Origin of the sequence: Clostridioides sp. ZZV14-6009 (assembly GCF_020658095.1) — a bacterium.
In the GTDB taxonomy this organism is placed as follows: Bacteria; Bacillota; Clostridia; order Peptostreptococcales; family Peptostreptococcaceae; genus Clostridioides.
This window is the reverse complement of sequence record NZ_JAGWDG010000011.1, coordinates 1-57,671: the sequence shown is the minus strand read 5'-3', so window position 1 is coordinate 57,671 and position 57,671 is coordinate 1. Positions and strand designations below refer to the sequence as shown.

Below are 57,671 nucleotides of genomic sequence, written 5' to 3'. Positions count from 1 at the left end.
TATTGTTATAGATATTGGAGGAGGTTCAACAGAGTTTATTATAGGTGATTCAGATGGAATTAAATTTAATAAAAGTGAAAATGTAGGAGCTCTTAGAATGACAGAGAAATTTTTGAAACACGATATTATTGAAAATGAAGAGTTTGAAGCTATGAGTTCATTTATATATAATGAAATTAGTGAGACTTTAAATTACATAAAAGAAAAGGGATTAAAAACTCTTATAGGTATAGGAGGTACAATCACATCATTGTCAGCAATGAATCAAGAATTAGAAATTTACTCTATGGAAAAAATACATAACAGTAAAATATGCAAAAAAGAAATAGAAGAAATTCTACAAAAATTAATAAAGATGACATTAAGTGATAAAAAGAACTTAAAAGGGCTACAAGAAAAACGTGCGGATATTATAACTGCTGGTGTAAAAATATTGAATATAATAATGGAAAAATTAGAAATAGAAGAAATAACCGTAAGTGAATACGATAATTTGGAAGGCCTAATATGTCAAAAGTCAAAAAAAATGTATTAATATTTTTTGATATTTGGAACCGATTATGACAAAAAAAATTACTCCTCTTTGTTACAATTCTTAATATAAACAAAAGAGGAGGTTTTTTTATGCAAAGAAGTGTAGCAGTTGTAAAGAACAAAACTGTAAAACCAAATGTCATAAAATTAATAAGCGGATATATTGATTTTACTACGGCGGCATTCGCTGTAATGGGATTTTTACTTAGTAGGTCTATTATAGTAGACTCTGTAGCTCCTTTAGGAATTGCCTTTTTTATATGTGCATCAAAGATTGATAAGTATAAGATACCTGTATTTATATCAACATTAATAGGAATATTGTTATCATTCAATGATTTTGGAAATGTAGCAAAATATGCTGTGTGCCTTACAATATTTATGGCATTAAATAAGAAACTAAAACTATTAGATTCAATTGCCAAAATGGCGTTTATAGGTGCAATAGTATTACTTCCAATTTCCATGGGACAAGCTTTCTTTTCAGATAGGTGTGTATATAATTTGCTTGTTGCAGGTGTAGAAGCAATAATAATGTTTATATCTATATATGTATTTTCTTATGGTATAGGTTTAATGGCCAATGTCAACAATAGGATGTCTGTACGGACAGAAGAAGCCATATCAATAAGTTTACTGCTAACCTTTAGTATAATGGGGATAGGAGATATATCTTTGTTTGGAATATCGATAAGGACCATTTTGTCAACTGTATTGATATTACTGACCTCAATAGTAGGTGGAGCTACTATGGGAGCATCTAGTGGTGTAATTATTGGTGTGGCATCTATTTTAAATAATATGACATCAGCTATTTATATGGGTATATATTCTTTTTCAGGATTAATAAGTGGTGCATTTAATAAGATAAACAAATATTTCTGTATATTAGGATATATTCTAAGTTGGACAATAATATACCTATATACTTCTGGTATTACTTCAAACATGATGCAACTAAGAGATATATTGTTAGGGTGTTTGATAGTGCTTGTGTTGCCAGAAAGATTATTCAATAAGATTGAAAAATTAATAAAAAGTAATGTAGCTTCAAATGAAATTGTATACGATTATATTATGAGAAGCAAAAACTTAACGAATAGTCGATTAAATAGTATATATAAAACTTATGATGACCTTGCAGATACATTTGATAAGATAAGAGAAAAGGATAAAGTGTTAGACCAAAGAGACATAGCGAATGTAATAGATATGATTCATAATGATGAATGTAAAAGTTGTAGTATGAGAAGAATGTGTTGGGAATCAAGATTTAATCATACATACACTATGATATATAATATTCTTGAAAAAATTGAAGAGAAAGGAGAATTAAGTGTAAACGATATACCTAAAAATTTTAGAAAGGAATGTATGAAGCCAGAATCAATAGTGAAAATATCAAATCACTATTACAAAATGTTTGTATTAGATTATGATTGGAGTGTGAAGTTTTCAGAAAGTAGAAAATTAATAGCAAACCAGATAAGAAGTATTTCAAAATCAATTAAATCGCTGTCTCAGGACTTAGAGGGCGATATAATGTTGGATATAGAGAAAGAAAAAAATATATATGAACAATTAGAGAGATATGATATAACTGTTGATAAAGTAAGTTACTTAACAAAGAGTAACAGCGAATTTGAAATATCAATAGAAAAGAAGACTTGTAACGATGGTTGCATGTGTGAAAATAAAATTGTAGATATAATTTCAGACCTAGTAGGAGAGAATATGTCTGTTAGAAAAATAGGATGTCACTGTTTAGGAGGTAAATGTAAAGCAACATTTGTTAAGTCTCAAAAATATAAGGCTGTTACAGAAGTTTCAGCAATGTCTAGGGATGGACATATCCTTTGTGGAGATAATTACACATATATGGAGATAAATGATGGCAAATATATGATGGCTATAAGCGATGGTATGGGAAAGGGTAAAAAAGCTTATGAAGAGTCTTCTGCTACTATTGATATACTAGAAAAAATGATAGATGCAAAGATTAAAGATGAAATAGTCATAGATACTATAAATAATATGTTGTTATTAAAGTCTTCAGAAGAAATGTTTTCAACTCTCGATTTAGGTATTTTAGATTTAAAACGAGGTTGTTTAGAAACTATAAAGATGGGAGCATGTTCTACCTATATAAAAAGAGAGGATGGAGAAGTTGATTTAATATCATCATCATCTTTACCTGTTGGTATATTATCAGATGTAAAGATTGATAGAAAAAATGTAAAAGTTAAGGAAGGGGACTATGTTATAATGGTTTCTGATGGAATTGTAGATGCAGGAAGAAATAACAATTTAGGCGATAATTGGTTAATATATTTCTTAAAAAATATAGAAACTACTAATCCAAAGGAAATTTCAAATTTAATATTAGATAGAGCATTGGAGTTACAAGCGTTACAAATCGAAGATGACATGACTGTTCTAGTTACAAAAATATGTACAAAATAAAATTTATAAATTTCTGTGTATAATATGTGGATAACTTGTGTATAATATGTTAATAGACTTTTGAAAAAAGTAAAGTTATTAACAAAAAAAACGTATAAATCAACAAAATTTGTTGATAAGTATGGCATAAATGTTAATAAAATGTAAAAAAAGAAAAAATGAAAGCTATTATCAAAAGAGATTCATGTTGAAATAACTAAATTTCTAAGCAAGTAAAGCCTGTGAATATGTTGATTATTATGTGGATAACTATTAATTCGATATTTATTTATATAGTATGAATAATTGAATAATATATCTAAAAAAAGCCATCCTATTATTAAGTAAACTTATTGAAAGGATGGCTTTTTATGAATAGGAAATTGTGCAAAGCAATAATACCTTTATTTATCTCTATTTTTTGCATGTTAATAATAAGTATAAAAGCTGACCAAGGATATCAAAAAAATAATGATAGAGCAATTACTGTCATGAATAATGATACTGAAGATGATGCTGAAAAAAAACAAGAAATAGATTATGAAAAAACATGTTGGAATTTACAGTCTCTATTTAAAAGTGATGACCAATGGAAAAAAGAACTTAAGAGTTTTAATAAAGATACAAAAGAACTTAAAAATTACATAGGTAAAGTTACAAAGTCACCAACGCATTTGTCTTTTGCGTTAGATATCAAAGAGAAACTTGATATAAGATTAAATAAACTTTCTGCCTATGTAAAATTAAAACAAGATACTAATAAAAATTCATATAAATATTTAGATATGAGTGATAGTATGGGTAAATCTTATGGAGACTATATGGGGATTTGCTCAGATTTAGAGTTAGAGATATTAAAATTATCAAATAGAGATTATAAGAAGATTATTTCAAATAAAAATATAAATAGAAAATATGGTGTATATTTAAGAGATATAAGAAGAAATAAAGTACATTATTTGGATGATAAATCAGAAGATATTCTAAGTAAAGTGTCTTCAATAAGTAGTCTTCCAAGTCAAGTATATGAATTATTTAGAAATATGGATAGAAAAACTAATTTGACACCAGCTCAATATGCAAGTGAATTGGAATCTCCAGATAGAGAAAATAGAAAAAAAGCTTATCAAGATGAACTCATTACTTATAATGATAATATAAATACAATTGCGGGCTTGATTACTGGCCAAGTTAAAAAGAATATATTTTATTCTCAGGAAAGAGGTTATGAGTCGTCTTTAGAAATGTATTTAGAATCTGATAATGTAGATGAAAAAGTATACAATAATTTAATAAGAACTGTAAACAGTAATATGGATAGTTTACACAAATATATAGACTTAAGAAAAAAAGTCTTAAAGTTGGATAAGGTTCACTCATATGATATGTCTGTACCTATAGTTAAAGCTGTTGATAGTAATATCAACTATGAAAAAGCACAAAGTATAGTATATTCAGCATTATCACCTTTGGGAAAAGAATACAATGATGTGGTATACAAAGCGTTTAATGAAAAATGGATAGATGTTTATTCACATGAAAATAAAGTAAGTGGTGGATATTGCTTATCTGTCTATGAAAATCATCCATATATACTTTTAAATTATAATAATTCATTAGGCTCAGTTTCAACTTTATCACATGAATTAGGTCATGCTGTATATGAATATTTAAGTTCTAAGAATCAAAATTATTTTAATTCAAATCCATCTATATTTACTCATGAAGTTGCGTCTACTACTAATGAGGCATTACTTTATGAGATGCTTATAAGAGAATCTAAAAGTAATGGAGAGAAAGCCTATTATATAACACAATATCTAGACTTAATAAAGGATACTCTTTATACACAAACTATGTATGCTGAATTTGAAAAAACTATACATGAATTAGTAGAAAAAGGAAAAAGTGTAAATGCATTAGTGTTAAACGATGCTTGGGGACAACTTCTTAAGAAGTATTATGGGCAAAACTATGAATTAGACCAATTATCTAAGGTCGGATGGGCAAGAATCCCACATTTTTATAATAGTTTTTATGTCTATAAATATGCTACAGGTTGTAGTGCAGGAGTGAGTTTCGCCCAAGATATACTAAAAAATGGCTCAGATAATTATATAAATTTTCTTAAAAAAGGAAGCTCAGATTATCCAATAGACTTATTAAAAGGAAGTGGGATAAATTTAACTAATACAAAACCTATAGAAAATACAATAAAAAAATTTGACAGCTTAGTAGCAGAACTTGAAAAGCTATTATAAAAGATTTATTATAATCCACATGGAAAATATATCGAATTAATGTTAAAATATACTAAAAGTTTAAAGTCCTATTATATAATAGGACTTTTTATCTATTAATTAGTGGGAGATGATTCTATGCAAGTTAAAGTTAAAAAAGCTGTAATACCAGCAGCAGGTTTAGGTACTAGATTTTTGCCAGCGACAAAGGCACAACCAAAAGAAATGTTACCAATAGTTGATAAACCAACTCTACAATACATAATAGAAGAGGCTGTAGCTTCAGGAATAGAGGAAATACTAATAATAACAGGCAGAAATAAAAAATCTATTGAAGACCACTTTGATAAATCTGTAGAATTAGAACTTGATTTAGAAAAAAAAGGTAAAAAAGAGTTGTTAGAAATAGTACAAAACATATCTAACATGATTAATATACATTATATAAGACAGAAAGAACCAAAAGGACTGGGAGATGCGATTTATTGTGCTAGACACTTTATAGGTGATGAGCCTTTTGCTGTAATGCTAGGAGATGACATTGTAGACAATGATGTGCCTTGTTTAAAACAATTAACAGACGCATATGAAGAGTATAGAACTACAATATTAGGTGTGCAAAAAGTGAATCCAGAAGATACTAATAAATATGGTATAATAGAAGCTAAAAATATAGAGGGCAGGGTTTATAAAGTAAAAGATATGGTAGAAAAACCAGAATCAGGGAAGGCACCTTCAAATATAGCTATTTTAGGTAGGTATATAATAACTCCCGAAATATTTGATATCCTTAAGGATTTACCTCCAGGCAAAGGTGGAGAAGTACAACTTACAGATGCTTTAAAAGTATTATCTAAAAAGGAAGCCATGTATGCATATAACTTTGAGGGTAAGAGATATGATGTTGGTGATAAATTAGGATTTTTAGAAGCGACTGTCGATTTTGCTCTAAAGAAAGAAGACCTTAAGGAAGATTTTATTAAGTATCTAAGACATGTTTGTAATGAATTTGATAAAGATGTCAATGTGTTATACAATAATACAAATGAAGAAATAGATTCAGATAAGATTTGCGAAATTAAGGAGCTCGAAATTCAAAAATAATTAGGAAAGGTGATGTAGTGTGGCAAAATCAGGTCAAAAAAAGATTAATAGAATAATAGCTGTTGGGATTGTGGGTGTTCTTGTATTAACAAGTATAACAGCTGTTTTAAGTATGATTGCAGCTATGTTATAGAAATAAATAACTACTGTGGTATACATAAATATAAAAACCATATATAACTTGATGTAGTCAAAAATTTACAGAATTCTAGTTATATATGGTTTTTAGAATTTATAAAGATAAAAAATAATTTTTATAACAGTTGCATATTTTAAGGGAAAATATTATTATAAGATATAAATATAGTGATAAATTTATAGAAGCGTGCTAAGATTGGACTTGAGATATAATAAATATAATGGACAATAATGTTTTAAATTTTATTTATTGACCATAATGTATAAATAGTGATATTATTAGACTTAACTGTTTGAATAAAACTTTTCTTTTTCATGCCTTCAATTTCCAAAAAAAGTATATATATAAATGAATATATAGATGAGGAGGATTTTTTTGATTTTAGATGATAAAGTATTAGAAGGATTGGGTAGTAAAACATTAGTTGAACTACGAGAAATAGCAAAAGAATTAAAAATAAAATCAATTACTACATATAAGAAAAATGAGCTAATTGAGATTATAAATTCTAAGAGCAAGAATGAAGTAAAAACAAATGAGATAAAAGCAAATGAAGAAATTAAAGATAAAGATAAAAATGAAAATATAAAAGAAGACATGAAAAATAGAAAAGAAAATATAGAGAACGAAAGCATAGAAAAAGAAGTTGAATATAAGAGCCCTGCCAAATCATATAACAAAAAAGAAATAGATAATCAGAATATTTCCCAAAGCCAAGATAACAGAAACCAAAAAAATGATTATAATAAGACATCAAGTACAAATGATTACAATAAGGCATCAAATACATGTAATAGAATGGTCAGAAATAATAATAAAAACTATTATATGCCTAAACAAGTAGATGAATCTAAGATAGTAGATGAATTTAACACATCAAAGGAAGATGAAGTAGTCGGTGTACTTGAGATTTTACCAGATGGATTTGGTTTTTTAAGAGGCTCAAATTATTTATCTACTGAAGGAGATGTATATGTTTCACCATCTCAAATAAGAAGATTTAATATGAAAACAGGAGATAAGATTAAGGGTATAACTAGACATCCAAAAAGTGGAGAAAAGTTTAGAGCACTTTTATATGTTCAAAAGATAAATGATGAGAACCCTGATACAGCTATACAAAGAAATGCATTTGAGACATTGACACCAATCTTTCCAGAAGAACGACTTACACTGGAGACAAATAGAAATGAGATAGCCACAAGAATTATAGATTTAATTTCTCCTATAGGTAAAGGACAAAGAGGATTGATAGTTGCACCTCCAAAAGCTGGGAAAACAATTCTTTTAAAAAGTGTCGCAAACAGTATAGCTAAAAACCATCCAAATGTTGAACTTATAGTCCTTCTTATAGATGAAAGACCAGAGGAAGTTACTGATATGAAGGAGTCTATTGAAGGAGATGTTATATATTCTACTTTTGACCAAGTATCAAGTCATCATGTTAAGGTTGCAGAAATGGTATTAAATAGAGCTCAAAGACTAGTTGAACACGGTAAAGATGTAGTAATCTTACTAGACAGTATAACTAGACTTGCAAGAGCATATAACCTTACAATATCTCCTACAGGTAGAACTTTATCTGGAGGTATTGACCCTGGTGCACTTCATGGACCTAAAAAATTCTTTGGAGCTGCTAGAAATATAAGACAAGGTGGTTCTTTGACAATACTAGGAACAGCACTAGTTGAAACTGGCTCTAGAATGGATGATGTAATTTTCGAGGAATTTAAAGGTACAGGAAATATGGAATTACATTTAGATAGAAAATTAGCTGAAAAAAGGATATTCCCTGCAATTGATATTTATAAGTCTGGGACAAGAAGAGATGACTTATTGCTTGATGATGAAGAAAAAACAGCTCTTTGGAGATTAAGAAGAGAAATGAGTAATAATTCAGTGATGGAAATTACAGATAAAGTCATTGAACTTATAAAAAGAACTAAAGACAATAAAGAATTTGTAAAATCGATAAAGAGTTTGTAAAATCAAGGAATAATTGTAAAAATAGATTATATAAAGTAATAGAAAAATCACTTGAATGGCATAATAAGTTGTGCTATAATAATGTAGTTGATAATGTAAAAAGAAAGTTAATATAATTAATTTTTTTAAATAAAGAGAAGAGGTGACTATAATGCAAAAGGAAATACAACCAAAATACAATCCAGTTGAAGTGCGTTGTGCTTGTGGGAACACATTTGTTGCTGGTTCAACTAAGGACGAAATAAAAGTTGAAATATGTTCAGAGTGCCATCCATTCTATACAGGAAAACAAAAGAACATAGAAAAAGGTGGAAGAATCGACAAATTCAAAAAAAGATTCAAAATGGACTAATTTTTATAAAAATGGAGTTGGAGGAAGCCAACTCCTATTTTATTACAAAAAAAGATTCATATTCTACTTTAAATTGTCTTTTTGTATTATAATAATAAATATGTTAAATCAAGTATTTAAAATGCAATTGAATGAGGTGAGTGGATGGGAAAACAATCTGTAGGTGGTCAAGCTGTTATTGAAGGCGTAATGATGCAATCAAAAGATAAAAGAGCTGTAGCTGTTAGAAAAAGTGACGGAGAAATAGCCTTAAAAGAAGATAGAATAAAAAGTTGGGTAAGAGATAAGAATATAGATAAGATACCTTTTATTAGAGGTTCTTTTGTTATGATAGATACAATGATTCAAGGAATAAAGAGTTTGAACTTTTCTTCAGAGTTCTTTATGGAAGAAGCTGAAGAGGACAAATTTGATTTATTTATGAAGAAGATTTTTAAAGACAAGGCAAATGATATACTTATAGTCTTTTCCTTGGTTATAGCGATGATACTTTCTGCTGGTTTATTTATTTTTATACCTACACTAGTAGGAGGGGCTTTTTCTAAGGTAATACCTAGTGATTTTATGCTCAATTTAATAGAAGGTATTATAAGGATAGTTATATTATTTGCATATATAGTATTAATTTCTAGAAGTAAGGATATAGAAAGAGTATTTCAATATCATGGTGCAGAGCATAAATCTATATATTGTTATGAAAATAATTTGGAACTTACAGTAGAAAATGCTAGAAAATTTAAAAGGCTTCATCCTAGATGTGGTACAAATTTTTTATTTATAGTTATGGCTGTATCAATAATATTGTTTGCATTTTTTGGTTGGCCAAATCCAATACTTAGGATATTTATGAGAATCATATGTGTTCCTATAGTAGCAGGATTATCTTATGAAGTAATTAGAATTCTTGGAAGATATGACAATAGATTCACTAAGATTATTGCATATCCAGGTATGATGTTGCAATACTTTACAACTAAAGAGCCTGATGATGAGCAGTTAGAAGTAGCTTTAGAAGCATTAAAGGCAGTAGTAGATTAAAGAAAAGGGTATTTATTATGACGATAAAAGATATAATTATTAAATATTCAGAGGAATTTAAAGATATAAGTGATACTCCAAGACTAGATACAGAATTGTTATTACAAAAAGCATTAGGTGATGTTGATAGATTGTATATTCACTTAAATCTAAATAAGGAATTAGCTGAAGAACAGAAAACAAAATTTATAGGTTTTGCAGAAGAAAGAATAAATGGAAGACCAATAGCATATATAGTTGAAAAGAGAGAGTTTATGGGGCTAGATTTCTTTGTTAAGGAAGGAGTATTAATCCCAAGACCAGATACAGAAACTTTAGTAGAAGAAATAATTGAAATATGTAAAGATGGAAAAAATGTAAGCATACTAGATATAGGTACTGGTTCAGGTGCTATTACAGTCAGTTTAGCAAAATACATTGAAAATTCCAATGTGACATCTTTTGATATATCAGAAATAGCTCTAGAAATAGGAAAGAAAAATGCTATTATAAATGAAGTTGATGAAAAAATAGAGTACATCAAATCAGATTTATTTACAGCATTAAATGATAGTAATATAAAATTTGATATTATAGTTTCAAATCCACCATATATAAAAAAGCAAGATATAGAAACATTACACACACAAGTTAAGGATTATGAGCCATATAATGCGCTTGAGGGTGGAGAAGATGGATTGGATTTTTATAGAAAAATAACAGAACAAGGAAAGAAATATTTAAATGAATGTGGAATATTAGCATATGAAGTTGGTCATAATCAAGCTGAAGATGTAATTAATATTATGAAAAGTAATGGATATAAACAAATATATACAAAGAAGGATATACAAGGCATTGATAGAGTTGTTATAGGCTACAATATATGATATAATCAACAATTGATATGTTACATTTAATCGAGGTGAAAGTATGTTAAAAAAATTAGAGGTATTGGAAGATACATATAAAGACTTAAGTGAAAAAATAGGTGATCCTGATGTAATAAATGATCAAAAAGTTTGGCAAAAGTATATAAAAGAACATGCTGACTTAGAGCCTATTGTCATGAAATACAGAGAGTATAAAAGTGTTTTAGATAGTATAAAGGAATCAAAAGAAATTTTACAAGAAGAGTCAGACGAAGAGTTAAGAGAATTAGCAAAAATGGAGTTATCTGAAATGGAAGAAAAAGTAACTCCAATAGAAGAAGAAATAAAAATACTACTATTACCTAAAGACCCTAACGATGATAAGAACGTTATAGTTGAAATTAGAGGTGGAGCTGGAGGAGATGAAGCAGCTCTATTTGCAGGTGATTTATTTAGAATGTATTCGAGATATGCTGAGAGAAGAAGATGGAAAATAGAATTATTAAGTGCTAGTGATACTGGAGTGGGTGGATATAAAGAAGTATCTTTTATGATAAAAGGTAAAGGAGCTTACTCAAGATTAAAGTATGAATCTGGAGTTCATAGAGTTCAAAGGATACCATCAACTGAATCTGGTGGAAGAATACACACATCAACTTCTACTGTTGCAGTATTACCAGAAGTTGAAGATGTAGAAGTTGACATAAATCCAAATGACTTAAGAATAGACGTTTTCCGTTCTTCAGGTAATGGAGGGCAAAGTGTCAATACTACTGACTCTGCTGTTAGGGTAACACACATACCTACAGGTGAAGTAGTATCTTGCCAAGATGGAAAATCACAATTAAAAAATAAAGAGCAAGCTTTAAAAATATTAAAAGCTAGACTTTACGATAAAGCATTGGCAGAACAACACAAAGATATAGCAGCAGAAAGAAAAAGCCAAGTCGGAACTGGTGACAGATCAGAAAGAATAAGAACATATAATTTCCCTCAAGGTAGAATAAGTGACCATAGAATAAATTTAACTTTATATAAGCTAGATGCATTCTTAGATGGGGATATAGATGAAATGATAGACGCTTTAATTACTGTTGACCAAACAGAAAAAATGACTGCAATATAAGGAATGTTTTAAAAGAGCTGTTTCTTTCTAGAAATTATTTTCTATTTTGAAACAGCTATTTTGCATTTTAGGTCATGTTATCATATTCTACTGTATATAATTGTTATATACAAGTACAGGAGGGTTATATGATACTAAAAGTAACGATGATTGGACTTTTGGCAGGTGTTATAGGGACAGGATTAGGGGGAGTCATATCAGCTATCTTCAAAAGAGAAGTTGATAAATACCTAAATTTCTTTATGGGATTATCTGGCGGAATAATGTTGGCTGTAGTAGTATTTGATTTGATGAAAGAATCTATGGATAAAATGGGAGTAATCAATACAGTTATATTTACATTTGTTGGAGCTCTCATAACTATGTACATAAAAACAAGATTGGATGTATCTGGAAGCATGGCATCTGGATATCTTATATTCATAAGTATATTACTACATAATTTACCAGAAGGATTAGCTATTGGTTCTTCTTTTATGTCAACTGAAAGTTTAGGTATCACTCTTGCTATAGTAATAGGTCTACATAATATACCAGAAGGGTTAGCTATGGCATTGGGTCTGGTATGTAATAAAATGAGGATGAGTAAAGTTATTTTATTTACAATAATAGCTGGATTACCTATGGGTCTAGGAAGTTTTTTAGGTGTTTATTTTGGAGGAGTGTTTACTTCTCTTATAGGTGTATTTCTTGCTACAGCAGGAGGTACAATGATGTATGTTGTATTGGAAGAAATTTTTCCACATTCAAAAAGTGTGTATTGTATAGTTGGTTTTTTGTTAGGTACAATAATTGTAAACTATATCTAAAATTAAAATGAAAGCAGGCATACGAAAGATGAAGACTATTATAAGTAATATTGATATAAATAATATTGATTATGAGGAAATAAAAATACAAGCAAAACTTCTTAGAGAAGGTAAAACGGTTATTTTTCCAACTGAGACAGTGTATGGATTAGGTGCAAATGCATTAGATGAAAGTGCAGTAAAGAAGATTTATGAAGCTAAAGGAAGACCTAGTGATAATCCGCTTATAGTCCATATTTATGAAAAAGAAGAAGTTTGTGATTTAGCTAAAGATATAAGTAATAAAGCTAAGCTTGTTATGGAAAAGCTTTGGCCAGGGCCTATAACCATAATACTAAATAAAAAAGATATAATTCCATATAGAACTAGTGGAGGGCTTGATACAGTTGCAATAAGAATGCCTTCTCATATTATTGCCAGGGCAATAATAAAAGAAGCAGGTGTACCTATTGCAGCTCCTTCTGCAAATATATCAGGGAGACCATCTCCAACAAAAGCGAAACATGTATATGAAGAAATGAATGGAAGAGTTGATGGAATAGTTTTAGGAGGAGATAGTAACTTTGGATTGGAATCGACTGTATTAGACCTTACAAGTGAGATTCCTATGATATTAAGACCTGGAAGTATAACTAAAGAAGTTTTAGAAGAACTTCTTGGCGAAGTAAGGCTTGACCCATCATTAAGTAAAAAAGAAGATAATCAAAAAGCCAAGGCTCCAGGAATGAAATACAAGCATTATTCACCAAATGCAGATGTATATATTATATCTGGAAAAAGAGAAAATGTAGCAACAAAGATTAATGATATGATAAAATCTAATAAAGAAAAAGGTCTAAAAACAGGTGTAATGTGTATTAGTAGAAATAAAGAGTTTTATAATGGAGAAGTAATAGATTTGGGAAGTACTCTTGAGGAAGTAGCAAGTAATTTGTTTGATGCTCTAATAGAAATGGATAAAAAAGGTATAGATGTCATATATTCAGAGGAATTTCCTAAGAGTGGTGTTGGACAAGCAATTATGAATAGATTACTTAAGTCAGCAGGATATAAAGTAATAAAAGCTTAAAAGGGAGTTGTGAAATATGAATATACTTATTGTATGCACAGGAAATACTTGTAGAAGTCCCATGGCTGAAGTTATATTAAAGAAAGTTATTGAAGAGTCTGGAAAAAATATTGAAGAATATTGTATATCTTCAGCAGGTATATCTACAGTGAATGGTATGGATGCTTCTAAAAACTCTATAGAAGCTTTAAAAGAACTTGGAATAGATTTATCAAAGCATAAAAGTAGAGTAATCACTAAAGATTTAATAGATAAATCAGATATTATACTAACAATGACTAAATCTCATAAAGAAATTTTAGTCCAAGCAGTTCCAAAATGCAAAGAAAAAGTGTATACTTTTAAAGGGTTCGCAAATCAGGATGAGTCAGATATATCTGACCCATTTGGTGGAAGTTTGGATACTTATAGAGATACTATGAAAGAAATAATATATTCTGTCAACAAAATAGTAAAAAATATATAAAATGGAGGATAAAGAAATGAAAATAGGATTAGGCTGTGACCATGGAGGATATAATTTAAAAAAAGAGATAATAAACTATTTAGAAAGAAAAGGTATTGAATGTGTAGATTATGGAACTAATAATGCTACAGATTCTGTTGATTATCCTGCTTATGGAGAAATAGTTGCAAATGCAGTTATAGATAAAGAGGTAGATTATGGAATATTATGCTGTGGTACAGGGATAGGTATATCTCTAGCTGCCAATAAAGTTCCTGGAATAAGATGTGCAGTTGTGTCAGATGTATTTTCTGCAAAAATGTCAAAAGCACATAATGATGCAAATATGTTGTCATTAGGTGAAAGAGTTTTAGGTAAAGGTTTAGCACTTGAAATAGTTGAGGCTTGGATTAGCACAGATTTTGAAGGTGATAGACATGCTAGAAGAGTAAATATGATTAAAGCAATAGAAGAAAAACACAATAAATAATAAAAATTACAGTTTTATCAGGAGGAATTATCAAAATGAGTAAAGTGGTAGAGACAAACCATCCATTAATACAACATAAATTAACTTTAATGAGAGATAAAAATACTGGTTCTAAGGATTTCAGAGAACTTTTAACTGAAATTGCAATGTTAATGGGATACGAAATAACAAAAGATATACCATTAAAAGATATAGAAATAGAGACGCCTATTCAAAAAACATCATCTAAAGTTGTTGCAGGTAAAAAATTAGCTATAATTCCAATTTTAAGAGCAGGGCTTGGAATGGTAGATGGATTAGTAAGTTTAATGCCAGCAGCAAAAGTTGGTCATGTAGGATTATATAGAGACCCAGAAACATTAAAACCAGTTGAATATTATTGTAAACTTCCTCAAGACATAGGAGAAAGAGATATAATAGTAGTTGACCCTATGCTTGCTACAGGAGGTTCTGCTGTTGCAGCAATAGATTTACTTAAATCTAAAGGAGCTAAAAGTATAAAATTAGCTAATTTAGTAGCTGCTCCAGAAGGAATACAAGAAGTACAAAAATATCATGATGATGTTGATATATATGTTGCATCAATTGATGAAAAATTAAATGAACATGGATATATAATTCCTGGTCTTGGTGATGCTGGAGACAGATTATTTGGAACTAAATAAAAATTAATAACTATAAATATTTATTGGGAACTTTCTTATATAGTAAAAATTATTTAATATAAGGAAGTTCCTTTTTATATGTATTTTCTCAGAATAAGAATTCTTGAATTGATAAATTTCTCGAATTGAGAATAAAAAGCTTTTACCAATTAAAAAAGAATGGCTATTTTACACGAGTTTATAACTTATTAATAACTTAAAATATGGCATGTTAGTTGCTTACGAGTAAATTGATATGTATTAATTGAGTTTAAATTAAAATATTAATGATATTATTGGGAGTGATAATACATGACAAATTGTATAGTAGTAAGAGGAGCTGGAGATTTAGCAACAGCAGTTATATATAAATTACACAATAGTGGTTTTAAAGTGGTTGCATTAGAAATAGAAGAGCCTTTAGCTATACGAAGACAGGTTTCTTTTTGTGAGGCTGTCTATGAAAAAGAAGTTACTATTGAAGGTGTAGAGTGTAAACTTTGTAAAAACGAAGACGAAATCGAAAAAACGTTATCTCAAGATAAAGTAGCACTTATTGTAGACCCAAAAGGGGAAAAATTATCTAAGATAAATCCAGTTGTTTTGATTGACGGAATATTAGCCAAAAAAAATTTGGGTACAACTAAAGATATGGCTCCACTTACAATAGCTTTAGGGCCTGGATTTTGTGCAGGAGAAGATGTTGATGTGGTCATAGAGACAATGAGAGGTCATAATCTAGGAAGAATAATAACTAGTGGTAGAGCTGAAAAAAATACAGGAATACCAGGTGCAATAAAAGGGATTTCCAAAGAAAGAGTAATGCACTCAGAACATAGTGGAATAATGGAAAATGTATGTAAGATAGGCGATATAGTTGAAAAGGGTGATTTACTTTGTTATATTAATGATTATGGAAAAAAATATGAAATTAGAGCAACAATATCTGGAGTTCTTAGAGGATTACTAAAAGATGGAGCGAAAGTAAATAAAAATTTAAAAATATTAGACATAGACCCTAGAAAAGAGGAAGTCAAGAATGCTTTTACGATATCAGATAAAGCTAGATGTATAGCTGGAGGAGTTTTAGAAGCCATATTAAAAAATGGAATCTATCCAATAAATTAATTTATAATAAATAAGACTATTAATATTTCATTAAGGTGATATAATAAATTTAATAGATTAAGGAGAGCATATAACGGGTATTTAAAATTTAAATGGTAAAAATGCTCTTTTTTTATTGGACATTCAATTGACATGTGTATATAATATAAAAATAAGTATTTATTTAGGAAGAAATCTAATAAATATATATGAGACCAGTACATAAACAAAGAGGAGAAAAGTAAATTATGAGACCATCATGGGATGAATACTTTATGGAAATTGCAGAAGTGGTAAAAAAGCGTTCAACTTGTATTAGGAGACAAGTCGGAGCTGTTATTGTAAGAGATAAACAAATTCTAACAACTGGATATAATGGTTCTCCAAGAAATCTTGAACATTGTGAAAATATTGGGTGTAAAAGACAGGAACTAAATATTCCTTCAGGAGAAAGACATGAACTGTGTAGGGCATTGCATGCTGAGCAAAATGCTATAATACAAGCTGCTCATAATGGTATTAGTGTGGCTGGAGCAACTTTATATGTTACTACAAGACCTTGTGTTTTGTGTGCAAAAATGTGCATAAATGCAGGGATATTGAAAATTGTTTATGAAGGTGATTATCCAGATGATATGTCTACAGAATTGTTAAAAGAAGCAGGAATAGAACTTATAAAATTCTAGTAGATAAATTTTTTAGTGAATAATTTTAGGGTGACAATAAATGATAAAATTTGACACTGAAATACATGCTCATGAAATGATTAAAAGAAAGTGTTTGAAAAATAATCAGATTAGTAGTAAGATATATTTTATAATTAAATAAATTTATTATATAGATTAATTACATGTTATTTATTTTGTAATAATGAGGGATACTATTTATGAGTAAAAAAAATACACATATGGAAATTGCAAAGCTGTTTAGTTTAATAAGTCAAATAGGATTGATGATTGTAATATCAATATTAGGATGTACTTTCTTAGGAAAATTTTTAGATAGTAAATTAAATACAAGTCCAGTTCTAACAATAATATTTTTACTGTTAGGGGTTGGAGGTGCTTTTAGTGGTGTTTATAAAACTCTAATAGTATATACACGAAGGAAGTGATATATTGGATATAAAATTACTTAACCAAGTAAGGTCAGTAACAAAGGGTATAGTAATATTTGATGTAATTTTAATTGTGCTAATGTTGATAACATCAACATTAAGTAAGCCAGTATTTTTAGGACTTATATTTGGCTCTATAATAGCTATGTTAAATTTTAGATTATTAGCAATATCACTAGAAAAAACAGTGTCATTGCCAGCTGGAAAAGCACAAGCTTATGCATCAGCACAATATACCATTAGGCTATTTATAATGGCAGTTGTTCTATTTGCTTCAGCTAAGGTTCCACATTTAAATATAATCGGAACAGCACTAGGATTATTGAGTACAAAGTTTGTCATATTATCAAAAAACTTTATAAATAAATTAAAGAGGAAGGAGGCGTAAGTATGAGTCAAGCGCATTATTATCTCATAGGAAACTTTAAAATTAGTGAAACAATACTAGTGAGTTGGGGAATAATGGCCTTTTTAGCGATAGCATCTTATTTTTTAACTAGAAATTTGAAAAAAGTTCCAACTAGTAAAGTTCAAATATTTTTGGAATTTGCAATAGGTGGTCTTGCTAAAATGGTTACAAATGTTATGGGTAAAAACACAGTAAAAAGAATGCCATATATGATACCATACATAGGAAGTTTGTTTTTATTTTTCGCGTGCTCAAATTTAAGCCCATTACTTGGATTAAGATCACCAACAACCGACCTAGATACAACTGCTGCATGGGCAATGATTACATTTTTTATGATTTATTTTGCAGGAGTTAAATTTAAAGGAGTATCATACTTTAAAGAATTGGCTCAACCACTTGCCATAATGTTACCAATTAATATTATAGGTGAGTTAGCTAGACCAATATCATTAAGTTTCCGTCCATTTGGAAATATTTTAGGTGGAACAATTATAATGGGTCTATTTTATCAACTTTTAGGTTTTATATCTAGTCTAATACCAGGATTATCAATACCGATTGGACAGATATTAATACCAGTTCCATTACACTTGTACTTCGATTTATTTGCAGGATTGTTACAAGCATATATATTCATAATGCTAACAATGGTGTTTATATCAAGTGCAGGGGAATTAGATTAAGAAATCAACTTATATTAAGATAAAAAATAAAAAACAATTTAAATTTTTAAATTTTAAGGAGGAAATAATTATGGAAACAGCAATAGTAGCGGCAGCATCAGCAATAGGAGCAGGAATAGCAGTTGCAACAGGTATAGGTGCAGGAATTGGTCAAGGTGTAGCAGCAGGTAAGGCAGCAGAAGCAGTAGGAAATCAACCAGAAGCTAAAGGTGATATAACTTCAACTTTATTACTAGGTGTTGCTATAGCAGAGTCTTCAGCAATATATGGCTTGGTTGTATCAATAATACTTCTATTCGTAAATCCATTCTTCAAATACTTAGGAATGTAGATTTAGTCCTTAAATATTTTGAGATAGGTTTTATAGATAAATCATCTCAAACTTATAATCATGAGATGAATTTTATCATCTCGTGATTATAAGTAGTTATGATTTATGGAAAGGAGGATAATTATGGAAAAAGCACTAGTAGGTATAACATGGGAATTTGTATTCCAAATTGTTAATACTTTTATAATATTTTTACTTCTAAGAAAGCTTTTATTTAAGCCAGTTTTAAATATAATCCAATCAAGAGAAAATGATATTAAAAATGACTTAGCAGAAGGCGAAAAAGCAAAAACTGAAGGATTGGCGCTAAAAAAAGAATATGAGTCAAAAATCAATTTTGCTAAAGATGAAGGTCAAGAAATCATAAAACAAGCAACTATAAGAGCAGAGAAAAAATCAGATGACATAATAAGTACTGCAAAACAAGATGCTCTTGATATAAAAGATAAAGCAAGCAAAGATATAGAACAAGAAAAACAAAAGGTTATGAATGAAATTAAAAGTGATATATCAAATATAGCACTACTTGCGGCATCTAAAGTTATTGAAAAAGATTTAGATAAATCTAAACATGAAGAATTGATAGAAAACTTTATAAAAGAGGTAGGGGAGGCTAAATGATAAACGTAGTAGCAAATAGATATGCCGAAGCCCTATTTCAATTAGGAGAAGAAGAAAATTCAACTGATATATTATTTAAAGAATTAGAAAAAGTAGTAGATATGATGACTAAAGTTAGCAAAGATTTCTACAAAGTTTTAAAATCACCATTAGTTTCAAAATCAGAAAAGAAAAACTTGGTAGAAATCATTTTTGATAAGGAAGTAAGTTCTAACATAAAAAACTTCTTAAAAGTTTTAGTAGATAAAGACAGAATAGCGTTTTTGGAAGACATAGAGTTAGCTTATAAAGACTTATTAAATAAGAAAAATAATATAACTGATGGTGTTGCAATAAGTGCGATTCCAATGAGTGAAACAGATATTAAAGAACTTGAAGTTAAACTTTCAAACAAATACAACAAAAATGTTACTATAGAAAATGTAGTTGACAAGACTATACTAGGGGGAGTTCTAGTTAGAATTGGAAATGAGCAAATAGATGGCACTGTAAAAACTCGTCTAGATAAGATGAAAGAAAAGCTATCTGAAGTAATATCTTAAGAATGGCGGTGAACCCATGAACTTAAAACCTGAAGAAATAAGTTCTATAATTAAACAGCAAATAAAGAATTATGAGAATAAAGTTGAATTGACAGATACAGGTAGTGTTTTAACAGTTGGGGATGGTATAGCTAGTGTATATGGATTAGAGAAAGCTATGTCTGGTGAGTTACTAGAGTTCCCAGGTGAAGTATATGGTATGGCACTTAACTTAGAAGAAGAAGTAGTTGGAGCTGTTATACTTGGAGATGACAGTGGAATAAAAGAAGGCGATATAGTTAAGAGAACTGGAAGAATAGTTGAAGTTCCAGTTGGAGAAGCTTTAATAGGTAGAGTTGTAAACTCTCTAGGTCAGCCAATAGATGGAAAAGGACCTATAGCTTGTACAAAAACTAGACCAGTTGAATCTGAAGCACCTGGTATAATAGATAGAAGATCTGTTTATGAGCCATTACAAACAGGTATAAAATCAATAGATTCAATGATACCAATTGGTAGAGGTCAGAGAGAGTTAATAATAGGTGACAGACAAACTGGTAAAACATCTATAGTTGTTGACACTATATTAAATCAAAAAGGAAAAGATGTTATCTGTATATATGTAGCAATTGGGCAAAAACGTTCTACTATAGCTCAATTAGTTAGTTCATTAGAAAAAGGTGGAGCTTTAGACTATACAATAATAGTTTCAGCAACAGCATCTGAATCAGCACCACTTCAATATATAGCACCATACGCTGGAGCAGCTATGGGTGAAGAATTTATGTACAATGGAAAACATGTGCTTATAGTATATGATGATTTAAGTAAACAAGCCGTTGCATATAGAGAAATGTCATTATTACTTAGAAGACCACCAGGACGTGAGGCATATCCTGGAGATGTATTCTACTTACATTCAAGATTACTTGAAAGAGCAGCTAAGTTATCTGATGAATTAGGGGGAGGCTCAATGACTGCCTTACCTATAATAGAAACTCAAGCTGGAGACGTTTCTGCATATATACCAACAAATGTTATATCTATAACAGATGGTCAAATATACTTACAACCAGAATTATTCTATTCAGGTGTAAGACCAGCAGTTGACCCTGGTATATCAGTATCAAGGGTTGGTGGTTCTGCGCAAATTAAGGCAATGAAAAAAGTTGCAGGTACATTAAAACTTGCATATTCACAATATAGAGAGCTTGCAGCATTCTCACAATTTGGTTCTGACTTAGATGAAGATACTAAAAAGAGACTTGCTCAAGGTGAAAGAATCGTTGAGATATTAAAACAAGGTGAGCATCAACCAATAAAAGTTGAAAATCAAGTTATGATAATATATGCTGTTATAAATAATCATTTGGAAGATATTCCAATAGATAATATAGCTAGATTTGAATCAGAATTGTATGCATTTGTAGATAATAATTATCCAGAAATATCAAGAAAAATATTAGATGGAGAAGACTTCACTCATGATTTAACAGATGCAATAAATGAATTTAAAGAAAAGTTTGTTGTTGAAGTATAATCCTTTTTAAAAAAGGAGGTAAATTAATTGGCAGGAGCTGGAATTAAAGCGATTAAAACACGTATGGGGAGTGTTGAAAGTACAAAACAAATAACTAAAGCAATGGAACTTGTTGCATCTTCTAAGCTTAGAAAAGCAAAAGAAAAAGCTGAAGATTCAAGGGAATACTTTAATACTTTGTACGATACAGTAAAGGATATTGCCCAAACAACACGTGGAGTTAGAAATGAATTTTTAAAAGTAAGAGAAGTAAAAAATAAATGCTATATAGTAGTGGCTGGAGATAGAGGTCTTGCAGGTGGATACAATTCCAATGTATTAAAGGAATCTGTATCTCACATGGAAGGAAAAAAAGAAACAGTTATCACAGTAGGAAAGAAGGCTCACGAGTTTTTTTCTAAGAGAAATTACAATATAGCAAAAGATATAAATAGTGTTGAAGCTTGTGGATATGAAGAAGCGATAGAAATTTCACAAACTGTTATTGACCTGTATAAAAAAGGTGAAGTAGATGAAGTTTATATAGCTTATACAAAATTTAAATCAGCTTTATTACAAGAAGTTGAAGTTTTAAAATTGCTTCCATTGGTGTTTGAAAAAGATACAGATGACCAAGCCATTGTAATAAAAGAAGAAAAACAAAATAAATCGAAAGTACAATATATACCATCAGCAGAAGCAGTCTTAAGTTATATTGTGCCTCAGTTTGTATCAGGTACAATATATGGTGGGATTTTAGAATCTTTTGCATCAGAGCAAGGAGCTAGAAGAACTGCGATGGAATCAGCCACAGATAATGCGAATGAAATGCTATCTAATTTAGAGTTAAGTTATAACAGAGCAAGACAGTCAGCTGTAACTCAAGAAATAACAGAGATAGTTGGTGGAGTTGAAGCTCTAAAATAGGGAGGTTAGGAAATGGCAAATGTAGGTGAAATAGTACAGATTGTAGGAGCTGTACTAGATGTTAAGTTTGATAATGAACAAAGCCTACCTAACTTATTAAATGCGTTAGTAATAAAGTTAGGAGATAAAGAAATAGTTGCAGAAGTTGCTCAACATATAGGTGATGATACAGTAAGATGTATCTCTATGAGTGCAACAGATGGACTTGTAAGAGGTATGGAAGTTGTAGATACAGGAGGACCAATAAGTGTTCCTGTTGGAGATGAAACTCTAGGTAGAATATTCAATGTTCTTGGAAAACCAGTTGATGGAAAGCCAGCTCCAAAGTCTGCGCCTAAGTTACCTATACATAGACCAGCACCAGCATATGACGAACTAGAAACTACAGCTGAAATACTAGAAACAGGTATTAAGGTAGTTGACTTGCTAGCACCATATCTAAAAGGTGGAAAAATAGGTCTATTTGGAGGAGCAGGAGTAGGAAAAACAGTTTTAATACAAGAACTTATAAACAATATTGCCAAGCAACATGGTGGTATTTCTGTATTCTCAGGTGTAGGAGAAAGAACAAGAGAAGGTAATGACCTTTATGGAGAAATGAGTGAGTCTGGAGTTATAAACAAGACAGCTCTAGTATTTGGTCAGATGAACGAGCCACCTGGAGCAAGAATGAGAGTTGCTTTAACTGGACTTACAATGGCAGAACATTTTAGAGATGAGCAAGGACAAGACGTCTTACTTTTCGTTGATAATATATTCCGTTTCACACAAGCTGGTTCAGAAGTTTCAGCACTTCTAGGACGTATGCCATCAGCCGTTGGTTACCAACCAACATTAGCTACTGAAATGGGTGCACTTCAAGAGAGAATAACATCAACTAAGAAAGGTTCAATAACATCTGTTCAAGCAGTATATGTACCAGCAGATGACTTAACTGACCCAGCACCAGCTACAACATTCTCTCACTTAGATGCAAAAACAGTTTTATCTAGACAAATATCATCACTTGGTATATACCCAGCGGTTGACCCTCTTGAATCTACATCAAGAATTCTTGACCCTAGTATAGTAGGAAAAGAACATTATGAAATAGCCAGAGGAGTTCAATCAATACTTCAAAGATATAAAGAACTACAAGATATAATTGCCATACTTGGTATGGATGAATTATCTGATGAAGATAAGTTAATAGTTGCACGTGCTAGAAAAATACAAAGATTCTTATCTCAATCATTTACAGTTGCAGAGCAATTTACAGGAAACCCAGGTCAATATGTTCCTGTTAAAGAAACTGTAAGAGGATTCAAAGAGATACTTGAAGGTAAACATGATGACTTACCAGAGTCAGCATTCCTGTTTGTAGGTACAATAGAAGATGCTGTTAAAAAAGCGAAGGGAAGTATGTAGTCATGGCTAGTGAATTTTCATTGAAAGTTGTAACTCCAAATGATACGTTTTATGATGGAGAAGTTGAAATGATAGTAGTTAGAACTACAAAGGGAGACAAAGGGGTATTGAAAGGTCATATACCGTTTGTTTCAGGCATACCTGTAGGAACTTTGAAGATAAAAAAAGATGGAAATTTTAAAGAAGCAAAAATATCAGAAGGATTTGTTAATGTAGACCAAAATAAAACTGTCATATTGACAGAATCTGCTGAATGGATTTAATAATTTAATATAAAACATGAAAAGTCATTTTTACTAAAATTATTTTTGGTCAAAATGACTTTTTTTATAATTTTGGTGTTAATAAAATAACAAAAAATAAAGTATAAAATATAGTGGAAGTGTAGTGATAGTAAATTCACAAAGTGTTTAAATTTACTGCAAAATTATGTTGCAATTAATAAGATAAAGAAGGTTTAGATAGATTATATAGAAGTGAAAAAATATTCATATAAGAAATCTATATAAAATTTTTATAAAATTTAAAAAATTTGCTTAGTTGTGTAGTATAATAAATAATATAATAGATTTACATAGATTATTTATTATAAATAATTTTAAAAGTTACAATTCTATTATAATGATTATTAAATTGGGATAAGTAACATAAACTAAACAATAATAGGTATTATCAATAGTAAATTTATAAATTCATTATTAAATGAAAAGAGCTATTATAAATTTTCTGGAGGAAAAATGGATATATTTGATATTGGAGTAGACATAGTTGAAATTGACAGAATAAAAAAAGCTGTAGAAAAAAATAATCGGTTTTTAAAGAAAATATTTACAGATAAAGAAATTGAATATTTTAATTCTAAAAATTTTAAGGCAGAAAGTATAGCTGGTAATTTTGCGGCTAAGGAAGCTATAAGTAAATCTATGGGTACAGGAATCAGAATGTTTAACTTTAAAGATATAGAGGTTCTCAGAAATGAAATGGGAAAACCAATAGTAAAAACTTATAATAATCTGGCAAAAATGTGCATAGATTATAATGTTTTAGAAATAAAAGTTTCAATATCACATTCAAAAGATTATGCTATAGCAAATGCGATAACTATAATTAAGGACTAAGGAGTGATTACATTATGATGGATAAAACAGCAAAAGAAATAATGACAACAGATGTAATAGTAGCAAAACAAGATGATAGTATAGCAGATGTAGCTAATATGCTAATTGCGGAGAAAATAGGAGGATTGCCAGTTGTAGATTCAGAAAATAAAGTTGTTGGAATAATTTCTGAAACAGACATTCTTAAAAAAGAAAAGTATATAGAAGCACCTCTATATATAAATTTATTACAAGGGCTGATTTTTTTAGATGATTTAAAAAAGGTAGAAAAAGACATAAAGCAAGTAGCAGCTTATAAAGTCGGAGAACTGATGTCTAAGGACATAATAAAAGTTCATGAAGATGATAAGTTTGACGATGTGGCTAATATAATGATTAAAAAATCAATAAACAGAGTTCCTGTAGTAGATGATGACAATAAACTTAAAGGTATAATTTGTAGATATGATATAATAAAAGCTTTATATAATGAATAGACTAAAGTAGGAGGTGTGATGTGAGAAAAAAGTGGACTATAGTATGTATTATGTTCTTGGCACTGGTTATAATTGTAATAGGATGCCAAAAACGACAGTCCACAAAAGAAGAAGTATACAAAGATTTTCAAAAGCAGATTTCTGATATGAATTCTTACAGTTGTAAAGCTGAAGTAGAAGTAGTTGGAAATAAGAGCCCACACAATTATGTTTTAATTCATACTTATAAAAAAACTGATAACTATAAATTAGAAGTAATTTCCCCAAAACACTTAAAGGGGAAAAGTATAGAGTATCAAGGTGATAAAATATTAGTTAAAAATCCAAATATCAGTGATATAGTGGAATTGCCTAATACAGGAAAAAATAATCAATATCTTTTTATAGGAGACTTTATAAAAAATTATCTTCAAAACGAAGAGATGAAAATAAAGTTATCCAAAGGAAACTTGGTTTTAGAGACTTTTATTCCTGGGGATAATAAATATTTTAATAAGCAAGTATTATATGTAAATACTGACACAAAGAACCCTGAAAAGATGGAAGTATTAGATAATGAAGGAGTGCCAAGATTTACAGTAAAATACAGAGATTTTGAATACAGAAACTAAGGGGGACTAAAGAAATGCAAAAAATAACAGTGCCTACATGGGCAGAGATAAATCTAGATAACTTAAGATTTAACTTAAAAAATATTAAAAATTTATTAGAAGAAGATATTAAAGTTTGTGGAGTAATAAAAGCTGATGCATATGGACATGGTGCAGTAGAAGTTGCAAAATTATTACAAAAGGAAAAAGTAGATTATTTAGCAGTAGCAAGAACTGCTGAAGGAATTGAGCTTAGACAAAATGGTATAACACTTCCTATTTTGAACTTAGGATATACTCCAGATGAAGCTTTTGAAGATTCTATAAAAAATAAAATAACTATGACAGTTTATTCTTTAGAAACAGCACAAAAGATAAACGAAATTGCAAAATCTTTAGGAGAAAAAGCCTGTGTTCACATTAAAATAGACTCAGGAATGACTAGAATAGGTTTCCAACCTAATGAAGAGTCAGTACAGGATATAGTAAAATTAAATAAATTAGAATATATAAATTTAGAAGGTATGTTTACTCATTTTGCTACAGCTGATGAAGTAAGTAAAGAGTACACTTATAAACAAGCTAATAATTATAAATTTATGTCTGATAAGTTAGATGAAGCTGGTGTAGAAATAGCTATAAAGCATGTATCAAATAGTGCAGCTATTATGGATTGCCCTGATTTAAGATTAAATATGGTAAGAGCAGGAATAATATTATATGGTCATTATCCATCTGATGATGTATTTAAAGAAAGACTAGAACTAAAACCAGCCATGAAATTAAAATCAAAAATCGGACATATAAAACAAGTTGAACCAGGTGTAGGAATAAGTTATGGACTAAAATATACAACTACTAGTATGGAAACAATAGCTACAATTCCAATAGGATATGCGGATGGATTCACTAGAATTCAAAAGAATCCAAAAGTTCTTATTAAAGGAGAAGTATTTGATGTAGTTGGTAGAATTTGTATGGATCAAATAATGGTTAGAATTGACAAAGATATAGACATAAAAGTTGGAGATGAGGTTATACTATTTGGAGAAGGTGAAGTTACAGCTGAACGTATAGCCAAAGACTTAGGAACTATAAACTATGAAGTGTTATGCATGATATCAAGAAGAGTTGACCGTGTTTATATGGAAAATAATGAGCTTGTACAAATAAACAGTTATTTGCTAAAATAAAACCATGATATTATAATCTGGGAGGCGATTTTGTGTACGATAAGAGTAAAGAAAAAATAGAAGTTACTTTACCAGACTCTCTGATTTCTGAAGTTGATAGTATTGTTCAGATGGAGAACAGTAACAGAGAAGATTTTGCAAAAGCTGCTTTTCAGTTCTATATAACTCAGAAAAAGAGAATTCATATTAAAGAATCTATGAAAACGGGTTATAGAGAAATGGGTCAAATTAATCTGTCATTAGCTGAACTAGGCATGACAGTTGACGAAGTATCTTCTGATGATAAAAATGAAGGGAAGATTGCCCAAGGTGAGTACTAATTGTGAAATAAAGCGTGGTGATTTATATTACGCTGATTTAAGTCCAGTTGTTGGTTCAGAACAGGGAGGAGTTAGGCCTGTTCTGATAATACAAAATGATGTAGGTAATAAATATAGTCCTACAGTTATAGTATCAGCTATAACATCTCAGATTAATAAAGCCAAATTACCTACTCATGTAGAGATAAGTTCCAATGAATATGGTCTTAATAAAGACTCAGTGATTCTTTTAGAACAAATCAGAACTATTGATAAAAAGAGACTGAGGGAAAAAATTGGTTGTCTAGATGAAAATATGATGATAAAAGTAGATGATGGGCTTCAAATAAGTTTAGGATTGTTTACTTTTTAAAGAGGGGTTTGTCTTTTGTTAGACAATCCCTTTTTTCTTTAAAAATATTTCATAGAGTTTAATTTTAGTGGCCTAAGCTAATAAAATCAAAAATAACGCAAAAAAATAGCATAAAAGTGATATAATAAGATGGAATTGATATAAAATTACAAACTCAAGGGAGGTAATTACATGAGAGACCATAAAGGATTAAATGAGATTGCGCGTATCATAAGAAGAGATATAGTCTCTATGATACATAGAGCCAAATCTGGACATCCAGGAGGGTCATTATCGGTAGTTGAAATACTTACTGCGTTATACTTTGATGAAATGAATGTGGATTCTTCAAAACCTAAAATGGAGGATAGAGATAGATTTGTATTATCAAAAGGACATGCTGCACCAGCATTATATGCAACATTGGCTGAAAAAGGTTATTTTGATAAGGAAGAATTAAATGGACTGAGGAAAATAGGAAGAATGTTACAAGGACATCCAGATATGAAAGGAACACCTGGCGTGGAGATATCCACAGGTTCTTTAGGGCAAGGTTTTTCGGCTGCATGTGGGATGGCTATGGCATCAAAATTAGATAATGCACCATGGAATGTATACACTTTACTTGGTGATGGAGAAGTTCAAGAAGGTATAGTTTGGGAAGCTGCTATGAGTGCTGCACATTATAAGCTTGATAATTTAATTGCTTTTTTAGACAATAATGGACTTCAGATAGATGGAAACATAGAAAGTGTAATGAACTTAGGTTCAATCGTTGATAAATTTAAGGCTTTTGGATGGAATGTAATTGAAATAGATGGTCATGATTTTGACCAAATATTTGCTGCTCTTGATATAGCTAAATCAACAGTTAAAAAGCCTACAATGATAATTGCAAAGACTATAAAAGGTAAAGGAATATCTTTTATGGAAAATCAAGCAGGGTGGCATGGGACAGCTCCAAATGATGCAGAACTAGAACAAGCCTTACTTGAATTAGGAGGTGCTGACAATGAATAAAATGGCAACAAGAGAAGCATATGGTAAAGCTTTAGTAAAATTAGGTCAAATAAATGACAATGTTGTAGTGTTAGATGCAGATTTATCAAAGTCTACAAAGACACATGATTTTTATGAAGCATTTCCAGATAGATTTTTTAATATGGGTATAGCCGAACAAAATCTAATAGGTGCTGCTTGCGGATTATCAACTGCTGGAAAAATACCTTTTGCTAGTACTTTTGCTATGTTCGCTACAGGGAGAGCCTTTGAGATTATAAGAAATTCAGTTTGTTATCCAAAGTTAAATGTAAAAATTTGTGCTACTCATGCAGGACTTACTGTTGGAGAAGATGGAGCATCTCATGAAAGTGTAGAGGATATTGCAATAATGAGAGCTATACCAAATATGACAGTTCTTGTTCCAGCTGATGGAGTAGAGACAGAAAAGATGATTTTTGAAATAGCTAAATACAATGGACCTGTTTATGTTAGATTAGGAAGAAGTTCAGTTCCAGTTTTATTTGATGAGGATTATCATTTTGAAATAGGAAAAGGTATAGTACTAAGAGATGGCAATGATGTCACAATTATAGCTTGTGGGATTATGGTGAATGATGCTATACTGGCACAAGAAAAATTGCAAGAAGAAGGCATTAGTGCCAGAGTCATAAATATGTCCACAATAAAACCTATAGATAAGGATTTAATATTAAAAGCAGCAAAAGAAACTAATGCTATTGTAACTGTAGAAGAACATAGTATAATTGGAGGTTTAGGTTCTGCTGTGAGTGAGACAGTTGGAGAATCTTATCCAACTATTGTAAAAAAAGTTGGGATTAAAGATTCATTTGGAGAATCTGGTGCTCCAAATGAATTGTTAAAAAAATATGAATTAACTTGTGATGATATAGTAAAAGCTGTAAAAGAAGCTATTCTTGCAAAAAGAATGTAAGAAATATAAATTATGCATGTTTGTTAATAATATAATATGTGTATAAGAGAGATATAAAGCATTATATGAATTTATATCTCTCTTTTTTATACACTATATCAATTTATCAAAAACCTAACCAAATATTCAAATTTTTACAAAAATAGAGAAAATATTCAAATATATATTGACTATTCAGAAAAATATGACTAATATATAGTTTATAGGGAAATTAATTTTATACATATAATAACTACTTAAACAAAAATAATTTAAAGAATTGTATGAAGGGAGGTATACTGTATAAAAAGTATATTATAAGTTTTAAGTTATTATACAAAAAGTTTTAAAACAGTTATCATGGATTTTATGTTAAAGGAAATTGTAAGTAGTTTATAGAAGTAATTAAGCAGATGAAAAAATTTCACGTGGGGAGGTAACTGAGATATGTCAGAAAAAGTAAATGTTAAAACAGTCATCAGTTTCGCAGGAGCTTATGTAGCAACAGTAATCGGTTCTGGATTTGCAACAGGACAAGAAATAATGCAATTCTTCACTTTTTATGGGTTTGCAGGTATTATTGGTGGGATAATTTCAATGGTATTATTCTCATGGATGGGTGCTTCAGTAATGTCAAAAGGTAAAGAACTTCAACTTAAAGAACCTATCAAAATTTATCGTGTTTATTGTGGTAAGTATTTAGGAATATTCTTTGAGTGGTTTGGACCTTTATTCTTATTTGGTGTTTTCGTAGTAATGATTTCAGGAGCGGGAGCAACTTTAACTGAATACTATGGATTAAATCCATTTGTAGGTAGAATAGGTATGGCAGTAGTAGCATTATTAACTGTTTCATTAGGTCTTGATAAATTATCAAAGATACTAGGTGGAATAGGACCTGTAATAATAATATTTACACTTTTAGTTGGAGCTATAAGTTTAAGCAGTAATATAGGTAATTTATCTCAAGCAGGAGAGATTCTTAAAACTGTAGAGGTATCTAGACCAGTTCCAAACGCATATCTATCTGGTGTAATATACACTACTTATAATACAATCGTTGTCATGGCGTTCTTAACAGGATTAGGAGCAAGTGCTGCTAATAAAAAAGAAGCTGTTTGCGGTGGTATACTAGGTGGGGTAGCACTTATGGCAGCAGCTATAATGATGAACTTAGCAATGCTTTCTGATGTAGGAAACTTATATTCAAAAGCAATACCTTCATTATTCTTAGCTGATAAGATTTCACCAGTAGTTGGAGTTTTATTCTCAGTAGTTCTTATATTAGGAATATATACAACAGCTGTACCTTTATTATGGTCAGTAACTAATAGATTTGTAGATGATAATCATCCTAAATTTAAATTAATAACAGTAATAACAGCTATATTAGGTCTTATAGGTGGATTCTTACCATTTGATAAGCTGGTTGGTATCTTATATCCATATACCGGATATATGGGCGTCATAATACTGGTTTGTGTTCTTTATAGACAGATTACAAAAACATCTGGCTATCAAGAAGGAGTTAATGGTAAATAAATAATTTAGAACTGTAAAATAGAGAGTTATATAAAAACAATTAAATTGTTTTTATATAACTCTTTTTTATTTTATAATTTATTTGTCATAAAATCCTTTTTTTATTATTTCATATTTAAGGGTAACTATAATAAACACTTTATTATTGATAATTTAAAGTCTAAGACAAAATTATAAATCATATATTTAAATAGATGGAAGGAGTGATAAAATTGGATGTAAAGTTTAATATTAAAGGTATAATTTATGGAGTTATAGCTCTTATATTTGTGATAGGAGGGTTTATATTCATACCAAGTATGTTTATAGAAAAAACTAAGCCAATAGATTATACAGTATTGCAAAGGAATTCAATACCAGAAAAGATACTAGATGTTATGGACAAATACACAAATGAAGAAAGGGCATTAGCAGCTAAAATTGATAATAAAATATACATCATAGTAACTAGGGGAAATAATAAATATGGTATTGAGATGGATAACATAGAAAGTGTAAGTGAAGAAGGAAAAGAAGTTTTGAGAGTTAAGATAAAGTATAAGGATAAGGAGGATTCTCTTCCATACATAGTGGTTGAAACAAATATAAGTGAACTTCCAGATAGAATAGAGTTAAATTCTACTAAATAAAAGCATATTTTGTGATTAAATAACTATTTATTTGTATAGTAAAATAAAGTCATGGTTTTTATTAATGTAAATAAATCATGTCGAGGCTTTATTGATGTAAAAGCCATGACTTAAAATATTCATTGAATAATATAAAAATTAAATATTAAACAGAGTGTTATATTAATAGTATTGAGAGTGTTAATTATTTGGTGTAAGAATTCTGGTTTCAGTAACTATATAGTTTAATTGTGCATCATGAGTTTCTTTTGGAATAGAATCAAATACCTGAAAGTCAAATGCTATTCCTATAGTTATTGCGTCTTTTCTTAAGTTCTCTAAAAATCTATCATAAAATCCTCCACCATATCCTAATCTATAGCAATGTATGTCATATGCAACAGCTGGAACAATTACAACATCTAAAGATTTAATATCAATTGTAGGTGATTTTTCGTTAGGTTCCCTTATTCCATATGCACCAATTTTTAGTCCATTATCTAAATCTGTTATTTGAGTAGGAATTAATGTATGATTTTCTTTTATTGTAATAGGGCTTGAGACTATTTTCTTTAGAGATAAAAGCTTTTTGATTAAATTATCTGTGTTAACTTCATTATTAAAATCTAGATAAAGCATTATATTAGTTGCGTTTTTTATATCCTCCATTTGAAGTAATTTTTCTGTTATCAAATTTGAATTATTTAGTACAAACTCAGCACTTTTATTTTTTCTATGTTCAATAACTTTTTTTCTAAATTCTTTTTTCATAAAATATTCCTCCTTTAATATGTTATAATGTGAACAGAATTTGTATTCTAATATAAATTTTAGTATAGTTTATTGTAATAAGGCAATATATTTGGGTAAATGTAATAAAAATAACAGCTAGTCATATAATATATAATAGTTTATGTAAAAGGAGATGTATCTTGTGATTTCAAAAAAGAAAGCTATTTTTTTAGGGGTGATTTTAGTAATTATAACAGCTATGGCCACATCAGCGTTTCAACTTACATTAGGGAACAAAGTTGTAGTATCAAAAGAACTCTATGAAGGCTATAAAAAATATGATAAGTTGTTAGGATTAGAATCTATTATAAAACAAGATTTTTATAAAAAAGTCTCTGATAAAGATTTAGTGGATGGAGCATCAAAGGGGTTATTTCTAGGAACAAATGACAAATATTCTGGTTATTACACTAAAGATGAAATGGAAAAGCTAATAGAAGATAGTGAGGGCTCTTATGTTGGTGTAGGAATGTATATAGGAGCATCAAAAGATGGAGGACTAGTAGTAGTTCCTATGAAAGATTCTCCAGCAGAAAAAGCAGGAGTAAAAGCAGGAGATAAATTAATAAAAGTCAACGGAAAATCTGTATCATATAAAAATTCGGATGAAGCTGTGAGTATGATGAAAGGTAAAAAAGGTAAAAAAGTAGAGCTAGTAGTATTGAGAGAAGATAAACAACTAAGCTTTGAGTTGAAAACAGAACAGATAGTTGAGAAAAGTATAGAAAGTAAAGTAATTGATAATGATTTAGGATATATAGAAATTACCCAATTTATATCAAGTACATATACTGATTTTGACAAAGCTTTAAAAGGATTGAAAGAAAAAAATATTAAGGGATTAGTAATAGACCTTAGAAACAATCCTGGAGGTATGTTGGATATATGTAAAGAAGTTGCTGATGAATTAATTGGTGAAGGAACTATAGTATATACTAAAGACAATAAAGGAAATACAGAATATTTAAAATCTGATAAAGAAAAATTGGGACTTCCAATAGTAGTTTTAACCAATGGAGAAAGTGCCTCTGCTGCTGAGATATTAACAGCTGCAATTGTTGATAATAAAGAAGGTATTTCTGTAGGGACTACGACTTATGGTAAAGGGCTGGTACAGTCAGTTGTAAGGTTGAAAGATGGAACAGGATATAAATTAACTACTGCTCAATACTTTACACCTAATGGAGATTATATCAATGAAAAAGGGATAAAACCTACAATTGAAGAAAAAGATGAGAAAAAACAATTGGATGTAGCAACTGAATGGCTTAGAGAGCAGATTAATAAATAGAATTTAAAGTTTGTAGATGTAATAGAAAATAAAAAAATTGTTATAAGTAAAAATATAGAGTGGATAAAACTAACTTTTGGTATTGTTTCAACATTTTACTATATAGTTTTATTGTTAAAAGTTTTAACTTAGCTTTTAAAATATGGGTAATTAAACATTTTAAAATACATGTAAAAATATTACTGGAAATTTAGCAGTCCAGTAATATTTTTTTGATTTAAGGAATATTAATATTAATAATTCTATTTTCTAATACTATACCTACTCTTATTTAAAAGTACTATCATTTCAGCACTATAGAAACTTATTTGTTTTATACTGATTATATGAATATTTAGGGTATTTTCTATTTTGAGCTACATTAATATTTTGTAAAAACACAAACATGTAAATTAAATTTTTTATCTAATGTATGTCTATACTATAAGAAGCTGTAAAAACTTTTCCTTTACCTAATTTGTTTATAAATTTCTTATCTGTATAAATTTTATTAGAATGTATACTATCAGCAAGACCGTACCATGGTTCTATACATAAAAATGGAGCAGTAGAATTAGTTTCGCTATAATAAGGAGTCCAAATGCCAACTAGAGGAAAATTCTTCATAGATATAGTTAGGCATTCACTATCTTTATCATTATATATAGATACTTCGTCTATGTTAGTGTATATTAAAGCATCATTTTTAAATAATTCTGGATTTAATTGTAACCTTTTTAAGTCTCCAATAAATTTTGTATCATCAGTAAAGGACCCATTTAAATTAATTTTTTCCACATTATTTCTTCCTTTAAACTCAAGATAGTACTTAGAAAAGTCATCTTGTTCATAAAAAGGAAGATTAAATGCAGGATGTCCTCCTATAGAAAAGAATATATCTTTAGAGTCAGTATTTTTTACAATCCATTCTATATTTATGCTATCATCATTTAATGTATAATTTATAAGTAGCTCAAAATAGTAGGGATATTTTTTTAGAGTAGATTCATTGGATGTTAAACTATAAGATATGAATGCATCTCCTTTATTTGCAATTTCAAAATCCATATCTCTAGCAAATCCATGTTGAGTCATATTATATAAATTTTCTTCTATTATGGTTTCATTATCAAGAAGTTTACCAACTATAGGGAATAATATAGGTGATTGTCTACCCCAATGTTTTTTATTACCATCCCAAAGAATATTTCTGTTATGTTTTTTAGAAAATATCCTAGTAAGTTCAGCACCAGAGCTACTTGATTCAATAATTAAGTTTTCATTTTGTAATATATTCATTTAAAATCTCCTTTATTATACTTTATTAGTATATTATACTATAAAGTATAACAAGTATTAAATCGTATTTGATATTATATTTGAAAGGTAGATTTTAGTATATTTTGAAAATTTTGTTTTGAAAATTTGGGATTATTTAAGAAATTTTGTATTATAAATAGAAGGAAATAGATAAATTGTATAGAATTAAATATATTAAGATAAGTTAATAATGTTAAATGGGAAGTGAGTTTATGGAAAAACCAAATACAAAAGTTGTTAACTTTCAAGAGTATAAAGACAGAAAAAAACAAAGAGAAGTAAACCGAGACGAACTTTTAAAGCTTATTAAAAAAATTGTGACTTCAAAATAGGGAGTTGTTAAACTCCCTATTTTAATGGGTTCCCAAAGAATTAAGACATTCTAAGTCCATCTATATAATCTTTAAATTGTGAAAAATCTGATTCACTACTTAACTCTACAGTTTCTGTACCTTCCGTATAAAAATTCTTAAGATAGATAGTATAATTATTATCAACACAATTATGATAAATACATCTATATCCATCTTCATATAAATTTTTTAATTTAGAAAAATCATCCACAATATCAACTCCTTAAAGTTCTTTTAATTATATTTTTACAAAAAGTATGTGATTGTATGCAAATTAGAAATGTAAAATAAAGGAAATTAAGATAAAATGTAGAATAATCTTTATATGTATGTAAAAATAAAAAGAAAAAGTTGAAATTTTTAGAAAATAAGAGTATTTTTTATCTAAAAAGATAATTAAAAAAAAATAATATTGGGAGGATAGAAAATGAGTTTATTAGAAAGTATATCAAGGAATATATATTCTCTAGATAAGTCTTCTATTGAAAAAGCAAAACAGAGGTTGGACAGGCTTATACATCCAACTGGAAGCTTAGGAAAGATAGAAGATATTTGCATGCAATTAGCAGGGATATTTGGTAATGAAAATTTTGATACAACTAAAAAAGTTATAATTGCTTTTGCTGGAGATCATGGAGTATATGAAGAAGGAGTTGCGCCTGACCCTCAGGACATAACAAAGTTACAATTTCCAAATTTCTCAAAAGGGCTATGTGGCGTTGGAGTAATAAGTAAATTTGTAGGAGCAGATGTTGTAGCTGTAGATGTAGGAATAAATTGTGATGAAAAACTAGATGGAGTATTAGATTATAAGATAAGAAAAGGTACTTCAAATATGGCAAAGGGACCAGCCATGAGCAAACAAGAGGCTATAAGATGCTTAGAAATAGGAATTGAAATAGCAGAGCAATGTATAGAAAGAGATTATAAAGTAATTGGTATTGGAGAGATGGGGATAGCAAATACTACTCCAAGTACTGCAATAATATCTGTAATTTCAGGATGTGACCCATCAGAAGTGACAGGTATAGGTGCAGGTCTTAAAAAAGAAAGATTAAAACATAAAGCTGATGTAATTAGAAAAGCTATTGAAATTAACAATCCAAATCCAACTGATGGTGTAGATATTTTATCTAAAGTAGGTGGATTTGAAATAGGTTCAATGGCAGGTGTTATATTAGGATGTAGTGCTAATAGAATTCCAGTTGTTATAGATGGATTTATTTCTTATGCTGCTGCTTTAATTGCTTATAAAATAAATCCAAAAACTAGAGAATATATGATAGCATCACATTTATCAGCAGAATCAGGAACTAAAAGAGCATTAGATATATTGAAATTAGACCCTATACTAAATATGGATATGAGATTAGGTGAAGGAAGTGGAGCTGCTTTGGCATTTAATATAGTGGAAGCTTCAAATTATACTTACAAAAATATGGCGACTTTTGATGAGATAGATATGGGTCGATAAAAAATTTAATATATTTAGGAGTGTTTTGATGAGTCAAATTATTCTGGTAACAGGAGGAGCTAGGTCAGGAAAGAGTAATTTTGCAGAAAAATTATGTTTAGATAGGAATAATAACACAGCTTACATAGCGACATCTATTCCATTTGATGATGAGATGAAAGATAGAGTAAGGAAGCATCAAGAGAGTAGACCTAAAAGTTGGAAGACATATGAAATATATGAAGACATATATTCTATAATTAAAAATATATATGAAGAACATGAAACTGTTATACTAGACTGTGTAACACTATTAGTAAATAATTTAATGTTTTCACATAATTTAAACATAGAAGAATCTACTCAAGAAGAAATAAATAAATTGGAAGAGTACATAAAAGAACAAATTAGTAAACTTATTAAAGAAATAGAAAAAACAAATCTATATTTTGTATTTGTGACAAATGAATTAGGTATGGGAATTGTTCCTGGAAATAAACTTAGTAGAATATATACTGATATTGTAGGTCGTATAAATCAATATATAGCATCAAAAAGCAATGAAGTTTATTTTGTAGTTAGTGGCATACCTATGAAAATAAAGGAGTAGTATGTGACTATGAAAAGATTTATTTTGATACTACAGTTTTTGACAAGAATACCTATAAAATTAGATGTAGGGTTTGATGATGAATTTTACAAATCTATAGTATATTTTCCGCTTGTAGGTCTTGTTATTGGTATATTAACTTACTTAATAGGATGGGTTTCTATACTTTTGTTTCAGCCATTTATATGTGCAATTATAATAACACTTGCTGGTGTTTTGATTACTGGAGGGCTTCATATAGATGGATTAGGGGATACATTTGATGCAATATACAGTTATAGAGATAAAGAGAAAATGCTTGAAATAATGAAAGATTCTCGATTAGGTACAAATTCGCTTTTAGCAATTATGTTTGTACTTTTATTAAAGATTGGATTTGTATATAGTATTATAAGTAATAATTCACTATGGGTTATAATATTCATGCCAATGATTGCAAGGTTAGGAGTAATGTTATTGACATATAAAACAGTAACACCAAGAGCAAAAGGAATGGGGAATTTATTTATAGGAAAATTGACTACAAGTATGTTAATAACAGCTATAATATACACATTATTGATAGTTAGTATTATTGCTAAATTAATATTTTTAGTGCCTAATATAGTATTGATTAAAGTATTATGTTCAGCTATAGTAGTTTTTATATTTATAATATTGTTTAAAAATCATATTTACAAAAAAATTGATGGAGTAACAGGAGATATATTGGGTTGTGGAATAGAACTTTCAGAACTTGTATATTTGATTTATATATATTTGTTAATTTTTATGTTTATTTAAAACTAAAAAGTGGTGATAATGTGATAAGATTAATATTAATAAGACATGCTTTGACAACTGATAATGAAAAAGGAAGATTATCAGGTCATATAAATAGTTATATTAGTGAAGAAGGTAAATTACAAATAAATAAAATTACAAAATATATGAGTAGTGAAAGTATAGATAAGATTTACACAACTCCATCTTCACGTACTAAAGATACAATAGAGAAAATATCAAAGCTGAAATCAATAGAAATAGAAGAAAGAGAAAATCTAAGAGAAATTAGCTTTGGAGACTTTGAAGGAATAACTTTTGAAGAGATAAAAGTTAAATATCCAAAAGAATTTGAAAAAATGATAGAAGAAGGTAGCAATTATAGATACCCAAATGGGGAAAGCTTGATAGATTCATATGAAAGAATAGCAAAAGAGATTGACAATATAATTTTAGAAAATGATGATTATTTAAATAGAAAAACAATACTTATATGTTCTCATGCAGGTACAATAAGAAATATAATAACATATTTGATTTCTGGTAGTTATAAATATCATTGGAACTTTAAAATTGATAATGCATCTATTACAATTTTGGAAGTTGATAATGGATTTACTGTAATAAATAAAATGAATTTTACTGAATTTATATAATTCAATATAAATTAAATATTAAATATTAAACGATATGTGCTTATAAAATTACTAACAAAAATAGAATACTAGATTAAAATTAGGTTCTCAATGAGATGTAAAAAGGGAAAAAGGTTAGATGCCTTTGCAGCCCCCGCTACTGTGAAACCAACGAAACTATAAATACCACTGTCAATTTGATGGGAAGGTTATGGAAGTAGGATGAAGTTAAGCCAGGATACCTGCCTAATTTAATTTAAAACATGAGGTCTTCGGGGTGAAAGATTTTTAATTAATATATATAAAAGTCCTAGCTTTAGAAGCACTAGGACTTTTTTTAGTTTATTTATAGGTAAAATTTAACTTTAAGGAGGGGAGAAAGTGGGTAAAAAAGTAATGCTACAGGGAACTGCATCAAATGTAGGTAAGAGTATTTTATCAGCAGGATTGTGTAGAATATTTAAACAAGATGGTTATACTGTTGCTCCTTTTAAGTCGCAAAATATGGCTTTAAATTCTTTTATAACTAAAGAAGGATTAGAAATGGGAAGAGCACAAGTATTTCAAGCAGAAGCTGCAAAAATAGAGCCGATAGCAGATATGAATCCAGTTTTATTAAAACCTTCTGGAAATCATAAAAGTCAAGTGATTGTAAGAGGAAAAGTTGTAGGAGAGATGCCTTCATCTGAATATCATGATTATAAGCTAGAATTGGTAGATGTATTAAAAGAAACCTTTAATAATTTAAGTTCAATGTATGACATTGTGGTTATGGAAGGTGCAGGGAGTACTGCGGAGATAAATTTAAAAGATAGAGATATATCCAATATGGGTATGGCAAAAATAGCAGATGCACCAGTAATAATAGTTGGGGATATTGATAGAGGTGGAGTATTTGCATCATTAGCAGGTACAATGCTTTTATTAGATGATGATGAGAGAAAAAGAGTCAAAGGAGTAATAATCAATAAATTTAGAGGAAAAAAGGAACTCCTACAAGATGGTTTAAAGATGCTTGAAGATATTATAAAAGTACCTGTTTTAGGTGTGGTTCCTTATATGGATATAAAAATAGAAGATGAAGATAGTGTAACAACTAGATTTAAGAAAAAAATGGATAAAAATGATATACATATAGAAATAATTAGAACTCCACATATGTCAAATTTTACAGATTTTAATATATTTGAAACACAAGAAGATGTAAGCCTTAGATATGTAGACTATGGAGAAGCTATAGGAAATCCAGATATATTGATAATACCTGGAACTAAAAGTACTATAGATGATTTAAAGTACATAAGAGAAAGTGGTCTTGAGTCACAAATTAAAAACTTACATAGTCAGGGTAAATTGATATTTGGAATATGTGGTGGGTATCAAATGTTAGGTAAAAAATTAAAAGACCCTTATCATGTTGAAAGTGAAATTGAAGAATTAGATGGAATTGGTCTTTTAGATACAGAAACAATATTTGAAGAGGAAAAGACTACAACTCAAGTAGAAGCTACCATTATTGAATGTGCTGGTGAATATATGAACGACCTTAAAGGTAAGAAAGTAAAAGGTTATGAAATACATATGGGAATTACAAATCGTAGTAATAAAGTAAGTAGTTTAGATTTGATAACAAAAAAACTAGATAAAGAAGTCAATTATACTGAAGGAAGTGTAAATAAAGAAGGTAATGTAATTGGTACTTATCTTCATGGAATATTTGATGAAATAGATTTTACAAGAGCAATTTTAAATAATATAAGGAAGAAAAAGGGATTAAAAGTATTAGAAAGTACTGTAAGTTCTTTTGATGAGTTTAAAGATAAAGAGTATGATAAATTGGCAGATTTCTTAAGAGAACATTTAGACATAGAGAAGATATATGAAATTATGAAATAAGAATGACTTTATATTTATACTTTAGGTAGGAGGTGTATTATGAAAAAGATTTTGATTGCAGGTACTAGCAGTGGAGTTGGGAAAACTACAATATCATTAGGAATAATGCAGGCTTTAGTTAAGAGAAATATGAAAGTACAGCCGTATAAAGTAGGGCCAGACTATATAGACCCTTCATATCACACATTTATAACTGGAAGACATTCTAGAAATCTGGATTCTTATATGTTAGATGATGAAAAGATAAAGTATATAGTAAATAAATCTTCAAAGGATGCAGATATTTCAGTAGTAGAAGGAGTTATGGGATTATATGATGGTTTTGGGATAGATTTAGATAACTGCACAAGTTCACATACTTCTAAGGTATTAAAAGCTCCAGTTATACTAGTTATAAATGGAAAATCTATGGCAGCATCTAGTGCAGCTATGGTACTAGGATATAGGGAACTAGATAAAGATGTGGATATAAAAGGTGTTATAGTAAATAATGTAAAAACTAAGAGCCATTATCAAATAATTAAGAGCTCTATAGAGAAATATTGTAATATCGAAGTGTTGGGATATTTTCCTCCAAATAATAAATTTTCATTGGAATCTAGACATCTAGGTCTAATTCCTAGTGTGGAGATGAAATCTTTAAGAGAAAAGTTTTATACTTTAGCTGATGAGATTGAAAACTACATAGATATTGATAGAATAATCGAAATCTCAGAAAGTGATGAATTTGAGAGTAGTTTTGATTTTCAAAATTTAATAGAAAATAATAAGATAAAAGAACAGATTAAGGATAAATCAATAGCCATAGCATATGATAAGGCATTCAATTTTTATTATAGGGAAAACATAGAACTTTTAGAGGAACTTGGATTAGAAGTAAACTATTTTAGTCCTCTTGAAGATACATCAGTACCAAATTCAGATTATATTTATATTGGAGGAGGTTTTCCAGAGATATTTGGGAAAGAACTAGAAGCAAATGAATCAATGAGAGCCTCTATATTAGAAGCACATAATAATAATATTCCTATTTATGCAGAATGTGGTGGATTAATGTACTTAGGTGAGAAGTTACTTAATCAAGAAGAACAAGAATTTAATATGGTTGGTATATTTAATGGAACTAGTAAGATGACAGCTTCTCTAAAGAGGTTTGGATATTGCCTTGGTGTAGCTAAAGAAAATACAATTTTATCTAAAGCAGGAGAAATTATTAAAGGGCATGAGTTTCATCATTCAATATTTGAAAGTGATGAAAAATGTGCATATTCAATGAAAAAAGAAAGAGATGGAAATTTAATAGAAGAATGGGATGGAGGTTATAGCAAAGGAAATACACTGGCAACATACCTTCACACACATTTTTATAATAATTTAAACTGCATAGAAAATTTTTTGGAAAAGGGAAATGAGTAAATGAATATTTTATCTATTTATATAGGGTATATAACAGATTTAATTGTAGGAGACCCATATTCTTTTCCTCATCCAGTAAGATTTATTGGAAAACTTATAAATTTTATCCAAGGAATAATAAGAAAGGTCTCTAAAAATGGAAAGCAGTTAAAAATTGGTGGATTTATATTATGGTTTGTAACTGTTGGAATAACCTACTTAGTAACCTATGTTATAGTGAAGCTATGTAGTTTTAATGTATTATTAAGTATCATAGTAAATGGGTTCATAATTTATACGACGTTAGCAACAAAGTGTTTAAAAGATGAAGCTATAAAAATTTATAATGTATTAAAGACTGGAGACATAGAGAAATCCAGAATGCAGCTATCTTATATAGTGGGTAGAGATACAACTAATTTAAGTGAACCTGAAATAATAAGAGCAACTGTAGAAACTGTGGCAGAAAATACTGTAGATGGTATAATTGCACCTATGCTTTATGCATTTATTGGAGGAGCACCACTTGCTATGGCGTATAAAGCTATAAACACCCTTGACTCAACTGTTGGATATAAGAATGAAAAATACAAAGATATTGGCTTTGCTTCTGCTAAAATTGATGATATAGCTAATTATATACCAGCAAGAATATCTGTTATTCTTATGACTATAGGGAGTTTTTTTCTTGGTTATAACTATAAGAGTTGTTTTAAAATTTCTATTAGAGATAGAAAAAATCATAAAAGTCCAAATTGTGCTTTTTCAGAAGGTGCAATATCAGGAGCCTTAGGAATTCAACTAGGAGGAACCAATGTTTATTCTGGGCAAAAAGTATATAAGCCAACAATAGGAGATAAAATTAGAGTGATAGATAGAGAAGATATAATTAAAACAAATAAAATTATGTATGCCTCTTCATTGACTTCTATATTAGCATTTACGCTGATATCTGTGGCATGTAGGATGATTTTTATTAACTTAATTATATAACTTAATTGTGTACTAATTTAAGGGGGATGTAGATGAAGGATTTGGGGCATGGTGCTAATGTAGACGAAATGGCAAAATTGTATGGGAAAGACCCAAAAGAAATAATAGATTTTAGTTCAAATATAAATCCAAAGGTTTTGCCAAATTTAGAAAAATATATTTTAAGAGGGTTAGATGAATGTAGGAATTATCCAGATATAAATTATACAAACTTGAGAAAAAATATCTCAAAATATATAAATATAAATCCAAACTTTATAATACCTGGAAATGGAGCAACAGAGATAATTTATTTGCTTATGAAGAGTATTAAAAAAAGATTGGCTATAATAAACCCCACTTTTTCAGAGTATAGAAGAAGTGCCAAATTAAATAATATAGATATTATAGATTTAGAATTAGATTCAAATAATAATTTTAAACTTGATATAGATACAGTAAAAAATAAAATTGAAAAATTTGATAGTTTATTTATATGTAATCCTAATAATCCTAGTGGGAATGTTCAAGATTTAAAGGAACTTGTTTGTTTACTAAATGAAAACAATAAGATGCTAATAATTGATGAAACTTTTATGGAATTTGTTGAAAATGAAAATGAATATAGTTTAGTTAAATATATAGAGTCAAATAAAAATATATTTATAATTAAGGCTGTGACTAAATTTTTTGGAATGCCTGGTTTAAGATTAGGATATGGTCTTACAAGTAATAGCAAGATTATGGATAAAATTTATGAGTATAAAGAACCCTGGACTATAAATTCTTTTGCTGATATGCTATCCAATTTTATTTTTGAAGATAAAGATTATATTAGAAATAGTAAAGAGTTCTACATAAAAGAAAGAAAATACATGTTACAAGAGTTAAAAGATATAAGAAACATAAAAGTTTATGATACAGATGCTAATTTTATCCTAATAAAACTTTATAAGAAGATAGCTGATGAGTTAAAAAAAGATTTGTTTAAGCGTGGAAATATATTGGTTAGAGATGCGTCTAACTTTATAGGATTGGATGACAGTTTTATAAGGATAGCTATAAAATCTCATGAAGATAATAAAATTCTTATAGAAAATATAAAAAATTTATTAGGAGATTAAAATGAAATCTTATGGAATATGCCCAGCATCATGTGGAGAGTTTGTTCAAGGGATAATAGATGATGAAGAATATCTATGTTCATATGCTATAAATATGTATTCTAAGGTATGTATTGAAGAGAAATTAAAAGATATAAATTTAGGTGGATATAAATCAAGAATAGCTATAGAAAAGGTATTTGAAAAATTTAATTTGCCTAAAAAAGATACCAAAAACATTTCTTTAAATATAAACAGTAAAATACCTGTTGGAAAAGGAATGGCAAGTTCGACAGCTGATATAGGAGCTACTATAAAAGCAACATTATCGTTGATAGATAAAGATTTAAACAGTGAAGAAATATCGAAATTGGCAGCAGAAATAGAACCAACAGACTCTATATTTATAAATAAAAATAGTATATTTAATCCTCTAAATGGCACTGTTATAAAATACTTAGGAAATATAACTAATGCAAAAGTTATAATTCTTGAACCTAATAAAGTATTAGATACGATGAAAATTAGAATGAGGAAAGATTATAGTAAGTTAAAAATCGAAAATAAGGAAACTATAAAAAAGTCATTTGCTCTTTTAGAAGAAGGTCTGAAGAAAGATGATTTATCCTTAGTTGGAGAGGCTTGTACATTAAGTAGTTTAGCAAATGAAAATATAGAAAAAAAAGAATACTTAAATGAAATAATAAAAATATCCAAGCTATATGGAGCCTATGGAGTAAATATTGCCCATAGTGGTACAGTAATAGGTATTTTAATTGATAAGCTTATGAATGATAAGAAATTAATAGATGTATTATATGAGTCTAATATAAATTCTGTTTATAATAAAATCTATACCTTGGATATAATAGATGGTGGAATTAAGGGGGAAGTAGAATGGAATACATAAAGAATCCTATGAAAATAGAAGAGAGAAGTTTTGAATTAATACAAGGAATAATAGATGAAATCAGACCAGATTATAAATTTAAAGATGAGATTGAAGAAAAAATAATAAAAAGAGCTATACATACTACTGCTGATTTTGATTACTTGGATATATTAAAAATATCAGAAAAGGCAGTTGATAGTATAATAAATGCACTAAAAAATAATGCAAGTATTTATACAGATACAAATATGGCTCTTAGTGGAATAAATAAAAAGAAGCTGGAAGCATTGGGATGCAAATATAAATGTTTGGTAGCAGATGATGAAACTGCAAAAGTGGCTAAAGAAAAAGGTATTACCCGTTCCATGGCAGCTGTAGAAATTGCAGCAAAAGAAGAAGGAAGAAAGATATTTGTACTTGGGAATGCACCAACAGCTTTATATAAAGTCATGGAAATGAAATCAGAAGGAAAATTGGATGTAGATGCAGTTATAGGAGTTCCAGTAGGTTTTGTAGGAGCACAAGAGTCAAAAGATGAAGTTGAAAAGACAGATATACCATATATAATTTCTAAAGGTAGAAAAGGTGGTAGTAATTTAGCAGCAGCAATAGTAAATGCTATCTTATATGCCATGTAGGTATCTATATGGAAGAATATGTATATATAGATGGGAAAAAGTATCGTAGAGGATATACTACAGGTTCTTGTGCTACAGGTGCATCTAAGGCTGCTGTATATATGATGATTACAAAAAATAAAATTGATACTATAAACATAGATACTCCTAAGGGAATACCGCTATCATTAAATGTTGATAATGTAAACATTTCTGATGACTTTGTAGAATGTTCTGTAAAAAAAGATGGTGGAGATGATATAGATGCAACACATACTATGGATATCTATGCAAGAGCTGAAATTATATCTAAAACTGATGATAGCAATAATTATCTTACCTTAGAAAATATTGATAACATAAATATTAGTGAAGAGTGTCAAAGTGAACTCTATAAATTTATTAGGGTCTATGGTGGAACTGGTATTGGAGTAGTAACTAAAAAAGGATTAAGTGTAGGTGTTGGTAAACCTGCTATAAATCCAACTCCAATAAGGATGATAAATCAAGAAATAATAAAGCTTATAGAAAGTGATTATGAATCTATGTTTGGGTATGATAAAGTTTTAAAAATAACAATCTTTGCTCCACAAGGAGAAGAAATCGCAAAAAAAACATTTAATCCAAGGTTAGGAATAGTTGGAGGAATATCTATAATAGGTACAACTGGGATAGTTGAGCCTATGAGCGATGAGGGATGGAAAAAATCTTTATCTATAGAGCTCCAAATGAAAAAAGAACAAGGTTTAGACAAAATAATATTAGTTCCAGGAAATCATGGAGAACAATTTATAAGAGAGAAACTGAACTTAGATATTAAGTATGTAGTAAGAACCAGTAATTTTATAGGTTATATGATTAAAGAGGCTCAAAGAATAGGATATAAAAAAATATTGATGGCTGGGCATATAGGTAAATTTATAAAAGTATCAGCTGGAATTTTTAATACTCATAGTAAAGTAGCTGATGCTAGAAGTGAGATATTAGTGGCAAATCTAGCTTTAATGGGAGCTACACATGAATTTTTACATAAAATAAATCAGTGTTTAACGGCTGAAGAAGCTGTAGAGTTAATAAATAATAGCGAATATAAACAGGTTTATAATATATTGAGTAATAAATGTAGAGATAGAGTAAAGCAGTATTTAAATGAAGATGTAGATGATATTGATGTAGAAGTAATAATTTTTTCAATGGATAAGTCTTTGTTAGGAAAATCAGATAATACAGATGCTTTAGTGGAGGTTTTTATATGATAAATATAATAGGTTTAGGGCCTGGTAACTTAGACTATATAACAAAAAAAGGTGAAAATTTAATTTCTACTTCAGATGTATTAATTGGTGGCAGAAGGAATTTAGAATCTGTAAAAAACTTTGAAGGAGAAAAAATAATATTAGATTCTAATTTAAGAGAAATTGTAGAGTATATAAATAACAATAGTGAAAAGCAAATATCAATAATAGCTTCAGGTGACCCATTGATATATGGTATAGGTAAATATTTATCTAAAAATATTGATAATAAGATGTTAAATATGGTTTCTGGAATTAGTTCTTTACAATATATATTTTCAAGGATATATGTTGATATGAATGATTTATATATTACCAGTAGTCATGGTAAAATACCAGATTTCGATTATATACTATCACATAAAAAAGTATGTATGGTTACAGATTCTAAGATAGGGCCAAAGCAAATAAGTAAAGAAATAATAGATAGAAATTTAAATAAAATTATTGTTGTAGGTGAGAATTTATCATACAACAATGAAAAAATAACAATAGCAAAGCCAGAAGAAATAATAAGAATGGACAATTTCGGAATGAATGTTGTGGTGATTTTAGATGAAGAATAGTGAATTTATAACAGGTAAGGTTCCAATTACTAAAGAAGAAGTTAGAGCAATATCAATAAGCAAACTAAATTTAGTAAATGCTAAGAATTTCATAGATATAGGTGCTGGTACAGGAAGTGTAAGCATTGAAGCTGCATATAACTATCCCAATTTAAATGTTATATCTATAGAGAAAAATGATGATGCTGTAGAGCTTATAGAAAAAAATATAAAAAAGTTCAATTTAAAAAATATAGAAGTAATAAAAGGCTATGCACCGATAAACATAAACTTAAATACTAAAGTTGATTCTATTTTTCTTGGGGGTACTGGAAATAACTTAGAAGAAATAATAGCATGGTCTAAAAAAACTTTAATTACAAGAGGAAGACTTGTAGCTAATTTTATAATCATAGAAACATTTAACCAAACTCTAAAGTTACTTAGAAAATATGGGTTTAAAGAAATAGATGTATGTGTTTTAAATGTTTCTAAACTAGAGAAACTGGGAAAAGGTGAATATTTTAAACCACTAAATCCTATATATATAATATCTTGTGAAAAAGGGGAAAATGATGATGAATAAAGTACATTTTGTAGGAGCAGGACCTGGAGACAAAGAACTAATAACTTTGAAAGGGTATAAACTATTAAGTAATGCAGATGTAGTAATATATGCAGGGTCACTTGTCAATCCTGAGCTTTTAGAATATTGTAAAGAAGATTGTCAAATACATAATAGTGCACATATGGATTTACAAGAAATAATAGATGTTATGAGAGATGGTATAGAAAATAACAAGTCTGTTGTGAGATTACAAACAGGAGATTTTTCTATATATGGTTCAATTAGAGAACAAGTGGAAGATTTAAATAAATTGAATATAGACTATGATTGTACACCAGGAGTGAGTTCTTTTTTAGGAGCAGCTTCATCTCTAGGAGTGGAATATACAGTTCCTGAAATTTCTCAAAGTGTCATTATAACGAGAATGGAAGGAAGGACTCCAGTTCCTGAAAAGGAATCAATACAATCTTATGCTAAGCATCAGACATCTATGGTAATATTTTTATCTGTTCAAGAGATTGAGAAGGTTGTATCTAAATTATTAGAAGGCGGTTATCCAAAGGACACACCTATAGCAGTTATATATAAAGCTACGTGGGCGGATGAAAAAATAGTTAAAGGAACTTTAAATGATATAGCTGTAAAAGTTAAAGAAAATAACATAAATAAAACGGCTTTAATAATGGTAGGTAGATTTTTAGGAGAAGAATATAATAATTCAAAGTTATATGATAAGGATTTTAAACATGAGTATAGAGGGTAATATCGCTATAATTTGTATTACTGAAAACGGAAAAAATTTAGCTAGAAAGATAGAATCTTTAGTAGACAATTGTATTGTATATCAAATAAAAAATAAAAAAGGTACTTTATCTATTAGTCAGGAAGATTCTGTGCAAATAATACAAAAAAAACTAAGTGATTTTGTAGGAGAGGTATTTAATAAATTTGAGTACATAATATTTATAATGGCGACAGGGATAGTTGTACGGAGTATAGCACCATATATAAGAAGTAAGTTTAGTGACCCTGCAATTCTAGTGATAGACGAGAAAGGACAAAATGTAATAAGTTTATTGAGTGGACATGTTGGAGGAGCAAATAGTTTAACACATTATATAAGTAGTCTTATCAATGCGAATCCAGTAATAACAACAGCTACTGATGTAAACCAAAAAGCTTCTTTAGATATGATAGCAAAAAAATTAAATGCTTATATTGATAATTTTAGAGAAAATGTAAAAGAAGTAAATTCTATGTTAGTAAATGGCAAATGTGTTGGTTTGTATGTTGAGGAAGGCTATCAAGTTGACACTAGAGGATTTAAGCTTATAAAAAGTAGTAAAGAATTAAAAGATAGTTGTTTAAATAAAGATATAGAAAGAATAGTTATAGTAAGCAACAAGATAAATTTTACTAAAGATATTGAAAGTTTAGAGATAGATAATTTAGAGATGGATAATAACTTTACGCATAATTATTACAGAGAAAAAATAATAAAAGTGATTCCAAAAGATATAGTTATAGGGATTGGGTGTAGAAAATACACAGATAGTAAGTTGATGTTTGATTCTTTACTAGAATTTTTTGAGGAACAAAATATAGATATTAAAGCTGTGAAAATAATTGGAAGTATAGAACTAAAAAAAGATGAAAATGCAATCATTGATTTAGCAAAAAAACTAAAAGTGCCATTTAAGACATTTTCAAGGGATGAAATATCCAAGGTTGATGATATGTTTGATAAATCTGATTTTGTGAAAAAAAATGTAGGTGTATATTCAGTAGCAGAACCTGTAGCATATCTTTTAAGTAAAGGGAACTTAATAGTTGAAAAACATAAATATAAAGGAATAACTTTTTCAGTAGGGAGAATAAAAATATGATATATGTTGTAGGAATTGGACCAGGCAGTAAAGATACAATGACTTTGGAGGCGATAAAAGCAATAGAGGACTCTGAGGCTATTGTTGGATATAAGACTTATATAAATTTAATAGAAGAATTTATAAGTGATAAAGAAGTAATTCAAAATGGTATGAGACAAGAAGTTGATAGATGTAAACAAGCAGTAGAGGAAGCAAAAAAAGGGAAAAAAGTAGCAGTTATAAGTAGTGGAGATGCTGGTATATACGGAATGGCAGGACTTATTTTAGAATTAATATCTAAGGAAAGTGAAGATATAAAAGTTAAAGTAATTCCAGGTGTTACTGCTAGTATTGGTGCAGCGGCTATACTTGGAGCACCTATTATGCATGATTTCTGCCATATAAGTTTAAGTGATTTAATGACTCCATGGGAAGTAATTGAAAAAAGATTAAAGTTAGCTGCAGAAGCTGATTTTGTAATATGTCTATATAATCCAAGAAGTAAGGGAAGAAGTGAACATCTAAGTAAAGCATTTAAAATAATGGGAGAGTTTAAAGATGGAAATACACCTGTTGGAGTCGTCAAAGATGTAGGTAGAGAAAAAGAAACTAAGTTTATATGTACTTTTGAGAATATGGATTTTGAAAAAGTTGATATGACTACTATGGTTATAATCGGAAATAAATCTACTTATATTGATGGTGAACTGATGATAACTCCAAGAGGTTATACAGTATGATTTTGATTTTAGGAGGAACTTCAGATAGTTTAGCCATATGTGATAGAATAAATGAATTGGGAAATCATCCCTATGTACTTTCAGTAACTACAGAATATGGAAAAGAACTTGCACAAAAACATGCAAATAATATAGTTTTAGGTAAGCTTGGAAAAGAAGAGATGCTAAGGTTTATAAAGGATAATCATATAGTTAGAATAATAGATGCTACTCATCCTTATGCAGTTGAAGTATCTAAAAATGCTATTACTTGTGCAAAGTTATCAAACATAGAATATACAAGATTTGAAAGAAAATCCTTAATAGAAGAAATAAATTATGACAATAAGTTTATAGTAAATACAATTGAAGAAGCTTGTAAAATTGCAAATAAAATAGGAAAAAATATATTTATAGGAACAGGAAGTAAAAACTTAAACAGATTTGTAGAAGAAATAAGTAATAAAAATTTAGTGGTTAGAGTTCTTCCAACAAGTGAAGTTATCTTAAGTTGTGAAAAATTAGGTTTAAATGCAGACAATATAATAGCAATGAAGGGTCCGTTTAGCCAGTGTATAAACGAAGAAACATATAAACATTATGATGTAGATTTAGTTATAACAAAAGAAAGTGGGGTAGCAGGAGGTTTTTTAGAAAAAGTAAATGCATGTAAAAATCTCAATATACCAGTAGTAATTATTAAACGAGAATCGATTAACTATGAAAATGTAATTAATGACATAAATAAAATTAAAGACGTAATTGTGTGATTTTTAGGAGGAGAAGATATGAAGAAAGCCTTATTAGTAGTAAGTTTTGGGACAAGCTATCATGAAACAAGAGAAAAGACAATAGATGCATGTGAAAATAAAATAAAAAATTCATTAAAAAATTATGATTTTTTTAGAGCTTATACATCAAACATGATAATAAACAAAATAAAGAAAAGAGATGGCATAGAAATAGACAACCCTATACAAGCTTTAGATAAAATATATGAGCAAGGGTATGAAGAAGTAATAATTCAAACGCTTCATATTATATGTGGAGAAGAATTTAATAAGCTAAAAGAACAAGTAGAAAGCTATTCTTCTAAATTTAAAAAACTTGTATTAGGTAGACCTTTACTTACTCACATAGAGGACTATCAAGAATCAGTAGAGGCAATTAAACATCAAATTCCTCATATGGAAAGTGATGAAGCAGTAGTATTTATGGGACATGGAACAGTTCATGAGTCTCATTCAGCATACCCAGCCTTAGAATATATGCTTAGAGATAATGGAGTAAATGCTTATGTTGGTACAGTTGAAGGTTATCCAGAAATAGAACATGTAATGAGAAGATTAAAAGAAGGAAATATAAAAACTATAAATTTAATGCCATTTATGCTAGTTGCAGGTGACCATGCTATAAATGATATGGCAGGAGATGAAGAGGATTCTTGGAAGACAATACTTGAAGATAATGGATTTAATGTGAAAATTCATTTAAAAGGGCTAGGAGAAAATCCTTATATACAAGATAAATTTGTTCGTCATGCTCTTAAATGTGCAGAAACTGCTAAGTTTTATGGTATAGGAACAGGACCAGGAGATAGCTCTTTACTTACAATAAAAGCAGTTAATACTCTAAAAGAACTAGATATTTTATACACTCCAGAGTCAAAAAGGGGTGGAGAAAGTTTGGCATTATCAATAGTTAATGAATATTTACCAGAATCATTAGAGATAAAATCTAGACATTTCCCAATGAGTTTTGACGGAAATGAAAAAGAACTAGCTTGGGACAATGTAGCAGAGGAAATTATCTTAGATGTTAATAATGGAAAAAATGTAGGATTTGTAACACTGGGTGACCCTATGCTTTATAGTACATATGTGTATATAATGAACAGAATAGTAGATGAGATAGAAGTAGAAACTATACCAGGAATTTCTTCATTTTCGAATATAGCATCTAATCAAAATTTTCCATTGGTTATGGATAGAGAAGCATTAGTAGTAGTTCCTTGTACTATGGAAGATGATAAGATAGAGAATGCTCTACAAAATTATAATTCCATAGTGTTAATGAAAGTGTATAAGAATTTTAAAGAAATAATAAAAAAATTAGAAAAATATAATCTGATAGAACATGCTATTTTAGTTAGTAATTCGTCTCAAGATAGTGAAACTGTATTTAAGGATTTAAGAGAAGCACACCTTGAAGATAAGATATCTTATTTTTCTACAATACTAGTAAATAAAGATAACAAAATAAAATAGACGAATGTAATACTTAAAGGAGATTTAATATGAATATTGTGGTTGGAACTAGGGGTAGTAATCTAGCACTTATACAAACTGAATGGGTAATAAATGAGCTAAAAAAGAAATATCCTCATATTAATTTTGAAATCAAAATTATAAAAACAAAAGGAGATATAATTCAAAATGTTTCCTTAGATAAGATAGGCGATAAAGGATTATTTGTAAAAGAAATAGAGCAACAATTATTGGATGGACAGATAGATATAGCCGTACATAGTATGAAAGATATGCCATCTTATTTAGCAGATGGACTAAAATTTGCTCATACACCTAAAAGAGAAGACCCAAGAGATGTGTTAATACTTAGAGATGAATATAAAAGCTTAGATGATTTACCTCATGGAGCAGTAATCGGAACAGGGAGTAAAAGAAGAAAGTTTCAATTATTAAAGCAAAGACCTGATTTAAACATAGTTCAAGTTAGAGGGAATGTAGAGACTAGAATACGAAAAATCAAAGATGAAAATCTACATGGAATAGTATTAGCTGCATCAGGAATAATAAGAGCTAATTTACAAGATAAAATAAGTTCTTATTTACCTGTTGATGTTGTTATTCCAGCACCTGCTCAAGGGGCTTTAGCTATAGAGATAAGAAGTAATGATAGTGATGTTGAGGAAATAGTGAACTCGCTAAAAGATAATGATACAGAAATCCAAATATTAGCTGAAAGAGGATTTTTAGATGGTGTGAATGGAAGTTGTCATATCCCAATGGCGGCTTATTGTGAAATAAATCAAGATAAAATACATCTTACTGGTTTATATGGTGATTCAGATGGAAATAAAATAGTAATTAAGTCCATAGAAGGAGATATTTCTTCTCCTAGAGAGTTAGGTTTAAAGTTAGCTAAACTTGTATTGAAGGAGTATGAAAATTATGAAGGGTAAGGTTTACTTAGTAGGTGCAGGACCAGGTGATTATAAACTCATGACTATAAAAGGTTTAGAGTGTATAAGAAAATCAGATGTAATAGTATATGATAGATTAGCAAATAGTAGTTACTTAAGAGAAGCTAAACCAGATTGTGAATTTATATATGTAGGAAAGGCATCAAGCAATCATATTTTACCACAAGAGGATATAAATAGAGTTATATCAGAAAAAGCTAAAGAAGGAAAACTTGTGACTCGTTTGAAAGGTGGAGACCCTTATGTATTTGGTAGAGGTGGAGAGGAAGCAGAGACTCTAGTGGATGAAGGTATAGAGTTTGAAGTAGTTCCAGGGATAACTTCTGCAATAGGAGGCTTATGCTATGCGGGTATTCCTATAACACACAGAGACCATGCTTCATCATTTCATGTAATAACAGGTCATTTGAAAGGTGATGATAGTGGAGAATTAAATTGGAATGCTCTTGCAAACAATAAAGGTACTCTTGTGTTTTTGATGGGGATTTCTAACTTGAAGAAAATAAGTGAAAACTTGATGAAAGAGGGAAAAAGCAAAGATACACCAGTTGCTCTTATAAGTTGGGCAACTAGGTATAATCAAAGGGTTGTTACATCTACACTTGAAAATGTATATGAAGTTGCTATCAAAGAAGAAGTAAAACCACCAACTCTTATAGTAGTTGGAAGTGTTGTAGGACTTAGAGAAAAACTGAATTTCTTTGAAGGTAAACCTTTATTTGGAAAAAGTATAGCTGTAACTAGGTCTAGAAATCAAAATAGTGTATTAGTTGAAAAGATAATGGATTTAGGTGGGAATCCAATAGAGATACCTACTATTAAGATAGAAAAAATACAAGATAATACTAAATTGGAAAATGAAATAAAAAATATAAGTGAATATAAATATCTAGTTCTAACCAGTAAAAATGCAGTAGAAATATTTTTTGAGAAGATTTATGAAATGAATTTTGATTCAAGAATATTGTCTAATCTAAAGATATGTGCTATAGGCTCAGCTACATCAAGTGAATTGAAAAAAAGAGGAATTATAGCAGATATAGTACCAAAAAAATTTGTAGCAGAATCATTATATGAAGAGCTAGCACCAATTTTAAATGACAATGATAAGATACTCATACCTAGAGCAGAAAATGCTAGAGACTATTTAGTTGATAAACTTAAAGATATTTGTGAAGTAACAGAAATACATACATATAGAACAGTGATAGATGAAGATAAAAGAAATGAGATATTAGATATTTTAAATTCTAATGAGATAGATTATATAACATTTACAAGTTCATCAACAGTAAATAATCTTATTGAGATTATAGGAAAAGAAAATATTAAAATCTTAGATAAAATAAAAGTATTGTCTATAGGGCCTATAACTACAGAGACAATAAATAATTTAGGAATAAATTTATATAAAGAGGCTACAACATCTACAATAAATGGATTAGTAGATTTAATTATAGAAAATTAATTTTGGAGGATTGAGATGTTAAGAAGACCAAGAAGACTAAGAGCAAGTAAAGCAATAAGAAATTTGGTGAGAGAAACTAAAGTAAATGTGGAAGATTTAATATACCCTCTATTTGTAGTAGAAGGTGAGAATGTAAAAGAAGAAATTAAATCTTTACCAGATGTTTATCACTTATCAATAGACATGTTGGAAGAAGAAATAAAAGAAATAAGAGATTTGGGAATTGAACATATAATGTTATTTGGTGTACCAGATGAAAAAGACGAATGTGCATCACAAGCGTTTAATGAGAATGGAATAGTACAAAAAGCGATTAGAAAGATAAAGGAAATAGATTCAAATATAAATGTAATAACAGATGTCTGTATGTGTCAGTACACAAGTCATGGGCATTGTGGAATTTTAACAGATACTGGTTATGTTGATAATGATAAATCATTAGAATATTTAGCTAAGATATCTGTAAGTCATGCTAAAGCAGGAGCAGATATGGTTGCTCCATCTGACATGATGGATGGAAGAATACAAGCAATAAGAGAAGCTTTAGATGAAAATGGTCTGGAAAATATCGGTATAATGGCTTACAGTGTTAAATACGCTTCAAATTTTTATGGGCCTTTTAGAGAAGCAGCTCATTCAGCACCATCATTTGGAGATAGAAAGACATACCAGATGGACCCTGCAAATAGCAATGAAGCTATGATAGAAACGGAACTTGATATATTAGAAGGTGCAGATATACTTATGGTTAAACCTGCATTATCATATTTAGATGTCATAAGAAGAGTTAAAGATAATTTTGATTTGCCTTTAGCTGCTTATAATGTAAGTGGAGAATACTCTATGCTTAAGTTAGCTGTTAAAGAAGGATTATTAAATGAAGATGTAATTCTTGAAGCAATCACATCTATAAAGAGAGCAGGAGCAGATATAATAATAACTTACTTTGCTAAAGATATTGCTAAATTATTAAGAAAATAAGCTATTAAAATATAAAGTATTATGAAAAGTATAGAAATTGTAATTTGTTATTTTAAACTATTTTATCTACAAGTCTAGTACTCTATAGTCCTAGTAAATGAAAATATGAGTGACCTTACAATTTCTATATTTGTTTATGTATTTAATAAAAATTTTGGAGGGTAAAAATGCTATATCCTATTAACTTAAAATTAGATGACTTAGATGTAGTCATAATAGGAGGAGGAGAGGTTGCATATAGAAAATGCAAAAACTTTCTAGATTTTAATAAGAGTGTTACTGTAGTTTCTAAACATATTTTAAATAAGTTTTATGATTTAGAAGGGAACATAAATATAATAAAAGACAATTATAAAGAAGAATATATAGAAAGTAGTTCTGTGATAATTGCTGCTACAGATAATAGGGCGTTGAATTTAGAAATAGGATTATATTGCAGAGAAAATAAAAAACTAGTAAATGTTGTTGATAATGTAAAAATATCAAATTTCACCATTCCATCCTATGTAAAAAGAGGTGATTTACTTATAAGTGTATCCACAGGGGGAAAAAGTCCATCTTTGTCTTCAAAAATAAAAAAGGAGCTTGAAGAAAAATATACTGAGGATTATGAGGAATATTTGAATGTGTTAGGTGAGATTAGAAAAGAAGTTATAAAAAAATATCAAGATAAGAATAAAAGAAAAAGTATACTTAATATGTTGATAGCACTTGATTTAGATGAATTAAAAAAGTTTAATGTATAAAGTTTTTTGAAAAAAATATTAAAAAGCTGTTGACGAATTATTTTTAAGGTGATATAGTATTACTTGTCCTTAAGAAAAGGGCAAACATGAAAAATGAACTTTGAAAATTAAACAGTAGGTTAATTTATAAAACAAGAAACAAACCATAAAGCCAGATATTTTG

Annotated in this window: 62 protein-coding genes and 1 riboswitch (1 of these 63 running past the window's edge); of the genes, 59 read left to right on the top strand and 3 right to left on the bottom strand. The window is 29.1% G+C overall.

All coding sequences use genetic code 11. From position 1 onward, the window contains the following. From KGF36_RS13790 to KGF36_RS13615, 36 genes are all read left to right on the top strand, one after another. Positions 1-535, top strand: partial view of a Ppx/GppA phosphatase family protein gene (locus KGF36_RS13790; RefSeq protein ID WP_227829094.1) — the 3' portion only. 386 nt of this gene lie to the left of the window's left edge; 535 of the gene's 921 nt are visible here — the last part of the coding sequence; its start codon lies beyond the left edge, outside the window; its stop codon occupies positions 533-535. Between the two features lie 89 nt (positions 536-624). After that, entirely contained in the window at positions 625-2,997 is a 2,373-nt protein-coding gene (gene spoIIE, locus KGF36_RS13785; RefSeq protein ID WP_227829093.1) for a stage II sporulation protein E, read from the top strand. A gap of 350 nt (positions 2,998-3,347) precedes the next feature. Then, entirely contained in the window at positions 3,348-5,237 is a 1,890-nt protein-coding gene (gene pepF, locus KGF36_RS13780; protein WP_227829092.1) for an oligoendopeptidase F, read from the top strand. Between the two features lie 117 nt (positions 5,238-5,354). Beyond that, positions 5,355-6,320: a UTP--glucose-1-phosphate uridylyltransferase GalU gene (gene galU, locus KGF36_RS13775; protein ID WP_227839024.1), complete on the top strand. Its 966-nt coding sequence runs from the start codon at positions 5,355-5,357 to the stop codon at positions 6,318-6,320. Between the two features lie 499 nt (positions 6,321-6,819). Further along, positions 6,820-8,445, top strand: a complete 1,626-nt coding sequence (gene rho / locus KGF36_RS13770) for a transcription termination factor Rho (RefSeq protein ID WP_227842869.1) — start codon at positions 6,820-6,822, stop codon at positions 8,443-8,445. Positions 8,446-8,596: 151 nt separating this feature from the next. Continuing rightward, positions 8,597-8,797 (top strand): 50S ribosomal protein L31, encoded by a 201-nt coding sequence (gene rpmE, locus KGF36_RS13765; RefSeq protein WP_003421397.1) that lies wholly within the window; start codon positions 8,597-8,599, stop codon positions 8,795-8,797. A 144-nt stretch (positions 8,798-8,941) separates the two neighbouring features. Further along, entirely contained in the window at positions 8,942-9,835 is an 894-nt protein-coding gene (locus KGF36_RS13760; protein ID WP_227829089.1) for a DUF1385 domain-containing protein, read from the top strand. 17 nt (positions 9,836-9,852) lie between these two features. After that, positions 9,853-10,704 (top strand): peptide chain release factor N(5)-glutamine methyltransferase, encoded by an 852-nt coding sequence (gene prmC / locus KGF36_RS13755; protein ID WP_227829088.1) that lies wholly within the window; start codon positions 9,853-9,855, stop codon positions 10,702-10,704. A 43-nt stretch (positions 10,705-10,747) separates the two neighbouring features. After that, on the top strand, positions 10,748-11,812 hold the full coding sequence (gene prfA, locus KGF36_RS13750; protein ID WP_227829087.1) for a peptide chain release factor 1: 1,065 nt from the start codon (positions 10,748-10,750) through the stop codon (positions 11,810-11,812). Positions 11,813-11,940: 128 nt separating this feature from the next. After that, complete coding sequence (locus KGF36_RS13745) at positions 11,941-12,621, top strand: ZIP family metal transporter (RefSeq protein ID WP_227829086.1); 681 nt, start codon at positions 11,941-11,943, stop codon at positions 12,619-12,621. A gap of 28 nt (positions 12,622-12,649) precedes the next feature. After that, positions 12,650-13,690 carry an L-threonylcarbamoyladenylate synthase gene (locus KGF36_RS13740; protein ID WP_227854799.1) on the top strand — a complete coding sequence of 347 codons (1,041 nt, stop codon included), beginning with the start codon at positions 12,650-12,652 and terminating at the stop codon, positions 13,688-13,690. A 16-nt stretch (positions 13,691-13,706) separates the two neighbouring features. Continuing rightward, complete coding sequence (locus KGF36_RS13735) at positions 13,707-14,156, top strand: low molecular weight protein arginine phosphatase (protein ID WP_227829084.1); 450 nt, start codon at positions 13,707-13,709, stop codon at positions 14,154-14,156. A 16-nt stretch (positions 14,157-14,172) separates the two neighbouring features. Further along, positions 14,173-14,625 (top strand): ribose 5-phosphate isomerase B, encoded by a 453-nt coding sequence (gene rpiB / locus KGF36_RS13730; protein WP_227829083.1) that lies wholly within the window; start codon positions 14,173-14,175, stop codon positions 14,623-14,625. A gap of 35 nt (positions 14,626-14,660) precedes the next feature. Next, entirely contained in the window at positions 14,661-15,290 is a 630-nt protein-coding gene (upp, locus tag KGF36_RS13725; RefSeq protein WP_227829082.1) for a uracil phosphoribosyltransferase, read from the top strand. Positions 15,291-15,581: 291 nt separating this feature from the next. Further along, positions 15,582-16,397 (top strand): selenium-dependent molybdenum cofactor biosynthesis protein YqeB, encoded by an 816-nt coding sequence (yqeB, locus tag KGF36_RS13720; RefSeq protein ID WP_227829081.1) that lies wholly within the window; start codon positions 15,582-15,584, stop codon positions 16,395-16,397. A 227-nt stretch (positions 16,398-16,624) separates the two neighbouring features. Further along, entirely contained in the window at positions 16,625-17,062 is a 438-nt protein-coding gene (locus KGF36_RS13715; RefSeq protein ID WP_227829080.1) for a deoxycytidylate deaminase, read from the top strand. Positions 17,063-17,262: 200 nt separating this feature from the next. Continuing rightward, positions 17,263-17,490 carry an AtpZ/AtpI family protein gene (locus KGF36_RS13710; protein ID WP_227436243.1) on the top strand — a complete coding sequence of 76 codons (228 nt, stop codon included), beginning with the start codon at positions 17,263-17,265 and terminating at the stop codon, positions 17,488-17,490. 4 nt (positions 17,491-17,494) lie between these two features. Then, positions 17,495-17,881, top strand: coding sequence for an ATP synthase subunit I (locus KGF36_RS13705; protein WP_227436241.1), 387 nt, complete (start codon positions 17,495-17,497; stop codon positions 17,879-17,881). A gap of 2 nt (positions 17,882-17,883) precedes the next feature. Continuing rightward, a complete protein-coding gene (locus tag KGF36_RS13700) occupies positions 17,884-18,588 on the top strand; it encodes a F0F1 ATP synthase subunit A (RefSeq protein WP_227436239.1) in 705 nt (234 codons plus the stop codon). A 70-nt stretch (positions 18,589-18,658) separates the two neighbouring features. After that, positions 18,659-18,919: an ATP synthase F0 subunit C gene (gene atpE, locus KGF36_RS13695; RefSeq protein ID WP_021386434.1), complete on the top strand. Its 261-nt coding sequence runs from the start codon at positions 18,659-18,661 to the stop codon at positions 18,917-18,919. Between the two features lie 123 nt (positions 18,920-19,042). Beyond that, positions 19,043-19,540, top strand: a complete 498-nt coding sequence (atpF, locus tag KGF36_RS13690) for a F0F1 ATP synthase subunit B (RefSeq protein ID WP_227829079.1) — start codon at positions 19,043-19,045, stop codon at positions 19,538-19,540. Beyond that, a complete protein-coding gene (locus KGF36_RS13685; protein ID WP_227829078.1) occupies positions 19,537-20,082 on the top strand; it encodes a F0F1 ATP synthase subunit delta in 546 nt (181 codons plus the stop codon). The genes atpF and KGF36_RS13685 overlap by 4 nt, the downstream gene beginning before the upstream one ends. Positions 20,083-20,098: 16 nt before the next feature. After that, the gene (atpA, locus tag KGF36_RS13680) at positions 20,099-21,601 is read left to right on the top strand and encodes a F0F1 ATP synthase subunit alpha (RefSeq protein WP_227829077.1); all 1,503 of its coding nucleotides are present in this window, start codon (positions 20,099-20,101) and stop codon (positions 21,599-21,601) included. 27 nt (positions 21,602-21,628) lie between these two features. Beyond that, on the top strand, positions 21,629-22,507 hold the full coding sequence (gene atpG / locus KGF36_RS13675) for an ATP synthase F1 subunit gamma (protein WP_227829076.1): 879 nt from the start codon (positions 21,629-21,631) through the stop codon (positions 22,505-22,507). A gap of 12 nt (positions 22,508-22,519) precedes the next feature. Beyond that, on the top strand, positions 22,520-23,914 hold the full coding sequence (atpD, locus tag KGF36_RS13670) for a F0F1 ATP synthase subunit beta (RefSeq protein ID WP_227829075.1): 1,395 nt from the start codon (positions 22,520-22,522) through the stop codon (positions 23,912-23,914). Between the two features lie 2 nt (positions 23,915-23,916). Then, complete coding sequence (gene atpC, locus KGF36_RS13665; RefSeq protein ID WP_227436229.1) at positions 23,917-24,177, top strand: ATP synthase F1 subunit epsilon; 261 nt, start codon at positions 23,917-23,919, stop codon at positions 24,175-24,177. Positions 24,178-24,651: 474 nt separating this feature from the next. Then, a complete protein-coding gene (gene acpS, locus KGF36_RS13660) occupies positions 24,652-25,032 on the top strand; it encodes a holo-ACP synthase (protein ID WP_227829074.1) in 381 nt (126 codons plus the stop codon). A gap of 14 nt (positions 25,033-25,046) precedes the next feature. After that, positions 25,047-25,508, top strand: a complete 462-nt coding sequence (locus tag KGF36_RS13655; protein WP_227829073.1) for a CBS domain-containing protein — start codon at positions 25,047-25,049, stop codon at positions 25,506-25,508. A 20-nt stretch (positions 25,509-25,528) separates the two neighbouring features. Next, entirely contained in the window at positions 25,529-26,119 is a 591-nt protein-coding gene (gene gerS / locus KGF36_RS13650) for a germination lipoprotein GerS (protein ID WP_227829072.1), read from the top strand. Between the two features lie 14 nt (positions 26,120-26,133). Further along, entirely contained in the window at positions 26,134-27,291 is a 1,158-nt protein-coding gene (gene alr, locus KGF36_RS13645) for an alanine racemase (RefSeq protein WP_227841392.1), read from the top strand. Between the two features lie 32 nt (positions 27,292-27,323). Next, positions 27,324-27,611 carry an antitoxin gene (locus KGF36_RS13640; RefSeq protein ID WP_227436214.1) on the top strand — a complete coding sequence of 96 codons (288 nt, stop codon included), beginning with the start codon at positions 27,324-27,326 and terminating at the stop codon, positions 27,609-27,611. After that, complete coding sequence (locus KGF36_RS13635; RefSeq protein WP_003421356.1) at positions 27,580-27,963, top strand: type II toxin-antitoxin system PemK/MazF family toxin; 384 nt, start codon at positions 27,580-27,582, stop codon at positions 27,961-27,963. Before KGF36_RS13640 ends, KGF36_RS13635 begins: the two co-directional genes overlap by 32 nt. Positions 27,964-28,134: 171 nt before the next feature. Next, the gene (locus KGF36_RS13630) at positions 28,135-28,962 is read left to right on the top strand and encodes a transketolase (RefSeq protein ID WP_227841393.1); all 828 of its coding nucleotides are present in this window, start codon (positions 28,135-28,137) and stop codon (positions 28,960-28,962) included. Beyond that, positions 28,955-29,896, top strand: a complete 942-nt coding sequence (locus tag KGF36_RS13625) for a transketolase family protein (RefSeq protein WP_227829069.1) — start codon at positions 28,955-28,957, stop codon at positions 29,894-29,896. The genes KGF36_RS13630 and KGF36_RS13625 overlap by 8 nt, the downstream gene beginning before the upstream one ends. Positions 29,897-30,322: 426 nt before the next feature. Further along, positions 30,323-31,417 carry a hypothetical protein gene (locus KGF36_RS13620; RefSeq protein ID WP_227829068.1) on the top strand — a complete coding sequence of 365 codons (1,095 nt, stop codon included), beginning with the start codon at positions 30,323-30,325 and terminating at the stop codon, positions 31,415-31,417. 212 nt (positions 31,418-31,629) lie between these two features. Next, positions 31,630-32,046 carry a hypothetical protein gene (locus tag KGF36_RS13615; protein WP_255611832.1) on the top strand — a complete coding sequence of 139 codons (417 nt, stop codon included), beginning with the start codon at positions 31,630-31,632 and terminating at the stop codon, positions 32,044-32,046. Positions 32,047-32,226: 180 nt separating this feature from the next. Here KGF36_RS13615 and KGF36_RS13610 read toward each other — a convergent pair whose 3' ends face one another. Continuing rightward, a complete protein-coding gene (locus KGF36_RS13610) occupies positions 32,227-32,796 on the bottom strand; it encodes a 5-formyltetrahydrofolate cyclo-ligase (RefSeq protein ID WP_227829066.1) in 570 nt (189 codons plus the stop codon). A gap of 154 nt (positions 32,797-32,950) precedes the next feature. Between KGF36_RS13610 and KGF36_RS13605 the strand changes: the two genes are divergently transcribed. After that, positions 32,951-34,108, top strand: a complete 1,158-nt coding sequence (locus tag KGF36_RS13605) for a S41 family peptidase (RefSeq protein ID WP_227841457.1) — start codon at positions 32,951-32,953, stop codon at positions 34,106-34,108. Positions 34,109-34,513: 405 nt separating this feature from the next. On the opposite strand, the gene KGF36_RS13600 is transcribed toward KGF36_RS13605, so the two are convergent. Beyond that, positions 34,514-35,386 carry an aldose 1-epimerase family protein gene (locus KGF36_RS13600; RefSeq protein WP_227829064.1) on the bottom strand — a complete coding sequence of 291 codons (873 nt, stop codon included), beginning with the start codon at positions 35,384-35,386 and terminating at the stop codon, positions 34,514-34,516. 393 nt (positions 35,387-35,779) lie between these two features. Then, positions 35,780-35,971 (bottom strand): hypothetical protein, encoded by a 192-nt coding sequence (locus tag KGF36_RS13595; RefSeq protein ID WP_227436177.1) that lies wholly within the window; start codon positions 35,969-35,971, stop codon positions 35,780-35,782. Between the two features lie 216 nt (positions 35,972-36,187). On the opposite strand from KGF36_RS13595, the gene cobT reads away from it, so the two are divergent. From cobT to KGF36_RS13485, 22 genes are all read left to right on the top strand, one after another. Beyond that, positions 36,188-37,234 carry a nicotinate-nucleotide--dimethylbenzimidazole phosphoribosyltransferase gene (gene cobT, locus KGF36_RS13590; protein WP_227436176.1) on the top strand — a complete coding sequence of 349 codons (1,047 nt, stop codon included), beginning with the start codon at positions 36,188-36,190 and terminating at the stop codon, positions 37,232-37,234. A gap of 28 nt (positions 37,235-37,262) precedes the next feature. Further along, a complete protein-coding gene (gene cobU / locus KGF36_RS13585) occupies positions 37,263-37,823 on the top strand; it encodes a bifunctional adenosylcobinamide kinase/adenosylcobinamide-phosphate guanylyltransferase (RefSeq protein ID WP_227829063.1) in 561 nt (186 codons plus the stop codon). A gap of 9 nt (positions 37,824-37,832) precedes the next feature. Beyond that, positions 37,833-38,606: an adenosylcobinamide-GDP ribazoletransferase gene (cobS, locus tag KGF36_RS13580; protein ID WP_227829062.1), complete on the top strand. Its 774-nt coding sequence runs from the start codon at positions 37,833-37,835 to the stop codon at positions 38,604-38,606. A 20-nt stretch (positions 38,607-38,626) separates the two neighbouring features. Further along, on the top strand, positions 38,627-39,241 hold the full coding sequence (locus tag KGF36_RS13575) for a histidine phosphatase family protein (RefSeq protein WP_227842862.1): 615 nt from the start codon (positions 38,627-38,629) through the stop codon (positions 39,239-39,241). Between the two features lie 64 nt (positions 39,242-39,305). Beyond that, positions 39,306-39,485: riboswitch (cobalamin riboswitch) on the top strand. Between the two features lie 116 nt (positions 39,486-39,601). Further along, a complete protein-coding gene (locus tag KGF36_RS13570) occupies positions 39,602-41,116 on the top strand; it encodes a cobyric acid synthase (RefSeq protein ID WP_227829060.1) in 1,515 nt (504 codons plus the stop codon). A gap of 39 nt (positions 41,117-41,155) precedes the next feature. Beyond that, positions 41,156-42,532 (top strand): cobyrinate a,c-diamide synthase, encoded by a 1,377-nt coding sequence (locus tag KGF36_RS13565; RefSeq protein ID WP_227829059.1) that lies wholly within the window; start codon positions 41,156-41,158, stop codon positions 42,530-42,532. After that, entirely contained in the window at positions 42,533-43,504 is a 972-nt protein-coding gene (gene cbiB, locus KGF36_RS13560) for an adenosylcobinamide-phosphate synthase CbiB (protein WP_227829058.1), read from the top strand. It begins immediately after the preceding gene. Between the two features lie 32 nt (positions 43,505-43,536). Continuing rightward, positions 43,537-44,607, top strand: coding sequence for an aminotransferase class I/II-fold pyridoxal phosphate-dependent enzyme (locus tag KGF36_RS13555; RefSeq protein ID WP_227829057.1), 1,071 nt, complete (start codon positions 43,537-43,539; stop codon positions 44,605-44,607). A gap of 1 nt (position 44,608) precedes the next feature. Then, on the top strand, positions 44,609-45,496 hold the full coding sequence (locus tag KGF36_RS13550; RefSeq protein WP_227829056.1) for a cobalamin biosynthesis protein: 888 nt from the start codon (positions 44,609-44,611) through the stop codon (positions 45,494-45,496). Next, entirely contained in the window at positions 45,484-46,116 is a 633-nt protein-coding gene (locus KGF36_RS13545; protein ID WP_227829055.1) for a cobalt-precorrin-8 methylmutase, read from the top strand. Before KGF36_RS13550 ends, KGF36_RS13545 begins: the two co-directional genes overlap by 13 nt. An 8-nt stretch (positions 46,117-46,124) precedes the next feature. Further along, positions 46,125-47,351: a cobalt-precorrin-5B (C(1))-methyltransferase CbiD gene (gene cbiD, locus KGF36_RS13540; RefSeq protein WP_227829054.1), complete on the top strand. Its 1,227-nt coding sequence runs from the start codon at positions 46,125-46,127 to the stop codon at positions 47,349-47,351. Continuing rightward, positions 47,348-47,956, top strand: a complete 609-nt coding sequence (locus KGF36_RS13535; protein WP_227829053.1) for a cobalt-precorrin-7 (C(5))-methyltransferase — start codon at positions 47,348-47,350, stop codon at positions 47,954-47,956. Before cbiD ends, KGF36_RS13535 begins: the two co-directional genes overlap by 4 nt. After that, complete coding sequence (locus KGF36_RS13530) at positions 47,946-48,521, top strand: decarboxylating cobalt-precorrin-6B (C(15))-methyltransferase (RefSeq protein ID WP_227829052.1); 576 nt, start codon at positions 47,946-47,948, stop codon at positions 48,519-48,521. The genes KGF36_RS13535 and KGF36_RS13530 overlap by 11 nt, the downstream gene beginning before the upstream one ends. Then, positions 48,514-49,266, top strand: a complete 753-nt coding sequence (locus KGF36_RS13525; RefSeq protein ID WP_227436149.1) for a cobalt-precorrin-4 methyltransferase — start codon at positions 48,514-48,516, stop codon at positions 49,264-49,266. The genes KGF36_RS13530 and KGF36_RS13525 overlap by 8 nt, the downstream gene beginning before the upstream one ends. After that, positions 49,250-50,389 carry a cobalt-precorrin 5A hydrolase gene (cbiG, locus tag KGF36_RS13520; RefSeq protein ID WP_227854798.1) on the top strand — a complete coding sequence of 380 codons (1,140 nt, stop codon included), beginning with the start codon at positions 49,250-49,252 and terminating at the stop codon, positions 50,387-50,389. The genes KGF36_RS13525 and cbiG overlap by 17 nt, the downstream gene beginning before the upstream one ends. Further along, positions 50,386-51,111: a precorrin-3B C(17)-methyltransferase gene (gene cobJ, locus KGF36_RS13515; RefSeq protein WP_227829050.1), complete on the top strand. Its 726-nt coding sequence runs from the start codon at positions 50,386-50,388 to the stop codon at positions 51,109-51,111. The genes cbiG and cobJ overlap by 4 nt, the downstream gene beginning before the upstream one ends. Beyond that, positions 51,108-51,860 (top strand): precorrin-6A reductase, encoded by a 753-nt coding sequence (gene cobK / locus KGF36_RS13510; RefSeq protein WP_227829049.1) that lies wholly within the window; start codon positions 51,108-51,110, stop codon positions 51,858-51,860. Before cobJ ends, cobK begins: the two co-directional genes overlap by 4 nt. An 18-nt stretch (positions 51,861-51,878) precedes the next feature. Continuing rightward, a complete protein-coding gene (locus tag KGF36_RS13505; RefSeq protein ID WP_227829048.1) occupies positions 51,879-53,357 on the top strand; it encodes a cobalt-factor II C(20)-methyltransferase in 1,479 nt (492 codons plus the stop codon). A gap of 29 nt (positions 53,358-53,386) precedes the next feature. Further along, positions 53,387-54,292, top strand: coding sequence for a hydroxymethylbilane synthase (hemC, locus tag KGF36_RS13500; protein WP_227829047.1), 906 nt, complete (start codon positions 53,387-53,389; stop codon positions 54,290-54,292). Then, positions 54,282-55,781: a uroporphyrinogen-III C-methyltransferase gene (cobA, locus tag KGF36_RS13495; protein ID WP_227829046.1), complete on the top strand. Its 1,500-nt coding sequence runs from the start codon at positions 54,282-54,284 to the stop codon at positions 55,779-55,781. The genes hemC and cobA overlap by 11 nt, the downstream gene beginning before the upstream one ends. A 15-nt stretch (positions 55,782-55,796) precedes the next feature. Beyond that, positions 55,797-56,762, top strand: a complete 966-nt coding sequence (hemB, locus tag KGF36_RS13490) for a porphobilinogen synthase (protein WP_227829045.1) — start codon at positions 55,797-55,799, stop codon at positions 56,760-56,762. 167 nt (positions 56,763-56,929) lie between these two features. Then, positions 56,930-57,508, top strand: a complete 579-nt coding sequence (locus tag KGF36_RS13485; RefSeq protein WP_227829044.1) for a bifunctional precorrin-2 dehydrogenase/sirohydrochlorin ferrochelatase — start codon at positions 56,930-56,932, stop codon at positions 57,506-57,508. Positions 57,509-57,671 lie beyond the last annotated feature (163 nt).

Bases quoted from the DNA above. Each gene is read 5' to 3' on its own strand.
- KGF36_RS13550 (WP_227829056.1), top strand. From the start codon at position 44,609: ATGAAATCTTATGGAATATGCCCAGCATCATGTGGAGAGTTTGTTCAA.
- spoIIE (WP_227829093.1), top strand. From the start codon at position 625: ATGCAAAGAAGTGTAGCAGTTGTAAAGAACAAAACTGTAAAACCAAAT.
- cobS (WP_227829062.1), top strand. From the start codon at position 37,833: ATGAAAAGATTTATTTTGATACTACAGTTTTTGACAAGAATACCTATA.
- atpC (WP_227436229.1), top strand. From the start codon at position 23,917: ATGGCTAGTGAATTTTCATTGAAAGTTGTAACTCCAAATGATACGTTT.
- prmC (WP_227829088.1), top strand. From the start codon at position 9,853: ATGACGATAAAAGATATAATTATTAAATATTCAGAGGAATTTAAAGAT.
- KGF36_RS13605 (WP_227841457.1), top strand. From the start codon at position 32,951: ATGTATCTTGTGATTTCAAAAAAGAAAGCTATTTTTTTAGGGGTGATT.
- cbiG (WP_227854798.1), top strand. From the start codon at position 49,250: ATGAGTATAGAGGGTAATATCGCTATAATTTGTATTACTGAAAACGGA.
- upp (WP_227829082.1), top strand. From the start codon at position 14,661: ATGAGTAAAGTGGTAGAGACAAACCATCCATTAATACAACATAAATTA.
- KGF36_RS13620 (WP_227829068.1), top strand. From the start codon at position 30,323: ATGTCAGAAAAAGTAAATGTTAAAACAGTCATCAGTTTCGCAGGAGCT.
- KGF36_RS13610 (WP_227829066.1), bottom strand. From the start codon at position 32,796: ATGAAAAAAGAATTTAGAAAAAAAGTTATTGAACATAGAAAAAATAAA.
- cobA (WP_227829046.1), top strand. From the start codon at position 54,282: ATGAAGGGTAAGGTTTACTTAGTAGGTGCAGGACCAGGTGATTATAAA.
- cobU (WP_227829063.1), top strand. From the start codon at position 37,263: ATGAGTCAAATTATTCTGGTAACAGGAGGAGCTAGGTCAGGAAAGAGT.
- rpmE (WP_003421397.1), top strand. From the start codon at position 8,597: ATGCAAAAGGAAATACAACCAAAATACAATCCAGTTGAAGTGCGTTGT.
- KGF36_RS13685 (WP_227829078.1), top strand. From the start codon at position 19,537: ATGATAAACGTAGTAGCAAATAGATATGCCGAAGCCCTATTTCAATTA.
- KGF36_RS13600 (WP_227829064.1), bottom strand. From the start codon at position 35,386: ATGAATATATTACAAAATGAAAACTTAATTATTGAATCAAGTAGCTCT.
- KGF36_RS13545 (WP_227829055.1), top strand. From the start codon at position 45,484: ATGGAATACATAAAGAATCCTATGAAAATAGAAGAGAGAAGTTTTGAA.
- KGF36_RS13530 (WP_227829052.1), top strand. From the start codon at position 47,946: ATGAAGAATAGTGAATTTATAACAGGTAAGGTTCCAATTACTAAAGAA.
- KGF36_RS13565 (WP_227829059.1), top strand. From the start codon at position 41,156: ATGAAAAAGATTTTGATTGCAGGTACTAGCAGTGGAGTTGGGAAAACT.
- KGF36_RS13760 (WP_227829089.1), top strand. From the start codon at position 8,942: ATGGGAAAACAATCTGTAGGTGGTCAAGCTGTTATTGAAGGCGTAATG.
- KGF36_RS13555 (WP_227829057.1), top strand. From the start codon at position 43,537: ATGAAGGATTTGGGGCATGGTGCTAATGTAGACGAAATGGCAAAATTG.
- acpS (WP_227829074.1), top strand. From the start codon at position 24,652: ATGGATATATTTGATATTGGAGTAGACATAGTTGAAATTGACAGAATA.
- atpE (WP_021386434.1), top strand. From the start codon at position 18,659: ATGGAAACAGCAATAGTAGCGGCAGCATCAGCAATAGGAGCAGGAATA.
- KGF36_RS13505 (WP_227829048.1), top strand. From the start codon at position 51,879: ATGAAGAAAGCCTTATTAGTAGTAAGTTTTGGGACAAGCTATCATGAA.
- alr (WP_227841392.1), top strand. From the start codon at position 26,134: ATGCAAAAAATAACAGTGCCTACATGGGCAGAGATAAATCTAGATAAC.
- KGF36_RS13715 (WP_227829080.1), top strand. From the start codon at position 16,625: ATGAGACCATCATGGGATGAATACTTTATGGAAATTGCAGAAGTGGTA.
- pepF (WP_227829092.1), top strand. From the start codon at position 3,348: ATGAATAGGAAATTGTGCAAAGCAATAATACCTTTATTTATCTCTATT.
- KGF36_RS13525 (WP_227436149.1), top strand. From the start codon at position 48,514: ATGAATAAAGTACATTTTGTAGGAGCAGGACCTGGAGACAAAGAACTA.
- KGF36_RS13735 (WP_227829084.1), top strand. From the start codon at position 13,707: ATGAATATACTTATTGTATGCACAGGAAATACTTGTAGAAGTCCCATG.
- yqeB (WP_227829081.1), top strand. From the start codon at position 15,582: ATGACAAATTGTATAGTAGTAAGAGGAGCTGGAGATTTAGCAACAGCA.
- cobT (WP_227436176.1), top strand. From the start codon at position 36,188: ATGAGTTTATTAGAAAGTATATCAAGGAATATATATTCTCTAGATAAG.
- rho (WP_227842869.1), top strand. From the start codon at position 6,820: ATGAGGAGGATTTTTTTGATTTTAGATGATAAAGTATTAGAAGGATTG.
- galU (WP_227839024.1), top strand. From the start codon at position 5,355: ATGCAAGTTAAAGTTAAAAAAGCTGTAATACCAGCAGCAGGTTTAGGT.
- cobJ (WP_227829050.1), top strand. From the start codon at position 50,386: ATGATATATGTTGTAGGAATTGGACCAGGCAGTAAAGATACAATGACT.
- atpF (WP_227829079.1), top strand. From the start codon at position 19,043: ATGGAAAAAGCACTAGTAGGTATAACATGGGAATTTGTATTCCAAATT.
- prfA (WP_227829087.1), top strand. From the start codon at position 10,748: ATGTTAAAAAAATTAGAGGTATTGGAAGATACATATAAAGACTTAAGT.
- KGF36_RS13485 (WP_227829044.1), top strand. From the start codon at position 56,930: ATGCTATATCCTATTAACTTAAAATTAGATGACTTAGATGTAGTCATA.
- cbiB (WP_227829058.1), top strand. From the start codon at position 42,533: ATGAATATTTTATCTATTTATATAGGGTATATAACAGATTTAATTGTA.
- cbiD (WP_227829054.1), top strand. From the start codon at position 46,125: ATGGAAGAATATGTATATATAGATGGGAAAAAGTATCGTAGAGGATAT.
- KGF36_RS13710 (WP_227436243.1), top strand. From the start codon at position 17,263: ATGAGTAAAAAAAATACACATATGGAAATTGCAAAGCTGTTTAGTTTA.
- KGF36_RS13655 (WP_227829073.1), top strand. From the start codon at position 25,047: ATGATGGATAAAACAGCAAAAGAAATAATGACAACAGATGTAATAGTA.
- rpiB (WP_227829083.1), top strand. From the start codon at position 14,173: ATGAAAATAGGATTAGGCTGTGACCATGGAGGATATAATTTAAAAAAA.
- hemB (WP_227829045.1), top strand. From the start codon at position 55,797: ATGTTAAGAAGACCAAGAAGACTAAGAGCAAGTAAAGCAATAAGAAAT.
- hemC (WP_227829047.1), top strand. From the start codon at position 53,387: ATGAATATTGTGGTTGGAACTAGGGGTAGTAATCTAGCACTTATACAA.
- KGF36_RS13625 (WP_227829069.1), top strand. From the start codon at position 28,955: ATGAATAAAATGGCAACAAGAGAAGCATATGGTAAAGCTTTAGTAAAA.
- KGF36_RS13635 (WP_003421356.1), top strand. From the start codon at position 27,580: ATGAAGGGAAGATTGCCCAAGGTGAGTACTAATTGTGAAATAAAGCGT.
- KGF36_RS13535 (WP_227829053.1), top strand. From the start codon at position 47,348: ATGATAAATATAATAGGTTTAGGGCCTGGTAACTTAGACTATATAACA.
- KGF36_RS13700 (WP_227436239.1), top strand. From the start codon at position 17,884: ATGAGTCAAGCGCATTATTATCTCATAGGAAACTTTAAAATTAGTGAA.
- atpD (WP_227829075.1), top strand. From the start codon at position 22,520: ATGGCAAATGTAGGTGAAATAGTACAGATTGTAGGAGCTGTACTAGAT.
- cobK (WP_227829049.1), top strand. From the start codon at position 51,108: ATGATTTTGATTTTAGGAGGAACTTCAGATAGTTTAGCCATATGTGAT.
- KGF36_RS13745 (WP_227829086.1), top strand. From the start codon at position 11,941: ATGATACTAAAAGTAACGATGATTGGACTTTTGGCAGGTGTTATAGGG.
- KGF36_RS13630 (WP_227841393.1), top strand. From the start codon at position 28,135: ATGAGAGACCATAAAGGATTAAATGAGATTGCGCGTATCATAAGAAGA.
- atpA (WP_227829077.1), top strand. From the start codon at position 20,099: ATGAACTTAAAACCTGAAGAAATAAGTTCTATAATTAAACAGCAAATA.
- KGF36_RS13740 (WP_227854799.1), top strand. From the start codon at position 12,650: ATGAAGACTATTATAAGTAATATTGATATAAATAATATTGATTATGAG.